Source organism: Pseudomonas sp. MYb118, from assembly GCF_040947875.1.
Taxonomy (GTDB): domain Bacteria; phylum Pseudomonadota; class Gammaproteobacteria; order Pseudomonadales; family Pseudomonadaceae; genus Aquipseudomonas.
The window spans coordinates 1,929,294-1,986,964 of sequence record NZ_JBFRXN010000002.1 but is presented as its reverse complement, the minus strand read 5'-3'; the positions used below and the strand labels follow the sequence as shown (position 1 = coordinate 1,986,964).

49 protein-coding genes (2 of these 49 cut by a window edge) are annotated in these 57,671 nt (G+C 61.2%); 20 read left to right on the top strand and 29 right to left on the bottom strand.

Annotated features, from left to right (window positions below; all coding sequences use genetic code 11):
• Both tauC and tauD read left to right on the top strand, forming a co-directional pair.
• A protein-coding gene (tauC, locus tag ABVN20_RS15035; RefSeq protein ID WP_368556504.1) for a taurine ABC transporter permease TauC crosses the window boundary here: on the top strand, nt 1–563 show its 3' portion. It extends 271 nt beyond the left edge of the window; the window shows 563 of its 834 coding nt (coding positions 272–834); the start codon falls outside the window, past its left edge; it ends in the stop codon at nt 561–563.
• Between the two features lie 142 nt (nt 564–705).
• On the top strand, nt 706–1,548 hold the full coding sequence (gene tauD, locus ABVN20_RS15030; protein ID WP_368556503.1) for a taurine dioxygenase: 843 nt from the start codon (nt 706–708) through the stop codon (nt 1,546–1,548).
• Between the two features lie 121 nt (nt 1,549–1,669).
• Here the strand turns inward: tauD and mgrA are convergent, their stop codons facing one another.
• The 3 genes from mgrA to ABVN20_RS15015 form a co-directional block, all read right to left on the bottom strand.
• Complete coding sequence (gene mgrA / locus ABVN20_RS15025; RefSeq protein WP_368556502.1) at nt 1,670–2,707, bottom strand: L-glyceraldehyde 3-phosphate reductase; 1,038 nt, start codon at nt 2,705–2,707, stop codon at nt 1,670–1,672.
• Nucleotides 2,708–2,840: 133 nt separating this feature from the next.
• A complete protein-coding gene (locus ABVN20_RS15020; RefSeq protein ID WP_368556501.1) occupies nt 2,841–3,242 on the bottom strand; it encodes a type II toxin-antitoxin system HicB family antitoxin in 402 nt (133 codons plus the stop codon).
• Between the two features lie 95 nt (nt 3,243–3,337).
• Entirely contained in the window at nt 3,338–4,228 is an 891-nt protein-coding gene (locus ABVN20_RS15015) for a LysR family transcriptional regulator (RefSeq protein WP_368556500.1), read from the bottom strand.
• A 121-nt stretch (nt 4,229–4,349) separates the two neighbouring features.
• On the opposite strand from ABVN20_RS15015, the gene ABVN20_RS15010 reads away from it, so the two are divergent.
• The gene (locus ABVN20_RS15010) at nt 4,350–5,090 is read left to right on the top strand and encodes an SDR family oxidoreductase (protein WP_368556499.1); all 741 of its coding nucleotides are present in this window, start codon (nt 4,350–4,352) and stop codon (nt 5,088–5,090) included.
• 142 nt (nt 5,091–5,232) lie between these two features.
• Nucleotides 5,233–5,493 (top strand): hypothetical protein, encoded by a 261-nt coding sequence (locus ABVN20_RS15005; protein WP_368556498.1) that lies wholly within the window; start codon nt 5,233–5,235, stop codon nt 5,491–5,493.
• Here ABVN20_RS15005 and betT read toward each other — a convergent pair.
• Nucleotides 5,490–7,484 (bottom strand): choline transporter BetT, encoded by a 1,995-nt coding sequence (gene betT / locus ABVN20_RS15000; RefSeq protein WP_368556497.1) that lies wholly within the window; start codon nt 7,482–7,484, stop codon nt 5,490–5,492. The two genes, ABVN20_RS15005 and betT, sit on opposite strands and share 4 nt — an antisense overlap.
• Before the next feature lie 319 nt (nt 7,485–7,803).
• Entirely contained in the window at nt 7,804–8,730 is a 927-nt protein-coding gene (gene epsC, locus ABVN20_RS14995) for a serine O-acetyltransferase EpsC (RefSeq protein WP_368556496.1), read from the bottom strand.
• A gap of 192 nt (nt 8,731–8,922) precedes the next feature.
• On the opposite strand from epsC, the gene ABVN20_RS14990 reads away from it, so the two are divergent.
• From ABVN20_RS14990 to ABVN20_RS14940, 11 genes are all read left to right on the top strand, one after another.
• On the top strand, nt 8,923–9,915 hold the full coding sequence (locus ABVN20_RS14990; protein ID WP_368556495.1) for a D-cysteine desulfhydrase: 993 nt from the start codon (nt 8,923–8,925) through the stop codon (nt 9,913–9,915).
• A gap of 331 nt (nt 9,916–10,246) precedes the next feature.
• Entirely contained in the window at nt 10,247–11,041 is a 795-nt protein-coding gene (tcyJ, locus tag ABVN20_RS14985) for a cystine ABC transporter substrate-binding protein (protein WP_368556494.1), read from the top strand.
• The gene (gene tcyL, locus ABVN20_RS14980; protein ID WP_192307450.1) at nt 11,041–11,706 is read left to right on the top strand and encodes a cystine ABC transporter permease; all 666 of its coding nucleotides are present in this window, start codon (nt 11,041–11,043) and stop codon (nt 11,704–11,706) included. The genes tcyJ and tcyL overlap by 1 nt, the downstream gene beginning before the upstream one ends.
• A gap of 4 nt (nt 11,707–11,710) precedes the next feature.
• The gene (gene tcyN, locus ABVN20_RS14975) at nt 11,711–12,466 is read left to right on the top strand and encodes an L-cystine ABC transporter ATP-binding protein TcyN (RefSeq protein WP_368556493.1); all 756 of its coding nucleotides are present in this window, start codon (nt 11,711–11,713) and stop codon (nt 12,464–12,466) included.
• A gap of 463 nt (nt 12,467–12,929) precedes the next feature.
• Complete coding sequence (locus ABVN20_RS14970) at nt 12,930–13,670, top strand: hypothetical protein (RefSeq protein WP_368556492.1); 741 nt, start codon at nt 12,930–12,932, stop codon at nt 13,668–13,670.
• A 287-nt stretch (nt 13,671–13,957) separates the two neighbouring features.
• On the top strand, nt 13,958–15,199 hold the full coding sequence (locus ABVN20_RS14965; RefSeq protein WP_368556491.1) for an SfnB family sulfur acquisition oxidoreductase: 1,242 nt from the start codon (nt 13,958–13,960) through the stop codon (nt 15,197–15,199).
• A 38-nt stretch (nt 15,200–15,237) separates the two neighbouring features.
• Nucleotides 15,238–16,431: an SfnB family sulfur acquisition oxidoreductase gene (locus tag ABVN20_RS14960; RefSeq protein ID WP_368556490.1), complete on the top strand. Its 1,194-nt coding sequence runs from the start codon at nt 15,238–15,240 to the stop codon at nt 16,429–16,431.
• Nucleotides 16,431–17,789 (top strand): LLM class flavin-dependent oxidoreductase, encoded by a 1,359-nt coding sequence (locus tag ABVN20_RS14955; RefSeq protein WP_368556489.1) that lies wholly within the window; start codon nt 16,431–16,433, stop codon nt 17,787–17,789. The genes ABVN20_RS14960 and ABVN20_RS14955 overlap by 1 nt, the downstream gene beginning before the upstream one ends.
• An 84-nt stretch (nt 17,790–17,873) precedes the next feature.
• The gene (locus ABVN20_RS14950) at nt 17,874–18,683 is read left to right on the top strand and encodes a MetQ/NlpA family ABC transporter substrate-binding protein (RefSeq protein ID WP_368556488.1); all 810 of its coding nucleotides are present in this window, start codon (nt 17,874–17,876) and stop codon (nt 18,681–18,683) included.
• Between the two features lie 2 nt (nt 18,684–18,685).
• Nucleotides 18,686–19,807 carry a methionine ABC transporter ATP-binding protein gene (locus ABVN20_RS14945; protein WP_368556487.1) on the top strand — a complete coding sequence of 374 codons (1,122 nt, stop codon included), beginning with the start codon at nt 18,686–18,688 and terminating at the stop codon, nt 19,805–19,807.
• Nucleotides 19,797–20,441, top strand: coding sequence for a methionine ABC transporter permease (locus ABVN20_RS14940; protein ID WP_368556486.1), 645 nt, complete (start codon nt 19,797–19,799; stop codon nt 20,439–20,441). Before ABVN20_RS14945 ends, ABVN20_RS14940 begins: the two co-directional genes overlap by 11 nt.
• 26 nt (nt 20,442–20,467) lie before the next feature.
• Here the strand turns inward: ABVN20_RS14940 and ABVN20_RS14935 are convergent, their stop codons facing one another.
• The 3 genes from ABVN20_RS14935 to ABVN20_RS14925 all read right to left on the bottom strand — a co-directional run bounded on the left by ABVN20_RS14935 (nt 20,468) and on the right by ABVN20_RS14925 (nt 29,006).
• On the bottom strand, nt 20,468–23,119 hold the full coding sequence (locus ABVN20_RS14935) for an RHS repeat domain-containing protein (RefSeq protein WP_368556485.1): 2,652 nt from the start codon (nt 23,117–23,119) through the stop codon (nt 20,468–20,470).
• 261 nt (nt 23,120–23,380) lie between these two features.
• Nucleotides 23,381–26,074 (bottom strand): RHS repeat-associated core domain-containing protein, encoded by a 2,694-nt coding sequence (locus ABVN20_RS14930; RefSeq protein ID WP_368556484.1) that lies wholly within the window; start codon nt 26,072–26,074, stop codon nt 23,381–23,383.
• Nucleotides 26,075–26,159: 85 nt separating this feature from the next.
• Nucleotides 26,160–29,006: an RHS repeat domain-containing protein gene (locus tag ABVN20_RS14925; RefSeq protein ID WP_368556483.1), complete on the bottom strand. Its 2,847-nt coding sequence runs from the start codon at nt 29,004–29,006 to the stop codon at nt 26,160–26,162.
• 131 nt (nt 29,007–29,137) lie between these two features.
• Here ABVN20_RS14925 and ABVN20_RS14920 point away from each other — a divergent pair, with 131 nt between their 5' ends.
• Nucleotides 29,138–29,767, top strand: coding sequence for a class I SAM-dependent methyltransferase (locus ABVN20_RS14920; RefSeq protein ID WP_368556482.1), 630 nt, complete (start codon nt 29,138–29,140; stop codon nt 29,765–29,767).
• A 129-nt stretch (nt 29,768–29,896) separates the two neighbouring features.
• On the opposite strand, the gene ABVN20_RS14915 is transcribed toward ABVN20_RS14920, so the two are convergent.
• From ABVN20_RS14915 to ABVN20_RS14865, 11 genes are all read right to left on the bottom strand, one after another.
• Nucleotides 29,897–32,938 (bottom strand): efflux RND transporter permease subunit, encoded by a 3,042-nt coding sequence (locus ABVN20_RS14915; RefSeq protein ID WP_368556481.1) that lies wholly within the window; start codon nt 32,936–32,938, stop codon nt 29,897–29,899.
• Nucleotides 32,935–34,002, bottom strand: coding sequence for an efflux RND transporter periplasmic adaptor subunit (locus ABVN20_RS14910; protein ID WP_368556480.1), 1,068 nt, complete (start codon nt 34,000–34,002; stop codon nt 32,935–32,937). The genes ABVN20_RS14915 and ABVN20_RS14910 overlap by 4 nt, the downstream gene beginning before the upstream one ends.
• Nucleotides 33,999–35,102, bottom strand: coding sequence for an efflux RND transporter periplasmic adaptor subunit (locus ABVN20_RS14905; RefSeq protein ID WP_368556479.1), 1,104 nt, complete (start codon nt 35,100–35,102; stop codon nt 33,999–34,001). Before ABVN20_RS14905 ends, ABVN20_RS14910 begins: the two co-directional genes overlap by 4 nt.
• Before the next feature lie 248 nt (nt 35,103–35,350).
• A complete protein-coding gene (locus tag ABVN20_RS14900) occupies nt 35,351–36,232 on the bottom strand; it encodes a transporter substrate-binding domain-containing protein (RefSeq protein WP_368556478.1) in 882 nt (293 codons plus the stop codon).
• On the bottom strand, nt 36,229–37,011 hold the full coding sequence (locus tag ABVN20_RS14895; RefSeq protein ID WP_368556477.1) for an amino acid ABC transporter ATP-binding protein: 783 nt from the start codon (nt 37,009–37,011) through the stop codon (nt 36,229–36,231). Before ABVN20_RS14895 ends, ABVN20_RS14900 begins: the two co-directional genes overlap by 4 nt.
• On the bottom strand, nt 37,008–37,667 hold the full coding sequence (locus ABVN20_RS14890; RefSeq protein WP_368556476.1) for an amino acid ABC transporter permease: 660 nt from the start codon (nt 37,665–37,667) through the stop codon (nt 37,008–37,010). Before ABVN20_RS14890 ends, ABVN20_RS14895 begins: the two co-directional genes overlap by 4 nt.
• Nucleotides 37,648–38,313, bottom strand: coding sequence for an amino acid ABC transporter permease (locus ABVN20_RS14885; RefSeq protein ID WP_368556475.1), 666 nt, complete (start codon nt 38,311–38,313; stop codon nt 37,648–37,650). Before ABVN20_RS14885 ends, ABVN20_RS14890 begins: the two co-directional genes overlap by 20 nt.
• A gap of 525 nt (nt 38,314–38,838) precedes the next feature.
• Nucleotides 38,839–39,621 carry a MetQ/NlpA family ABC transporter substrate-binding protein gene (locus ABVN20_RS14880; protein ID WP_368556474.1) on the bottom strand — a complete coding sequence of 261 codons (783 nt, stop codon included), beginning with the start codon at nt 39,619–39,621 and terminating at the stop codon, nt 38,839–38,841.
• A gap of 304 nt (nt 39,622–39,925) precedes the next feature.
• Entirely contained in the window at nt 39,926–40,831 is a 906-nt protein-coding gene (locus ABVN20_RS14875; RefSeq protein WP_368556473.1) for a sigma 54-interacting transcriptional regulator, read from the bottom strand.
• Nucleotides 40,832–40,890: 59 nt separating this feature from the next.
• Entirely contained in the window at nt 40,891–41,472 is a 582-nt protein-coding gene (locus tag ABVN20_RS14870) for an alpha/beta hydrolase (protein ID WP_368556472.1), read from the bottom strand.
• Between the two features lie 447 nt (nt 41,473–41,919).
• Nucleotides 41,920–42,993, bottom strand: coding sequence for a fatty acid desaturase (locus ABVN20_RS14865; RefSeq protein WP_368556471.1), 1,074 nt, complete (start codon nt 42,991–42,993; stop codon nt 41,920–41,922).
• 100 nt (nt 42,994–43,093) lie between these two features.
• Between ABVN20_RS14865 and ABVN20_RS14860 the strand changes: the two genes are divergently transcribed.
• Nucleotides 43,094–44,098 carry an AraC family transcriptional regulator gene (locus tag ABVN20_RS14860; protein WP_368556470.1) on the top strand — a complete coding sequence of 335 codons (1,005 nt, stop codon included), beginning with the start codon at nt 43,094–43,096 and terminating at the stop codon, nt 44,096–44,098.
• A gap of 108 nt (nt 44,099–44,206) precedes the next feature.
• Here ABVN20_RS14860 and ABVN20_RS14855 read toward each other — a convergent pair whose 3' ends face one another.
• Nucleotides 44,207–44,893, bottom strand: coding sequence for a Crp/Fnr family transcriptional regulator (locus ABVN20_RS14855; RefSeq protein WP_368556469.1), 687 nt, complete (start codon nt 44,891–44,893; stop codon nt 44,207–44,209).
• Nucleotides 44,894–44,978: 85 nt separating this feature from the next.
• Between ABVN20_RS14855 and ABVN20_RS14850 the strand changes: the two genes are divergently transcribed.
• Nucleotides 44,979–45,500: a DUF962 domain-containing protein gene (locus tag ABVN20_RS14850; RefSeq protein ID WP_368556468.1), complete on the top strand. Its 522-nt coding sequence runs from the start codon at nt 44,979–44,981 to the stop codon at nt 45,498–45,500.
• 108 nt (nt 45,501–45,608) lie between these two features.
• Here ABVN20_RS14850 and ABVN20_RS14845 read toward each other — a convergent pair whose 3' ends face one another.
• The 6 genes from ABVN20_RS14845 to dibA all read right to left on the bottom strand — a co-directional run bounded on the left by ABVN20_RS14845 (nt 45,609) and on the right by dibA (nt 51,855).
• Nucleotides 45,609–46,598 (bottom strand): sulfate/molybdate ABC transporter ATP-binding protein, encoded by a 990-nt coding sequence (locus ABVN20_RS14845; protein WP_368556467.1) that lies wholly within the window; start codon nt 46,596–46,598, stop codon nt 45,609–45,611.
• A gap of 3 nt (nt 46,599–46,601) precedes the next feature.
• Nucleotides 46,602–47,474, bottom strand: coding sequence for a sulfate ABC transporter permease subunit CysW (gene cysW / locus ABVN20_RS14840; protein ID WP_368556466.1), 873 nt, complete (start codon nt 47,472–47,474; stop codon nt 46,602–46,604).
• Nucleotides 47,475–47,487: 13 nt separating this feature from the next.
• Complete coding sequence (cysT, locus tag ABVN20_RS14835) at nt 47,488–48,306, bottom strand: sulfate ABC transporter permease subunit CysT (protein ID WP_368556465.1); 819 nt, start codon at nt 48,304–48,306, stop codon at nt 47,488–47,490.
• 157 nt (nt 48,307–48,463) lie between these two features.
• Nucleotides 48,464–49,477, bottom strand: a complete 1,014-nt coding sequence (locus ABVN20_RS14830) for a sulfate ABC transporter substrate-binding protein (protein WP_368556464.1) — start codon at nt 49,475–49,477, stop codon at nt 48,464–48,466.
• 69 nt (nt 49,478–49,546) lie between these two features.
• The gene (oscA, locus tag ABVN20_RS14825) at nt 49,547–49,729 is read right to left on the bottom strand and encodes a sulfur starvation response protein OscA (protein ID WP_038605423.1); all 183 of its coding nucleotides are present in this window, start codon (nt 49,727–49,729) and stop codon (nt 49,547–49,549) included.
• Nucleotides 49,730–49,932: 203 nt separating this feature from the next.
• Nucleotides 49,933–51,855 carry a phosphodiesterase DibA gene (gene dibA / locus ABVN20_RS14820; protein ID WP_368556463.1) on the bottom strand — a complete coding sequence of 641 codons (1,923 nt, stop codon included), beginning with the start codon at nt 51,853–51,855 and terminating at the stop codon, nt 49,933–49,935.
• A gap of 148 nt (nt 51,856–52,003) precedes the next feature.
• On the opposite strand from dibA, the gene desA reads away from it, so the two are divergent.
• Nucleotides 52,004–53,191, top strand: a complete 1,188-nt coding sequence (desA, locus tag ABVN20_RS14815; RefSeq protein ID WP_368556462.1) for a delta-9 fatty acid desaturase DesA — start codon at nt 52,004–52,006, stop codon at nt 53,189–53,191.
• Nucleotides 53,192–53,335: 144 nt separating this feature from the next.
• Nucleotides 53,336–54,325 carry a GGDEF domain-containing protein gene (locus ABVN20_RS14810; RefSeq protein WP_368556461.1) on the top strand — a complete coding sequence of 330 codons (990 nt, stop codon included), beginning with the start codon at nt 53,336–53,338 and terminating at the stop codon, nt 54,323–54,325.
• 126 nt (nt 54,326–54,451) lie between these two features.
• Here the strand turns inward: ABVN20_RS14810 and ABVN20_RS14805 are convergent, their stop codons facing one another.
• From ABVN20_RS14805 to gabD, 3 genes are all read right to left on the bottom strand, one after another.
• Nucleotides 54,452–55,666 carry an HDOD domain-containing protein gene (locus tag ABVN20_RS14805; protein ID WP_368556460.1) on the bottom strand — a complete coding sequence of 405 codons (1,215 nt, stop codon included), beginning with the start codon at nt 55,664–55,666 and terminating at the stop codon, nt 54,452–54,454.
• Nucleotides 55,667–55,802: 136 nt separating this feature from the next.
• Nucleotides 55,803–57,080 (bottom strand): 4-aminobutyrate--2-oxoglutarate transaminase, encoded by a 1,278-nt coding sequence (gabT, locus tag ABVN20_RS14800; protein ID WP_368556459.1) that lies wholly within the window; start codon nt 57,078–57,080, stop codon nt 55,803–55,805.
• Between the two features lie 186 nt (nt 57,081–57,266).
• Nucleotides 57,267–57,671 carry the end of an NADP-dependent succinate-semialdehyde dehydrogenase gene (gabD, locus tag ABVN20_RS14795; RefSeq protein ID WP_368556458.1) on the bottom strand. The gene runs 1,038 nt beyond the window's last position, so 405 of the gene's 1,443 nt are visible here — the last part of the coding sequence; its start codon lies beyond the right edge, outside the window; the stop codon is at nt 57,267–57,269.

Below are 57,671 nucleotides of genomic sequence, written 5' to 3'. Positions count from 1 at the left end.
TGGGCCTGGGTTTCGCGGTGCTGACCGCCGTACCGGTAGGTGTCGCGATTGGCGCCAACCGCATTGCCCGGGGTGTGCTCGACCCCTTGATCGAGTTCTACCGGCCGATCCCGCCGCTGGCTTATTTGCCGTTGATCGTGATCTGGTGCGGCATTGGCGAGCTGTCGAAAGTCCTGCTGATCTACCTGGCGATTTTCGCGCCGATTGCCATCGCCACCGCCACCGGAGTGCGCACCGTCGACCCGGCGAAACTGCGCGCCGCGCAGTCCCTGGGCGCCACCCGCGTGCAGCTGATTCGCCACGTGATCTTGTCCAGTGCCCTGCCGGACATCCTCACTGGCGTGCGCATCGGCCTGGGTGTCGGCTGGTCGACGCTGGTCGCCGCCGAACTGATCGCCGCCACCAGCGGCCTGGGCTTCATGGTGCAGTCGGCCGCGCAGTTCCTGGTCACCGATGTGGTGGTGCTGGGGATCCTGGTAATCGCGCTGATCGCCTTCGCCATGGAAATGGGATTGCGCGCCCTGCAACGCAAACTGGTGCCGTGGCATGGCCAGGCGCATTGAATTGAATGACGAATCATTGTGGGAGCGAGCCTGCTCGCGATAGCGGTGGATCAGTCATGACGTTGCCGTCTGATACATCAGTCGCGAGCAGGCTCGCTCCCACAGAAAAGCAGTGGCCCCCCCGAATTCGAAGAGAACCACCATGAGCAGCCTGAACATCACCCCTTTAAGCGCCGCCCTCGGCGCACAAATCAGCGGCATCGACATCAGCCAGCCGCTGTCCGTGGCCCAGCGCGATGCCATCGAGCAGGCGCTGTTGAAATACCAGGTCCTGTTCTTCCGCAACCAGCCGATCACCCCGCAACAGCAGGCACGTTTTGCCGCCAACTTCGGCGACCTGCACATTCACCCGATCTACCCTAATGTGCCGGAACAACCGGAGGTGCTGATCCTCGACACCGCCGTCACCGACGTGCGCGACAACGCCATCTGGCACACCGACGTGACCTTCCTGCCGACCCCGGCGATGGGCGCGGTGCTGAGCGCCAAACTGCTTCCCGAATATGGCGGCGATACGTTATGGGCCAGCGGCATTGCCGCCTATGAAGCGCTGTCGGCGCCGATGAAAAGCCTGCTCGAAGGACTGACCGCCACCCACGACTTCACCCGTTCCTTTCCGCTCGAACGCTACGGCAATACCCCAGAGGCACTGGCGCAATGGGAAGAAACCCGGCGCAAGAACCCGCCGCTGTCGCACCCGGTGATTCGCACTCACCCGGTGAGCGGACGGCGCTCGCTGTTCGTCAGCGAAGGCTTCACTTCAAGGATCAATGAGCTCTCGGACACCGAGAGCGAGACCATCCTGAAATTCCTGTTCGCCCACGCCACCCGCCCGGAATTCACCATTCGCTGGCGCTGGCAGCAGGACGACATCGCGTTCTGGGATAACCGCGTGACCCAGCATTACGCGGTGGATGACTACCGCCCGGCACGGCGGGTGATGCAGCGGGCGACGGTGTTGGGGGATGTGCCGTTTTTTCGCTGAATTTTTCGCAACCTCTCCGCCCTATCGCGAGCAGGCTCGCTCCCACATTTGAATTGCGCCAGACACAAAACAGTGTGGGAGCGAGCCTGCTCGCGATGGGGCCAGGAATGGCACCGCAGACTCACTCCGCCATCGAAGGCTTCTCCCAAAGATTGATCCCGCCCTCCTGGGCAAACCGATCAATCTCCGCCAGTTCCTCGGCACTGAAACTCAGGTTCTGCAACGCCCCCACGTTCTCGATAATCTGCTCCGGCCGGCTGGCGCCGATCAGCGCCGAGGTCACCCGTGGATCGCGCAGGGTCCAGGCCAGGGCCAGCTGCGCCAGGCTCTGCCCGCGACGCTGAGCGATCTCGTTCAGCGCCCGAACGTGGGCGATGTTGGCGTCGGACAAATGCGAGGCCTGCAACGAACCACCGCCCGGACGATTGACCCGCGCATCCGCCGGCACGCCGTTGAGGTACTTGTCGGTCAGCAACCCCTGCGCCAGCGGCGTGAAGGCGATTACCCCGGTACCCAGTTCGTCGGTCACGTCCAGCAGGTCCTTTTCCACCCAGCGATTGAGCAGGTTGTACGCCGGCTGGTGAATCAGCAGCGGCACTTTCCACTCTTTCAACAGGCCTGCCATCTCACGGGTTTTCACCCCGGAATAGGAAGAGATGCCGATGTACAACGCCTTGCCCTGCTGCACCGCGGTGGCCAATGCGCTGGCGGTTTCTTCCAGCGGGGTGTCCGGGTCGAAACGGTGTGAATAGAAGATATCCACATAGTCCAGGCCCAGGCGCTGCAAGCTCTGGTCGAGGCTGGCCAGCACGTATTTGCGCGACCCACCGCCCTGGCCGTAAGGCCCTGGCCACATGTCCCAACCGGCCTTGCTGGAGATGATCAGCTCATCGCGATACTGCTTGAAGTCTTCACGCAGCAACCGCCCGAAATTGATCTCGGCACTGCCGTACGGCGGGCCGTAGTTGTTGGCCAGGTCGAAGTGGTTGATGCCAAGGTCGAACGCCGTGCGCAACAACGCACGCTGCGTGTCGATCGGCGTGCTGTCGCCGAAGTTGTGCCACAGGCCCAGGGACAACGCCGGCAGCACCAGGCCGCTGCGACCGACGCGGCGATAAGGGATGGAGTCGTAGCGGTTTTCGGCAGCGGTGTAAGTCATCGAATCCTCTCTTGTCTGTCTTGAAGTTGGTATCGACTGCTTCGCAAGTCGCCCAGCATACGCCCAGACAAACACCAAAAACCTTCCGACTCGAATATTTGCTGAAACGTTTCACAAAACGTTCGTCGAATCCCTATGCCGACAGCTCACGCAGCGCTGCTGCCGCCAGAAAACCGGACCTTGAGCGGTAGCGCTGGTCACGCCTGACCGTCTGGTCGATGCGCTCAAGCAGTTGTTCTGGCAGCGTCGCGTTGAAGCGCACCGCCTTGCCGAAGTAAGGCGTGATATCGAACTCCACCACTGCCCAGACGCCCCCGGCGTAATCGGGGTTGGCGATATGTACGTCGATTTCCTGCACCTGCGGCAACGGATCACCGTCTGCCACCAGCCCTTCGTAGTGCAGGGACAACGCTTCTTGCACGCTTTCAAGGGCCTGCGCCACTGTGCTGCCCGCGGAGAAACAACCCGGCACATCCGGGACGATCACTCCGTAGTCCGAGTCGGCATCCTTATGCAGAACGACTGGAAATTTCATGTCGATGAATCCTTCCTGAGAGTTGTCCATGTCGGAGATATTGATACACACCATACACACCGAAAAAGACAATGGTCTCTCGCTCAGACCAACGGCTACCGCGCCGCCGCAAACACCTCCCCCAACCAATCCACAAACACCCGAACCCGAGGCGACATGTGGCGGTTGTGCGGGTACAGCACCGATACCGGCATCGGTGGTGGCGGGGTGTCAGGCAGGACTTCCTGGATCAGGCCCTGGGCGATCTGGGTGTGCATGCGGTATTGCGGGCACTGGATAAGGCCCAGGCCGGCGATGGCCGAGGCGGCGTAGATTTCGGCGCCGAATACCGAGATCGCGCTGGGAATCGGCACTTCCTGCAGTTGGCCATCGACCAGGAATTCGAACGGGAACAACTTGGCGTTGCTGCGCGAAACGTAGTTCACCGCGCGGTGGTGCTTGAGGTCGTCGAGGGTTTTCGGGACGCCGTATTTGCGCAGGTAGGCCGGGCTGGCGCAGGTGATCTGGCGCAGGTTGGCCACGCGCTTGCCGATCAGGGTCGAGTCGGTCAGCGTGCCGGCGCGCAGCACGCAATCGACGCCTTCGCTGATCAGGTCCACCAAGCGGTCGGCCTCGCTGATCGACAGCTCGATGTCGGGGTAACGCGCCATGAATTGCGGCAGCGCCGGAATGACAAAGCTCCTGGCCAGCGTGCCGTGCAAATCCACCCGCAGCAGGCCCTTGGGTGCCACGCCACGAAACGCCAGTTCGGCATCTTCCAGCTCTGCCAGCAGTTGCACACAACGCTGGTAATACGCCTCGCCATCCAGCGTAGGACGAACCCTGCGGGTGCTGCGCTCCAGCAGACGCGTGCCGAGCCAGGCTTCGAACTGATTGAGCGTGTGGGTCAGCGTGGCGCGGGGCAGGTTCAGGTCCTGGGCGGCCAGGGTGAAGCTGCTGCGCTCGTAGATCCGCACGAAAACCTTCATCGCCCTGACTTGATCCACCTTGAACTCCTGAACGCTGATTGTTGGCGATTATTGAACAGTCAAGGCAACTCTCGTGCATTTATCCACCTGAGTAAACATGTGAAATTGGCTGCACTTTCCATCGACAGGAATTTCCACCATGACTGCTCAACACTCGAAAGTTGCCATCATCACCGGCGCCTCCCGCGGTATCGGCGCCGTGATCGCTCAACAACTGGCCAGCGAAGGTTTCGCCGTGGCCATCAATTACGCCAACAGCGCCAGCGAGGCCTCGAAGTTGGTGGTGGAATTGCGTCAGGCCGGCCATCGAGCCATAGCGATCAAGGCAGACGTAGCCAACGCCGACGACGTGCGGCGCATGTTCGACGAAACCGAGGCGCAACTGGGCAAGGTCGATGTGCTGGTCAACAACGCCGGCATCCTCAAGGTCATGCCGCTGGCACAACACAGCGATGAGCTGTTCGAGCAGACCTTCAGCATTCATGCGCGCGGCACCTTCAATACCCTGCGCGAAGCGGCCACGCGCCTGAACGATGGCGGGCGCATCGTCAATTTCTCCAGCAGCACGGTCGGCATGAACCTGCCGGGTTACGCGGTGTACATCGCCAGTAAGGCGGCGGTGGAATCCCTGACCCAGGTGTTCGCCAAGGAAATGCGCGGGCGCCAGATCACGGTGAACGCGGTGGCGCCCGGCCCGGTCGCCACCGATCTGTTCCTGCATGGCAAGAGCGAGGAGCAGATCCAGAACTTCGCCAAGATGGCGCCACTGGAGCGCCTGGGCCAGCCGGAGGATATCGCGCGGGTGGTGTCGTTTTTGGTGGGGCCGGATTCGGCCTGGGTCAACGGGCAGATTTTGCGCGCCAATGGGGGGTTGGTGTGACTAGGGTGACTATGCTCAATCCATAACCGAGGTGAATTCATCGCGAGCAAGCTCGCTCCTACAGGGGTTGGATGTGCGCTCACACACCCTGTAGGAGCGGGCTTGCCCGCGATGAAGGCCCCCATCCAACAGGCCACCCCCCATGCACACCACGATCATCATCACCTTCGGCCTGATCCTCCTGGCGCTGATGCTGTTCATCGGCGAGAGGATCGGCTTCAGCCGCCAGACGCTGACCTACAGCTTCATCGTCCTGTGGCTGGCCCTGACGATGATCAACGGTGCCATCGGCGTGGTCACCGCCGGCCAGTCCGTGACCACCGAAATGGTGGTCGGCAGTGTGGTGTTCGGCATCCCGGTGGCGGCACTGGTGCTGTTCATGGCCTTGACCGCGGAAAGCTAACGCACCAGGTGCAGGAACTGCATGTGCCGCTCGTACTGGTCGAGGATGTCGTTGATCACCTGCTCCTTGGTGTAGCCCACCAGGTCGTAATCCTGGCTGCCCTCGCTCAGGTGCACCTCGGCCCGGTAGTAACGCCGGTTGTTGAGCTGCTTGGAGCCCATGCCGCCACGGGCGAAGGACGGCGTGAAGTAGCCTCGCATCTGCACCTGGTAGATGAACGGGTGCTGCTCGCCGTGGCCGATTTCCAGGCTGACGCTATCGTGGGCCGGGTCCGGCACGGTGACAACGTGCAAGCCCTTCTCGACGAACACCGCCGTGACTTCCTCGATGGCCGGGCGCACGGTGCTTTCCATGAAGCGGTAGACCTCGTCCCGCGAGGGGAAATGCACCGCCTGGCTCAAGCGCTGGCGCCAACCGCCGCGCCGCGCACCGGACACCGGCGCCAGGGAATGCAACTGCGCGATCTGCTTTTGCGACTCCAGGTAGAACGCCTTGTGCAGCCCCCACATCATCGTCAGCAGAATCAAGGAGAACGGCAGCGAGGTCAGCACCACCGCCGACTTCAGCGCATCAATGCTGCCGGAGAACAGCAGCGCGCTGGTCACCAGCGCCGTCATCGCGCCCCAGAACACCCGCAGCCATTTCGGCCCGTCTTCGTCCGGGTTGCCGCCCTTGGCCGACAGCGTCGACAACACCACGGTACCGGAGTCGGCCGAGGTGACGAAGAACACGAAGCTGATGAACACCGTGACCGCGATCACGGTCTTGCTCCACGGGTAGGTTTCCAGCAGCAGGTAAAGGGTCATCGACGGATTGTCGATCGCCGACATCCCCAGCGCCGACATGCCATGGTTGAGCACCTGGTCGATGGCGCTGTTGCCGAAGATCGACATCCACGCCAGGGTGAAACCCAGCGGAATCAGCAGTACGCCAAAGACGAATTCACGGATGGTCCTGCCGCGGGAAATCCGTGCGATGAACAGGCCCACGAACGGCGACCAGGCAATCCACCAGGCCCAGTAGAACACCGTCCAGCCACCCAGCCAGTCGCTGGGTTCGTCGTAGGCGTACAGGTCGAAGCTCTTCATCGGCAAGGCGCCGAGGTAATCGCCCAGGTTCTGGATCAGCGTGTTAAGCAGGTGCTGCGTGGGCCCGGCGAACAGCACGAACAGCAACAGCGCGCAGGCCAGCAGCATGTTGATGTCGGACATCACCCGCACGCCTTTGTCGACACCGGAGACCGCGACGATGATCGCCGCGCCCATCATCAGGGTGATCAGGCCCACCTGGATCCACTGGGTGTGGGCGATGCCGAACAGGTAGTCCAGCCCCGAATTGAGGTGCAGCACACCAAAGCCCATGTCGGCACCCAGGCCGAACACCGTGGCGATGATGCCGAAGCCGTCCACCGCGTAGCCGATGGGGCCGTTGATGCGCTTGCCAATCAGCGGGTAAAGCGCCGAGCGCAGGGCCAGCGGCAGGTTGTGGCGGTAGGCGCAGTAGGCCAGCGCCATGCCGACGAAGGCGAACACGCCCCAGCCGTGCAGGCCCCAATGCAGGAACAGGATCTGCATCGCCTGGCGCGCCGCCTGCGCCGTGCCGGCCTCGCCTTGGGGCGGCTGGAGCATGTGGGTCAGCGGCTCCGACACGCAGAAGAAGAACAGGGTGATGCTGATCCCGGCGGCGAACAGCATGCCGGCCCAGGACAGGTAACTGAATTCGGGTTCGTCGTGGTCGGCACCGAGCTTGATCTTGCCGTAGCCGGACAAGGCGGTGACCACCACGAAGACCAGATACAGGGTCATCGCGAGCAGGTAATACCAGCCGACCGTGTTGGCCGCCCAGTTCTGGGCTTCAAGCAGCCAGGCGCCGGCTTGTTCCGGCAGGCTGATCACTACGACGCCGAAGAGCAGAATGAAGGTGGCCGCGAAATAGAACACGGGCGGGTTCATGCGCACCTGCTCGGTGGCAGGCAGGGACGGTGCACTCATCAGCGGCGCACCTCGAAGCGGTAAAACGTGGCTGTAGAATTCGGACTCAGCAAAGGCAGGCCTCCTGTTGTGAGCGGGCGGCGAACCACCGGTTTAACTTGAATGAACGTTCAATTTAAACATGGATAGGTTGCTAAGGACTAATTGCGGGGCTGGACGGTCGTGTTGGCAAGGCCCTGAACACGGCACAAAACCCTGTGGGAGCGGGCTTGCTCGCGATGGCGTAGTGTCAGTCACCTGAGCTATCGACCGGAACACCGCCATCGCGAGCAGGCTCGCTCCCACCCATCATTTGCCACAATTGATGGGTGGGTCAGCCCTACTTCTGCGTCCCATCATCCAGCTGCAGGCTGGCCTGGGTCAGGTTAGACCCCGCCGGCACGCTGCGGGTCAGCCAGACGTTGCCGCCGATGGTCGAGCCCTTGCCGATGGTGATCCGCCCCAGGATCGTTGCGCCGGCGTAGATCACCACGTCGTCCTCGACGATCGGGTGCCGGGGGTGGCCCTTCTGCAACTGGCCGTCCTCGTCCGCCGGGAAGCGCTTGGCGCCCAGGGTCACGGCCTGATAAATGCGCACGCGCTCGCCGATGATCGCCGTTTCGCCGATCACCACGCCGGTGCCGTGATCGATGAAGAAACTGCGGCCGATCTGCGCGCCGGGGTGAATGTCGATGCCGGTCGCCGAGTGGGCGATTTCCGCGCTGATACGTGCCAGCAAGGGCAGGCCGGCGCGGTACAGATGGTGAGCGAGGCGGTGGTGAATCACCGCCAGGATCCCCGGGTAGCACAGCAACACCTCATCGACGCTGCGCGCCGCCGGGTCACCGTGATAGGCCGCCAGCACATCGGTATCGAGCAGCGTGCGCAAGCCCGGCAGGGCCAGGGCAAACTCCTGGATGATGGCGATGGTGCGGGCTTCCACTTCGCTGTCGGCCTCGGCGTTGTGCCGGGCCACGTAGCGCAACTCAAGCCGCGCCTGGCCGAGCAGCGCGTTGAGCGCAACGTCCAGGGTGTGGCCGACGTAGAAATCTTCGCTCTCTTCGCGCAGGTCCACCGGCCCCAGGCGCATCGGGAACAGCGCGCCGCACAACGCTTCGAGAATATCCGCCATGGCGGCGCGCGACGGCAGCTCACGGCCGCCCTGCTCGCCACTGGCGCGGCCGTTTTGCGTACGCCACTGATCGCGCGCACTGCGCAGTTGGCTGACAATGGTCTGCAATTGCCAATGGCTGGAACGCTCACTCACGGTAAAAACTCCACACGGGCGGCCGGACGGTCTGGCCACGCTGACGGCGATTACTTTACGGCAAGCGCTACGGGGCAAATTAAGAACCGATTATGCTGTGTTCAGCACTTTTGGCTATAAGCGATTGCCGGTTGCCCGCCCCGGGGCCCGTGCTTATAGTCCGGACATTACCCCCCCCGCCAGTACGGACCCATGATCAAACAACAGCTCGCCCGTTTCGACCGCCTCGACTTGCTCAGCCACCCGACCCCTCTGGAAAAACTCGAACGCCTGTCCACCTGGCTGGGCCGCGATGTCTACATCAAGCGCGACGACCTGACGCCGCTGGCGATGGGTGGCAACAAGCTGCGCAAACTCGAATACCTGGGCGCCGACGCCCTGGCCCAGGGCGCCGATACGCTGATCACCGCAGGCGCCCTGCAATCGAACCACGTGCGCCAGACCGCCGCCCTCGCTGCCCGGCTCGGCCTGGGTTGCGTCGCGCTGCTGGAGAATCCGCTGGGCTCTGACGACGCCAATTTCGTCGGCAACGGCAATCGCCTGCTGCTCGACCTGTTCGATGCCAAGGTCGAATTGGTGGACAACCTCGACAACGCCGACGAGCAACTCGAGGCGCTGGCCGCACGCCTGCGCAGCAGCGGCAGGAAGCCTTACCTGGTGCCGATCGGCGGCTCCAACGCGTTGGGCGCGCTGGGTTATGTGCGCGCTGGCCTGGAGCTGGCCGAGCAAATCAAGGACACCGGTCTCGACTTCGCCGCCGTGGTGCTCGCCTCGGGCAGCGCTGGCACCCACAGCGGCCTGGCCCTGGCCTTGAGCGAAACCCTGCCGGGCCTGCCGGTGATTGGCGTCACGGTTTCGCGCAGTGATGAAGCGCAGCGGCCAAAGGTCCAGGGCCTGGCCGAGCGCACGGCAGCGTTGCTGGAAGTGAACCTGCCGGACACGTTCAAGGTCGAGTTGTGGGACGAATATTTCGCACCGCGCTACGGCGAGCCCAACGCGGGGACGCTGGCAGCGGTCAAGCTGCTGGCCAGCCAGGAAGGCGTGCTGCTGGACCCGGTCTACACTGGCAAGGCCATGGCTGGCTTGCTCGACGGCATCGGACGCCAGCGTTTCGACGAAGGTCCGATCATTTTCCTGCACACCGGCGGCTCGCCGGCGTTGTTTGCCTACAAGGATTTTCTGTAACGGCGGATCGCCCGCACACGGAACCCTGTAGGAGCGAGCTTGCTCGCGATGGAGGTCCAGACACCGCGGGCGTTCAGACAGCCCGCGTCATCGTTGACGACCATCGCGACGGTTCGACGCCTCGACATGCTCGCTCCTACAGAAACAGCATTTATTCCTGATTGGAATATTAAAAATAACATTCATTATTTTCCAATCTAAAAAAGCCATCATATAGTCATACTGCAGGCAAATTGCCGAGAGACGCATAAGCTGCTTTAGGGCAGGATATTGCGGTCGATCACGCCAACATTCCAAGAAGCGTCTTCATAAGAAAACACAGGGGCTTGTCATGAATTTTTCCGCACTACGTCGAAATCTGCTGGTCGGTTCGCTGGGCCTGGCGCTGAGCGCCGGTCTGTTGGGGCAAGCGGTTGCCGGTGAGCAACTGCAAAAAATCAAGGATGCAGGCGTGATCAACGTCGGCCTGGAAGGCACCTACCCACCGTTCAGTTTCGTCGACGCCGACGGCAAACTGGCCGGCTTCGAAGTGGAGTTCTCCGAAGCCCTGGCCAAGGAGCTGGGTGTGAAGGTCAAGCTGCAGCCGACCAAATGGGACGGCATCCTCGCCGCCCTGGAGTCCAAGCGCCTGGACGCGGTGATCAACCAGGTGACCATCTCCGAAGAGCGCAAGAAGAAGTATGACTTCTCCGAGCCGTACACCGTTTCCGGCATCCAGGCACTGGTGCTGACCAAGAACAAGGACACCATCAAGACTGCGCAAGACCTGGCTGGCAAGAAGGTCGGCGTGGGTCTGGGCACCAACTACGAGCAGTGGGTGAAAGAGAACGTGCCGAAGGCTGACGTGCGCACCTACGAAGACGATCCGACCAAGTTCCAGGACCTGCGCGTCGGCCGCATCGACGCTATCCTGATCGACCGTCTGGCCGCGCTGGAATACGCCAAGAAGGCCAAGGACACCACCGCCGCCGGCGAAGCGTTCTCCCGTCAGGAAGCCGGTATCGCCCTGCGCAAAGGCGAGCCAGAGCTGCTGGATGCGGTGAACAAGGCCATCGAAAAACTGCGTGCCGACGGCACCCTGGCCAAGCTCTCCGAGAAATACTTCAACGCTGACGTCACCAAGTAATGGAAGAAGCTTTCCAACTCGCACTGGACTCCGCGCCCTTTCTGCTCAAGGGCGCGTACTACACAGTGATTCTGAGCCTGGGCGGCATGTTCTTCGGCCTGCTGATGGGCTTCGGCCTGGCGCTGATGCGCCTGTCGCGCTTCAAACTGGTGAGCTGGATCGCCCGCATCTACGTGTCGTTCTTTCGCGGCACGCCGTTGCTGGTGCAGCTGTTCGTGATCTATTACGGCTTGCCGCAATTGGGCGTCGAACTCGATCCGCTGCCGGCGGCCCTGATCGGCTTCTCGCTGAACATGGCGGCCTATGCCTGCGAAATCCTGCGTGCCGCGATCAGCTCCATCGAGCGCGGCCAGTGGGAAGCGGCGGCCAGTATCGGCATGACCCGCGCGCAGACCCTGCGCCGGGCCATCCTGCCGCAGGCCATGCGCACGGCGTTGCCGCCGCTGGGCAACAGCTTCATTTCGCTGGTCAAGGACACGGCGCTGGCGGCCACCATCCAGGTGCCGGAACTGTTCCGCCAGGCGCAGCTGATCACCGCCCGGACCTTCGAAATCTTCACCATGTATCTGGCCGCCGCGCTGATCTACTGGGTTCTGGCCACGGTGCTTTCGCACCTGCAGAACCAGTTGGAAGCGCGGGTCAATCGGCACGACCAGGAGTCCTGACCCCATGATTGTCGTGGAAAAACTGACAAAGCAGTTCAAGGGTCACGTTGTGCTCAACGGCATCGACCTTGAGGTCAAGGAAGGCGAGGTCGTGGCGATCATCGGGCCCAGCGGCTCGGGCAAGACCACGTTCCTGCGCTGCCTGAACTTCCTCGAAGAACCCAGCAGCGGCCGGATCAAGGTGGGCGACATCGAGATTGATGGCAGCCGCCCGTTGAACCAGCAGCAGGGCCTGGTGCGGCGCTTGCGCCAGCACGTCGGCTTCGTGTTCCAGAACTTCAACCTGTTCCCCCATCGCACGGCACTGGAAAATGTCGTCGAAGGGCCGATCGTGGTGAAGAAGACGCCGCCTGCCGAGGCGATTGCCCTGGGCAAGAAACTCCTGGCCAGGGTCGGCCTGGCGGGCAAGGAAGACGCTTACCCGCGACGCCTCTCCGGTGGTCAGCAACAGCGTGTGGCGATTGCCCGAGCGCTGGCGATGGAGCCGGAAGTGATCCTGTTCGACGAGCCGACCTCGGCTCTCGACCCGGAACTGGTGGGTGAGGTGCTGTCGACCATCCGCAGCCTGGCCGAAGAAAAACGCACCATGGTGATCGTCACCCACGAGATGGGTTTTGCCCGTGACGTGGCCAACCGCGTGGTGTTTTTCGACAAGGGCGTGATCGTTGAACAGGGCGAAGCCAAGGCGCTGTTTGCCAACCCCAAAGAAGAGCGGACCAAACAGTTTCTCAGCAAGTTCCTCAATAACGCCCACAACTAAGCCACCGCTCCAGAATGTTAACTTCCACGGACGGAAGTAACTTCCCCCGCTATTTACACCTCTGCGACATACTGAACAATTTCGCTCCAGCGACACTGTTGCGTGCGGTACATATTTATGTCCCGCAACAAAGTCCGTTCACTTAAAATTGGCAACTCGATCAAACCGCCGCCACCAAGGGCTGCGCGTACGCGTCGCCAATACGGGCGAATTCCGTGGTCAAATTCGACCAATCACTGTGGCTTGTTAACCCGGCATTGTAGGAGCTTTCTGAATAACAGCAGATTGCTTACTTCACCGGCACACTCTATTGACACTTAATCCCGCGCACTTTTATCTAGTCCCCAGCCAACCCGGCCACCCGCATAAATATAACTTTCAGCAAAAGTAACGAGACCTTCGTTACTCGGCAATTCAATTAACTCAGAAACGGACTTCGCTGTTTGACTTCAAGGAGAATCCCATGAAAAGCCCATCGAACAAATCCGAACTCGCCGCCCCGGCACTGACGAAATCCCACAAGAGCGGCATCAACCTGACGTCGGCAGCGCATCTGTTGGTCGAAGTGGCGCCCTACCCGGGCATGGAGGACGGTGACCTGATCGAGCTGTTCTGGGACGACTGCTACGTCGCCTCAAAGGTGTTGAACACCCGCGACGTTGGCACGACAGTCACCCTGCGAGTGCCGGAAAGCTTCATTGCCAATGGTTGTTCACGCATTCACTACCGCCTCATGCAGGTGGGCCAGGGTCCCGCGCTTTCTGCCGCCACCCGCGTGCAAATCAAGCTCGACTGTCCGGGTGGCCAACCGTCGGCGATGTGTGGGGACGAAAACCAGAGCCTGGCACCCGTGAGCATTCCCGAAACCATCCGCCGCCAGGGAGTCAACCCGAACCAGGTCAGGCGTGGCGTTCCCTTGACCATCGAGCCGTACCTGAACATGGCCGTCGATGACGAAATCACCCTGCGCTGGGGCGATGTGCGCATGGACTTGCCTGCCCTCAAGGCCAGCGAGGTCGGCGAGCCGATCCACGTCTGGGTGCCGCCCGCGATCATTCTCGAAGCCGGCGAAGACCTGCGCCTGGAAGTGACCTACTGCATCCTCGACCGGGTCGGCAACAACTCGCGCTGGGCGCCTGCACGCACCCTGAAGATCGGCTGTGCCAGTCCCTGCCTGACGGTCAGGGGCAAGGAAATACAGTGATCGCCTGGCCTGAGTCCATGCCCTCGTCGGCGGATCAACTGTTGCTGCAACAACAAGTGTTGTGCGGCGAACAGTTGGCGAAGACACACTTCTATTCATATTCCAAAAAGCTAGTTTATTTATTATTTATGCGCATTTAGGGTATATGAACCGGACCACCGGACCTTCTTGTTTTGACTTCGCCGCCCTCTGCGGCGACCCATGAGATGTGAGGTAGGTATGGTCCGGAACACAATCACCCCAGTGCAGATCGCCAGGGCATTGCGTGCAGCCAGGGAGCGGCACTGATGTCCAGTCTTGCAGATGCAGTTGTCCACAGCGATTTGGATGTCGCCCCGTTGTTGTTGCCCGCGCAGGTACTGCGCAATGACGCACAAGCCATCAAGGCCGCCCAAGATCTGGCGCAGGTCGCCCGTTTGCAGGCGGCCAAACGCGACCGTCAGCGCAAGTTGCCGTGGTCAGAAATTGAACAGTTCACCCAGAGCGGCCTGGGCAGCATTGCCATCGCCCGCCAATACGGCGGCCCGCAGGTTTCGTTCGTCACCCTGGCCGAAGTGTTCGCGATCATCAGCGCCGCCGACCCGGCGCTGGGGCAGATCCCGCAGAACCAGTTCGGCATTCTCAATCTGATTCAGGGTTGCGCCAGCGAAGCGCAGAAGCAGCAGCTGTTCACCAGCGTGCTCGAAGGCTGGCGCATCGGCAACGCCGGGCCCGAGCGCGGCACCCAAAACACCCTGGAACTCAAGGCCCGGATCACCGCCGACGGCGACGGGTTTGTCATCAACGGCCAGAAGTTCTATTCCACCGGCGCGCTGTTCGCCCACTGGGTCGCGGTCAAGGCGCTGAACGATGAGGGCCGCCAGGTATTGGCCTTCGTTCGTCGTGGCACACCGGGCCTGCGCATCGTCGATGACTGGTCCGGCTTCGGCCAGCGCACCACCGCCAGCGGCACCATCGTGCTCAACAACGTTCGAGTCGACGCCGAGCTGGTGCTGGACAACTGGAAGATCAATGAACAACCGAACATCCAGGGCGCCGTGTCGCAATTGATCCAGGCGGCCATCGACGCCGGCATCGCGCGCGGCGCCGTCGATGACGCCATCGAATTCGTCCGCACCCGCGCCCGCCCGTGGATCGACGCCAACGTCGAACGCGCCAGCGATGACCTGTATGTGATCGCCGACATCGGCAAACTGAAAATCGAACTGCACGCCGCCGAGGCGCTGCTGCGCAAGGCCGGGCAGGTACTCGACCAGGTCAGCGCTGCACCGATCACCGCCGAATCCGCCGCGCGGGCCTCGATTGCCGTGGCTGAAGCCAAGGTGCTGACTACCGAAATCTCTCTGCTGGCCAGCGAAAAACTGTTCGAACTGGCCGGCAGCCGCGCGACCCTCGCCGAATTCAACCTCGACCGCCACTGGCGCAACGCCCGCGTGCACACCCTGCATGACCCGGTGCGCTGGAAGTACTACGCCGTGGGCGCCTATCGCCTGAACGGTAAGTTGCCCGCCCGGCATTCCTGGATCTAACGACCCGTACACTTTTGACCAGATCCCTGGAGAACAACATGTCTCTTTCTCGCCACGTCGCGGTCATCACCAGCGATGAGCAAGCCCTGATCGTCGCCAGTGACCTGGCCGAAGACTTCAAGCGTGACAGCGCCCAGCGTGACCGCGAGCGTCGCCTGCCACACCCGGAGCTGGAAGTGTTTTCCCGCTCCGGGTTGTGGGGCATCAGCGTGCCCAGGGAATACGGCGGCGCCGGTGTCTCCAACGTCACCCTGGCCAAGGTGATCGCCTTGATTGCCCAGGCCGATGGCTCGCTGGGGCAGATCCCGCAAAACCATTTTTATGCCCTGGAAGTGCTGCGCGTGACCGGCAGCGCCGAGCAGAAACAACGCCTTTACGCCGAAGTTTTGGCCGGCCAGCGCTTCGGCAATGCCCTGGCTGAACTCGGCACCAAGACCGCCCACGACCGCACCACACGACTGACCCGCTTTGGCGACGGCTACCGCATCAACGGGCGCAAGTTCTACGCCACCGGCGCCCTCTACGCACAACGCATCCCGACCTCGGTGGTGGATGAAAACGGCGTGCAGCAACTCGCCTTTGTGCCCCATGACAGCCGGGGCCTGACGGTGATCGACGACTGGAGCGGCTTCGGCCAGCGCACCACCGGCAGCGGTTCGGTGGTGTTCGAAGACGTCTTCGTTGCCGCCGAAGACGTGATCCCCTTTCAAGCCGCGTTCGAAACCCCGACCACGGTCGGCCCGCTGGCGCAGATTCTTCACGCCGCCATCGACACCGGCATCGCCCGCGCGGCCTTTGAAGACGCGCTGCATTTCGTGCGCACCAGGACCCGCCCCTGGATCGACGCCACCCATGACAAAGCCAGCGACGACCCGCTGACCCTCAAGAGTTTCGGCCAACTGAGCATTCGCCTGCACGCCGCCGAAGCGTTACTGGAGCGTGCCGGCGAGGTACTCGACAAAGCCCAGGCCGACACCCGTGCCGAGACGGTCGCAGCCGCGTCCATCGCGGTCGCCGAGGCCCGCGCCATCAGCACCGAAATCTCCCTCGCCGCCGGCAGCACCCTGTTCGAACTGGCCGGCAGCCAGGCCACCCTGATCGAGCATGGCCTGGACCGTCACTGGCGCAACGCGCGGGTCCACACGCTGCACGACCCGGTGCGCTGGAAGTACCACGCCGTGGGCAACTACTACCTCAACGAACAGAACCCGCCATTGCGGGGGACCATCTGATGGCCGAAGCGAAAAAGAAGATTCTGCTCAACGCGTTCAACATGAACTGCGTCGGCCACATCAACCACGGCTTGTGGACACACCCACGGGACACCTCGACCCAATACAAGACCCTCGAGTATTGGACTGAGCTGGCGCAACTGCTCGAACGTGGCCTGTTCGACGGCCTGTTCATCGCCGACATCGTCGGCGTGTACGACGTCTACCAGCAGTCGGTGGACGTGCCGTTGAAAGAGTCGATCCAGTTGCCGGTCAACGACCCTTTGCTGCTGGTGTCGGCCATGGCCGCCGTGACGAAAAACCTGGGCTTTGGCCTGACCGCCAACCTGACCTACGAAGCGCCGTACCTGTTCGCCCGGCGCCTGTCGACACTCGATCACCTGAGCCGCGGCCGGGTCGGCTGGAACATCGTCACCGGTTACCTGGACAGTGCCGCCAAAGCCATGGGCCTCAGCGAGCAGGTGGAACACGACCGTCGTTACGACCAGGCCGACGAATACCTGGAGGTGCTCTACAAACTCTGGGAAGGCAGTTGGGAAAACGATGCGGTGCTCAACGACCCGCAGCAGCGGATCTACGCGCAGCCAGGCAAGGTGCACAAGGTCGAGCACCGTGGCGAGTTCTACCAGGTCGAGGGTTATCACCTCTGCGAGCCCTCGCCGCAGCGCACGCCGGTGCTGTTCCAGGCCGGCAGTTCCGAGCGCGGCCTGCTGTTCGCCGGGCGTCACGCCGAGTGCGTGTTCATCAGCGGGCAGAACAAGCCATCGACCAAGGCCCAGGTGGACAAGGTCCGCGCCAGCGCCATCGAGGCCGGACGCAACCCGCAGGACATCAAGGTGTTCATGGGGCTCAACGTGATCGTCGGCGCCACCGAGGAGCAGGCCTGGGCCAAGCACGCCGAGTACTTGAGCTACGCCAGCGCCGAGGCCGGCGTGGCGCATTTCTCGGCCTCGACCGGGATCGACTTTTCCGAGTACGCCATCGACGAGCCGATCCAGTACGTGAAGAGCAACGCCATCCAGTCCGCCACCAAACACCTGCAAAACAACGACTGGACCCGCCGCCGACTGCTCGAACAACACGCCCTCGGTGGTCGCTACATCACCGTGGTCGGCTCGCCCGAACAAGTGGCGGATGAACTGGAAGCGTGGATCGCCGAAACCGGCCTGGACGGCTTCAACCTGACGCGCATCGTCACGCCGGAAAGCTATGTGGATTTCATCGAACTGGTGATCCCCGAGTTGCAGCGGCGGGGGTCCTACAAGACCGCGTATGAGCAGGGCAGCTTGCGGCAGAAGCTGTTTCGCCAGGGGGACTATTTGCCTGGGCGACATACCGGGTCGGCGTTTCGCCGCTGAAAAGCATCGCTGTAGGAGCGGGCTTGCCCGCGATGAGGCCCGAACAAACACCACAAATCTCATGCACTGACTGGAAAAACCACCATGACCCAACACCCCCTCTCCCGCCCAGTCAAAGCACTGGCCCTGGCCCTCGGCCTCTTCAGCTCCATCACCTTCGCCGCCGACGCGCCGCTCAAGGTCGGCACCACCGCCGCCTTCGCCATCCCACTGGAAGCCGCCGTCGAAGAGGCCAGCAAGCAGGGCCTGAAAGTCGAACTGGTGGAATTCACCGACTGGATCGCCCCCAACGTCAGCCTCGCCGCCGGCGACATCGACGTGAACTACTTCCAGCACATCCCCTTCCTGGAAAACGCCAAGGCCGCTTCCGGTTTTGACCTGGTGCCGTTCGCACCGGGCATCATCAACAACGTCGGCCTGTACTCGAAGAAATACAAGAGCTTCGACGAGCTGCCCGAAGGCGCCAGCGTCGCCATCGCCAACGACCCGATCAACAGCGGCCGTGGTTTGCAGTTGCTGGCCAAGGCCGGGCTGATCACCCTCAAGCCTGGCGTGGGCTACAAGGCCACCGAAGAGGACATCGTCGCCAACCCGAAGAAGATCAAAATCCTGCAGGTGGAAGCCGTGCAACTGGTGCGCGCCTATGACGACGCCGACCTGGTGCAGGGCTACCCGGCCTACATCCGTTTGGCGAAGACCTTCGATGCCGGCTCTGCCCTGCTGTTCGACGGCCTCGACCACAAGGAATACGTGATCCAGTTCGTGATCCAACCCGACAGCAAGACCGACCCGCGGCTGATCAAGTTCGTCGACATCTACCAACACTCGCCTGCCGTGCGCGCCGCCCTGGATAAAGCCCACGGCAAGCTCTACCAGGCCGGTTGGGAAAGCTGAAGATGACGGCCGCGACGCAAAGGCGACCGGAGGTTCCGGAGCCGCAGGCATTCGAACACACCGAGCTGCATCCACAGCTCAACCACGCGCACGTGCGCTTCATCGGCCTGGGCAAGACCTACCACGGCCAGCAGGGCCCGGTGGCCGCCTTGCAGGGCATTGACCTGGCGATCCAGCGCGGCGAAGTGTTCGGCATAATCGGCCGCAGCGGCGCCGGCAAGTCGTCGCTGATCCGCACCATCAATCGCCTCGAACAACCGAGCAGCGGCCGGGTGCTGATCGACCAGGTGGACATCGGCGAGTTCGACGAAGACCGCCTGGTGGCGCTGCGCCGACGCATCGGCATGATCTTCCAGCACTTCAACCTGATGTCGGCCAAGACCGTGTGGCAGAACGTCGAGTTGCCGCTGAAAGTGGCCGGCGTGCCCCGGGAACAGCGCGAGCGCAAGGTTGCCGAACTGCTGGAACTGGTGGGCTTGCAGGCGAAACACAAGGCCTATCCAGCGCAGCTCTCCGGCGGGCAGAAACAGCGCGTCGGTATCGCCCGCGCCCTGGTGCATGACCCCGAGATTCTGTTGTGCGATGAAGCGACCTCGGCACTGGACCCGGAAACCACGCAGTCGATCCTCGGCCTGCTGCGCGAGATCAACCAGCGCCTGGGCCTGACCATCGTGCTAATCACCCACGAGATGGCGGTGATCCGCGACATCTGCGACCGCGTGGTGGTGCTGGAACACGGCCGTATCGTCGAGCAGGGACCGGTGTGGCAAGTGTTCGGCAACCCGCAACACGAGGTCAGCAAGACCCTGCTCGCACCGTTGCAGCACGGCTTGCCGGCCGAGTTGCAAAGCCGCCTGCACGCGCTGCCCAGCGCTTCGCACGCCACCGTGGTGCTGCGCTTGCAGTTCACTGGCAGCGCCAGCGATGAGCCGGACCTCGCGGCGCTGTTCGCCGCCCTCGGCGGCCGGGTGCGCTTACTGCAAGGTGGCGTGGAACGCATTCAGGGGCATGCGCTGGGGCAATTGCTGCTGGCGGTGGCCGGCTCGTCGCTCGGCGCCGATGCCTTGCGCCAACGCGCGGAAAACTGGGCACAACAGGTGGAGGTGCTGGGTTATGTGGCTTGATCGTTTACTGCAAGGTTTCATCGACACCTTCCTGATGGTCGGCGTGTCGTCACTGATCGCGTTGCTGGCGGGCATTCCGCTGGCGGTGATCCTGGTCACCAGTGGCAAGGGCGGCATCTATGAAGCCCCGGCGCTGAACCGCGCGCTGGGCGCATTCGTCAACCTGTTCCGCTCGATTCCGTTCCTGATCCTGATGGTCGCACTGATTCCGTTCACCCGCCTGATCGTCGGCACCACCTACGGCGTATGGGCCGCCGTGGTGCCACTGACCATCGCCGCCACGCCATTCTTTGCGCGGATCGCCGAAGTCAGCCTGCGCGAGGTCGACCACGGCCTGATCGAAGCGGCACAAGCCATGGGCTGCCGACGCTGGCACATCGTCTGGCATGTGCTGCTGCCCGAAGCCCTGCCGGGTATCGTCGGCGGCTTCACCATCACCCTGGTGACCATGATCAACTCCTCGGCCATGGCCGGAGCGATCGGCGCCGGTGGGCTGGGGGACATTGCGTATCGGTATGGGTATCAGCGCTTTGATAGCCAGATCATGTTGACGGTGATTGTGTTGCTGGTGGCGTTGGTGGCGGTGATTCAGTTGGGTGGGGATCGGTTGGCTCGGGGGTTGAACAAGCGGTGAGTTTGATGAGGAAAGGCTTTACGGTCTCAAGAGTGAGGCAGTTGTAACGTAGACCTCAAGAGCTCTTTTTCAAACATCTGCCTAAAGGGCGCCGCTTGCGGCCCTAGCGTGTCGCTGAACTCCGCGAGCATCTGCAGCAAAGTTCGCTGAACTTCGATAGGAAGGTTATTAAACCTAGGCGCCACATTCTTGAATTGCGAATGCTCCTCGCGCAATTTATTAATTTCATTGAAATCATCAACGTTACTACCCACAGAAGGATAACGATCAGGAACTTTAAATGATTTATATTCATTCATACTTGTAGACTTTGCCGTAATAGATGAAATCTCACTTTCATCTGCCTCTGACAGTCCACGTATATCTGTAAAAGTGAACCCTATCGTATTTTTCTTGTCCCTTTCAAAGATCTTAACGGCCTGTTCATGGGAAGTGAAAGAGGCGTCATGTACTATCGGATGTCCTTTATCGTGCAAGACGCCGACGAATTTCGTTCGCCCAGTGCCTTTATACTTGTCCGGCTGAGCCAGATTCAATGGGTAAATATCAACAACACCACTGAGCTCCTCATCATGCTCGGAGACATTTATTATCCCTGTGAAACTATTTCCTGGTTTTGACTGGCGAAGGTAGAAACCAAGCTGCGGTCCCGGTCGCATTTTTGGAATTTCGTAATTCACCACAACCTTATATTTATAAACATTGCCATCCACCACTTCGGTATAATTCAAAACAGTCGTACCCTCAGAGTCAATAAATTTTATCGGGTTATTCTTGAAAGCCAGATAGACGTTAGGCCCATCCACCATCCCCAGTGGATCTGCACTCAACCAACGTAATAACCACGGCGCGTAATAACGATGCCCGTAGTAGTACAACCCCGTCGCATCTCGCTCCTTGCCCGAATAACGATTCGTCTTGTAGTTCGCCGCCAACGCCGACTTGCCAGCCCAGCAGGCCGTACCCCCGAACGCGTAGTAATGTTCTTGCGTTAACACGCCCGCTTTTTCATCCAGTTCCAAGGTGCTGGAGCCCAGATGATCGCTGAGGCTGTAGCGCAGTTGATCGGCCTGCGTACCTTGTGGCCAATGCAGTGCCCGAACGCTGCTGCGCCCTGCTTCGACCGAGATGACGTGGTGTTCTTCACCATCGGCCTGGCGGCGAACTTCCAGGTTGGGCAGGTAGCGGACATCTTCGTGCAACGCGCGGCGGTGGTTGTGGCTGACACACACCTTGCGCACCCGGTGGCCAGGACGGTCGTAGGCGTATCGCTCATCATCGCCGGGGTCATCGTTGCGGTTGACCAAGGTCACCCGGCTCAATTGATTGCGTGTGTCCCAGGTCATGACTTGCCCGCGCTGGAGCGCCAGCTGGTTGCCAGCGGCGTCAAAACCCGCCTCGATGTCAGCTTCTCCGGGCAGCGAGCCATCCTTGTGTTGGGGCAGGCTGCGGTTGCTGTGCGCCGAGGTAAACATCGACAAGCTGGGGGAGTTGCTGTGATGGCGGGTGACCAGGTTTCCAGCCTTGTCGTAGTCGAAACGCTGGGTGTAGTTACGGCGTTGGTTGGGGTCCAGCGGAGTGGGGAGCAAGGTGGGTAATGCGGGGCAGTGGCTCGGAGTAACGACTTCCCAACCTGAAGCTTCGACCAACTGATACAGGCTGTCATAACGGTAACGGTTGATCGCTTCGACGCGCTGGTTGTTGAACCAGGTTACCGATTGGGCCTTGTCTTCCAACTCCGTGATGTTGCCCGCCGGATCGTAGGTGTAGTTCAGGTCCTGCAAAGGATTTTTGCCAGCGACCGATGCAACGGAGCGGAGCAAGCGACCATCATCATCGCCGTAGAAGAACTGCGTACGTACGCCGTTGCCAGCGGTTTCGCTTTCGACCTGACCCAGGGCGTTGTAACGAATATCGCTGATCAGACACTGCGGCTGCGTACCTGCCAGCAACAACCAGCTTTCACACCGGCTGCCCGCCACGTCGTAAACGAAACTTCGGACATTGCCCATGGCATCGGTCTGATGTTCAAGGTCCCCTGTGGGAAGGAAGACGTGGCGTGTCACATAGGACTGCTCTTCCAGCCACTGCTCTCGCTCTTCGATGTCGAGAGGCCAGTCGGGTGTTTCCAGCGCTTTGAGAAAGCGCCGACTTTCAACCAACGTGGTACCCAGCAATCCATATTCGTCAATGACGCCCGAGCCTGCGGGATCATCATGACGAATCAACTGACCGCATTGATTGCGCGAGGCCGCCCCATCACCGTACCTGAACCGATCGACAATCTTCGGTGAAGCGTCGCCCATCTGTTCGATAACCGCCAGCGGACGCTGCTGATCGTCATACTCGAATCGCGTCTGGTTACCTCGGCCATCCCACATCGAGTGCAGCGAACTTGCGTGATTCATAAGCTTCAGTTGCCAACCGGCATCCACACTCTCGGTCAGAACAGGCTGGCCGCTCAGTTCATACACTGTCGTTTGATTGGCTTTCGTTGAAAGGCCGAAAAGCCTCGGATCCCAGGACGCGACTGCCCGCCCCACCCCATCGAAAATCTGTCGAGTAACGCGCGATTCAATATCCGCTTCATCAGGCAGGCGACAATACCCGACGCTGCGGACCGCCAGCGAACGCGGATCCACAATCGCCAATGTCGGTGTGTCGCGGTGAGCATTCACAGCATGACAATCCCTCGGCCCGGTCAGCAAAGACTGATCCATTTTCTGCCGGGCCGATACTGTTAGAAATAACAGGTCGATAAAACCATCCGGGGTGTGGACCCGTTATTCCCATGACTTTGTAGTGAGTGCCCTTTTCTCGAACATAAGTCTTTTGGACCCACGCGCCCTGTTGCCGTCAAACCATACAAATCTGCAGACCTCAAACCGCTCCGATAGCGACGGAGAGTGGGCAGCCGCAACAGGAAGGGGTCTCGAACATCAAAATTGAGAAGTTTTTGCCGCTGCGCCTGTTTTTCCGAGAGGCAATTGTAGTTCGGGCCGAAGCAATTCTGCTTCAAAAAGCTCCACGAGTGATGGAGTTTCCTGCTTTAACTCTTTACTCGCCTCAGCAAACATAGTTAAAAGATACCGTTGAACCTCCAGTGGGATAGACCCAAACTGCGCGACCCCAGAGACGTAAGCGTTTGACATTTTAAATGCCTTATTGAAATCCTCGATATTGCTACCAACAGACTCGAAATTATGCGGGACTTTAAATGTCTTTTCTGCATTGGCAGTCGCAGAGTTTCCGGAGATAGCGGGCATTTTGCGATAACCCTCGGGGGTCAACGGTAGCCCCCTTACATCTCTAAAAGTAAACCCTGCCGTGACCTTTAGATCTCGGTCAAATATTTTCAATGCTTGCGCATGTGAGGTCAAATAATTGGCCGAAGCTCGCGCATGTTCAATAGGGCTGCCGTCATTGTGAGTTTTACCGCTGTATTTTGTGCGCCAATTGCTCAAGAGATCCCTTTCATTTACTCGCCAGTCCGGTTCTAGCGGATAAATATCAACAACCCCACTCAGTTCATCATCGGTTTTGGAAACATTAATCAGTCCGGTAAAACTGTTACCAGGCATGGATTGAGCAAGGTAAAAATTGAACTGCGGGCCAGGCCGCATCTCAGGAATCTCATAATTAACAACAACTTTTGTAGTTTCAATGGCATCCGTCCCAGCCAAAATTTTAGAAAAATTCAGCAAAACTGTGCCTTCAGGATCGACAAACTTTACTGGGTTATTTTTGAAAGCCAGATAGACGTTAGGCCCATCCACCATCCCCAGTGGATCCGCACTCAACCAACGTAATAACCACGGCGCGTAATAGCGATGCCCGTAGTAGTACAACCCCGTCCCATCTCGCTCCTTGCCCGAATAACGATTGATCTTGTACTTCGCCACCAACGCCGACTTGCCAGCCCAGCAGGCCGTACCGCCGAACGCGTAGTAATGTTCTTGCGTTAACACGCCCGCTTTTTCATCCAGTTCCAAGGTGCTGGAGCCCAGATGATCGCTGAGGCTGTAGCGCAGTTGATCCGCCCGTGCGCCTTGTGGCCAATGCAGTGCCCGAACGCTGCTGCGCCCCGCTTCGACCGAGATCACGTGATGTTCTTCACCGTCGGCCTGGCGGCGAATTTCCAGGTTGGGCAGGTAGCGGACTTCTTCGTGCAACGCGCGGCGACTGTTGTGGCTCACGCTTACCTTACGCACCCGGTGGCCAGGACGGTCGTAGGCGTATCGCTCATCATCGCCGGGGTCATCGTTGCGGCTGACCAAGGTCACCCGGCTCAATTGATTGCGTATGTCCCATGTCATGATTTGCCCGCGCTGCAATTCCAAGAGATTGCCAGAGGCGTCAAAACCCGCGTCGATATCGGACTCGCCGGGCAGCGATCCGTCCTCGCATTGGGGTAGGCTGCGGTTGCTGTGAGCCGAGGTGAACATCGACAAGCTGGGGGCGTTGCTGTGATGGCGGGTGATCAGGTTTCCAGCCTTGTCGTAGTCGAAACGCTGGGTGTAGTTGCGCCTTTGGTTAGGGTCCAGCGGGATGGGGAGTAAGGCGGGTAATGCAGGGCCGTGGCTCGGAGTAACGACTTCCCAACCTGAAGCTTCGATCAGTTGGTACAGGCTGTCATAACGGTAACGGTTGATCGGTTCGACGCGCTGGTTGTTGAACCAGGTTACCGATTGAGCCTTGTCTTCCAACTCGGTGATGTTGCCCGCCGGATCGTAGGTGTAGTTCAGATCCTGCAAAGGGTTTTCACCAGCGACCGATGCGATTGAGCGCAGCAAGCGACCATCATCGTCGCCGTAGAAGAACTGCGTACGTACGCCGTTGCCCGCGGTTTCGCTTTCGACCTGACCCAGGGCGTTGTAACGAACATCGCTGATCAGGCACTGCGGCTGCTTCCCTGCCAGCAACAACCAACTTTCACGCCTACTGCCCGCCACGTCAAAAACGAAGCTTTGGACGTTACCCATCGCATCGGTCTGATGCTCAACATCTCCCGTAGGTAGAAAAGCGTGGCGTGTCACATAGGACTGCTCTTCCAGCCATTGCTCTCGCTCTTCGAGATCGACAGGCCAGTCAGGCGTTTCCAGCTCTTTGAGAAAGCGCCGACTTTCAACCAACGCAGTACCCAGCAATCCATATTCATCAATGACGCCCGAGCCCGCGGGATCATCGTGACGAATCAACTGGCCGCATTTGTTACGCGAGGCCGTCCCATCACCGTAACTGAACCGATCCACAACTTGCATCTGCTCGATGACCGCCAGCGGACGCTGCTGATCGTCATACTCGAATCGCGTCTGGTTACCTCGGCCATCCCAAACTGAATGCAGCGAACCTGCGTGATTCATCAGCTTCAGTTGCCAACCGGCATCCACGCTTTCGGTCAGAACAGGCTGGCCGCCCAATCCATACACCGTTGTTTGATTGGCTTTCGTTGAAAGGCCGAAAAGCCTCGGATCCCAAGACGCGACTGCCCGCCCCACCCCATCGAAAATCTGTCGAGTAACGCGCGATTCGATATCAGCCTCATCAGGCAGGCGGCAATACCCGACGCTGCGAACCGCCAGCGAACGCGGATCCACAATCGCCAATGTCGGTGTGTCGCGGTGAGCATTCACAGCATGACAATCCCTCGGCCCGGTCAGCAAAGACTGATCCATTTTCTGCCGGGCCGATACTGTTAGAAGTAACAGGTCGATAACACTATCCGGGATGTGGATCCGTTATTCCCATGACTTTGTAGTGAGAGCCCTTTTTCTGGAACATGAGTCTTTTGGACCCACGCCCCGTGCTGCCGACAAAACCATGCAAATCCGCAGCCCACAGACCGCCCCGATGGCGATGGAGCTTGACCGCGCCAAAACGACGACCGAGCATTTCGTCAAGGGTAGATCTCAATACCGCGCTATTAGGGTCGTTTGCGTTATCTAGAATGTGATCAATCACTGTCGAGTCGATGGTCACTGCTTTTAATTCGGCGCGCACACGGGTTGTATCTGGGGCTTGAGATTGAACCTCGTCCGCAGAAGCCATGTGATGGCTGCCTGATTGGCGGACAATTTCGTCAGTATTGCCTGATCCGAATTGACTCTCGTCTGTCCGCTGCCCAGCAATGGATGAAGAATCCTTCGGAGTATTCCGAATAACCAGTGTGGCGACCTGCAGTCTCTTCAGCTCTCGTGCCGGATTGTTAACGTTGAGGAAAATGTCGTGTGCTCTGAAAATGTTGTCTTGAGGCCCCCCGTACGCGTAGATCCGATCATCTTTCGTCAAGAGTGAAACAGCCACGCGGGTGTCCGGATGAGCCGCACGCAGCCCTGCTTCAAAATTCACGAGACGTCCAGCTTCTTCAGAGGACAGGACAAATAAATCCGCAAGTTTGAGAACACTGGCCTCCCGTCCATCGGCAATTGCCTTCTCCTCGGCAGCGAGTTCCGCAGACACTCTCGCGGCCTCCCGATACTCCAGCCAGCTCCAGGCGGCGTAAGACAACCCCCCTATCAAAGCCCCATAAGACAGACCTAATACAGCGTTTCCAAGTGCCCAGCCGGATGCCATGCCGATCGCACTGGTCATACCCATCTGGGCGAGCCCTACCAATATCTGCTGAAAAGACTCACCTGCAAGGCCGGCCTTATCAACGAAACTCACCGGGTTGTTCCGCACCATTGTGTAACGATTGGGCCCATCCGTCTGGCCTGCCGGATCCGGGCTGATCCAACGCTGTAGCCACGTGGCCAGGTAGCGGAAGCCGTAGTAGTAGAGACCCGTCGCATCGCGCTCCTTGCCTGAATAACGATTGATTTTGTACTTCGCCACCAATTCCGACTTTCCCGCCCAACAGGCCGTACCGCCGAACGCGTAATAATATTCTTGCGTTAACACACCCGCTTTTTCATCCAGTTCCAAGGTGCTGGAACCCAGATGATCGCTGAGGCTGTAGCGCAGTTGATCGGCTTGTGCGCCTTGGGGCCAATGCAGTGCGCGAACGCTGCTGCGCCCCGCTTCGACCGAGATCACGTGGTGTTCTTCACCGTCGGCCTGACGGCGAATTTCCAGGTTGGGCAGGTAGCGGACTTCTTCTTGCAACGCGCGGCGACTGGTGCGGCTGATGTGCAGCTTACGCACCCGGTGACCCGGACGGTCGTAGGCGTAGCTTTCGTCATCACCGGGGTCATCGTTGCGGCTGAGCAAGGTCACCCGGCTCAATTGATTGCGTGTGTCCCAGGTCATGACTTGCCCGCGCTGTAGCGCCAGCTGGTTGCCAGCGGCGTCAAAACCCGCGTCGATATCGGACTCACCGGGCAGCGAGCCATCCTCACGCTGGGACAGGCTGCGGTTGCTGTGCGCCGAGGTAAACATCGACAAGCTGGGGGCGTTGCTGTGATGGCGGGTGATCAGATTTCCAGACTTGTCGTAGTCGAAACGCTGGGTGTAGTTGCGGCGTTGGTTGGGATCCAGCGGAGTGGGGAGCAAGGTGGGTAAGGCGGGACCGTGGCTTGGGGTGCTGACTTCCCAACCTGAAGCTTCGATCAGTTGGTACAGGCTGTCATAACGGTAACGATTGATCGGTTCGACGCGCTGGCTGTTGAACCAAGTTACCGATTGGGCCTTGTCTTCCAACTCGGTGATGTTGCCCACTGGATCGTAGGTGTAGTTCAGATCTTGCAACGGCACCTGTGTGCCCACCGATGCAACAGAGCGCAGCAAGCGACCATCATCGTCGCCGTAGAAGAATTGCGTACGTACGCCGTTGCCCGCGGTCTCGATTTCGACCTGACTCAGCGCGTTGTAGTGAACGTCGTTGATCAGGCACTGCGGCTGCTTCCCTGTCACCACCAACCAGCTTTCACGCCGGCTGCCCGCCACGTCGTAAACGAAGCTTTGGACGTTACCCACAGCATCGGTCTGGTGTTCAACATCTCCCGTGGGTAGAAAAGCGTGGCGTGTCACGTAAGAGTGAGCTTCCAGCCATTGCTCTCGCTCTTCGAGATCCACAGGCCAATCGGGCGTTTCCAGCGCTTTGAGAAAGCGCCGACTTTCAACCAACGCGGTACCGAGCAATCCATAATCGTCAATGACGCCCGAGCCCGCGGGATCATCGTGACGAATCAACTGGCCGCATTTGTTACGCGAGGCCGTCCCATCACCGTAACTGAACCGATCCACAACTTGCATCTGCTCGATGACCGTCAGAGGGCGCTGCTGATCGTCATACTCGAATCGCGTCTGGTTACCTCGGCCATCCCAAACTGAATGCAGCGAACCTGCGTGATTCATCAGATTCAGTTGCCAACCGGCATCCACGCTTTCGGTCAGAACAGGCTGGCCGCTCAGTCCATACACTGTCGTTTGATTGGCTTTCGTTGAAGTGCCGAAAAGCCGCGGATCCCAGGACGCAACCGCCCGCCCCACCCCATCGAAAACCTGCCGAGTAACGCGCGATTCAACATCCACCTCATCGGGCAGGCGGCAATACCCGACGCTGCGAACCGCCAGCGAACGCGGGTCCACAACGGCCAAAGTCGGTGTGTCGCAATGATCATTCACGGCATGACAGTCCCTCGCCCCAGTCGGCACAGACTGAGTCATCGAGCGGCCGGCCGATACTGTTAGAAGTAACAGGTGCGACCAGTGGCATAGCGTATATTGGGTCAACTCCCATTGCCGTGCAGCCGACCATGAAACAGACTCCCGCCGATCTCGACCAGATTACCGCCACCACCCTGGGTCATTACAACTCGGTGGCCGAAGGCTTTCGCGAAGGGACGCGAGATCATGACGTGAGCCAGAACATCGAAGCGCTGTTACGCCACGTTCAGGGCGCGGCGCCCTTCGACATTCTCGATTTCGGCTGCGGCCCTGGGCGTGACCTGCAAGCCTTCACCCGCATGGGCCACCGCGCGGTTGGCCTCGATGGCTCGCAAGAGTTTGCCCGGATGGCGCGCGAAGACAGTGGTTGCGAGGTGTGGCAGCAGGACTTCCTCAAGCTGGACTTGCCTGCCGAACGCTTCGACGGGATTTTTGCCAATGCGGTGCTGTTTCACGTGCCACGCCAGGAACTGCCGCGGGTGCTGCGGCAGTTGCATGGCACATTGAAGCCGGGCGGGGTGTTGTTCAGTTCCAATCCGCGTGGTGAGAATCAGGAGGGCTGGAATGGCTCGCGCTATGGCTCGTACCACGACCTGGCGGCGTGGCAGGGGCTTTTGACCGAGGCGGGGTTTGCGGAGCTGGAGCATTACTACCGGCCGGCGGGATTGCCGCGGGAACAGCAGCCTTGGTTGGCGAGTGTTTGGCGCAAGGTTGTGTGATCCGTGCGGCCGCTATCGCGAGCAGGCTCGCTCCCACAGTGGTTCATTGGTGTTCACATCCGTTGTGCACACAGCAAAAACCTGTGGGAGCGAGCCTGCTCGCGATAGAGCGCAAAGCGCTCTGCTTCTCTATTTCGGCTCCCGAATCTTGTACCAGGCCACATACAGCGCCGGCAAAAACAGCAGCGTCAGCAACGTCGCGATGATGATGCCGCCAATCATCGCGTAGGCCATCGGCCCCCAGAACACTTCCCGGGCAATCGGGATCATCCCCAGGCTCGCGGCTGCGGCGGTCAGCAGGATCGGGCGGCGCCGGTGTTCCGTGGCCTGCACCACTGCGTCCCAAGGCGTGGAGCCGGACTGCTCGTAGGCGTCGATCTGGGTCACCAGGATCACCGAGTTGCGGATGATGATGCCGATCAGCGCCAGGATCCCGAGGATCGCTACGAAGCCCATTGGCGTGCCCGTGGGGATCAGCGCCAGCACCACGCCGATCAGGCCGAGCGGCGCGACGCTGGCCACCAGGAACAGTTTCTGCCCGCTGTGCAACTGGATCATCAGGAACGTCGCCATCAGGAACAGCATCAACGGCACGACCTTGGCGATCGGCCCCTGGGCCTTGCCACTCTCTTCCACGGTACCGCCGGTGGCGACCTTGTAGCCCGGCGGCAACCCGGCCGCGAACTGGTCGATGGTCGGCTTGAGTTGCGTCACCAGGTCGGTTGGCTGGATTTCGTCACGCACAGCGGCCTTGATGGTGATCGTCGGTTTGCGGTCGCGGCGCCACACCAGCGGCTGCTCCAGTTCGTAGCGCAGGGTGGCGAAGGCCAGCAGCGGAATCGAGGTGCCGCTGGGCGTGACGATTTGCAGGTTCTGCAGGGTTTCCGGGGTGCCGCGCTCATCATCGACCGCGCGCCCCACGACATTGATCAGGTAGATGTCGTCATTGACCTGTGTGACCTGCGCCCCGGCAACGATGCTGTTCATCAGGTTGGCCACCTGTTCCGACGACAGCCCCAGTTGCCGCACCTTGTCCTGGGCGATGTCGATGCGCAGGACTTTGCCCGGCTCGTTCCAGTCATAGATGATCTCGCCGATGTGCGAGTTCTTGTCCAGCTCGGTGGCCAGGGCAATCGCGTGCTTGCGCACCTGGTCGATGTCCTTGCCACTGACCCGATACTGGATCGGCCGCCCCACCGGCGGGCCCATTTCCAGCGCCTGCACATAACTGCCGATGCCGACGAACTCCTTGCGCAGTCGCTCGCGCAAGCGCTGGCTCAGGGCCTCGCGCGACTCCAGGCCCTTGCTGACGATGACCATCTGCGCGTAGTACGGGTTCTGCAGTTGCTGGTCCAGCGGCAGGTAGAAACGGATCGCCCCTTCGCCGATGTAGGTGCTCCAGCGGACGATGTCCGGGTCGTCCTTGAGCGTGGCTTCGAGCTTGTCCACCGCCTTGCGCGTCTCGGCAATCGAGGCGTTTTGCGGCAGGTTCAGGTCAACGAGGATTTCCGGGCGGTCCGAGGACGGAAAGAACTGGTTTTGCACGAACTTCATCGCGTACACCGACGCCAGGAACAGGGCGATGGTGATACCGATGGCCCACCAGCGATTGCGCATCGACCAGAGCATGCCGTAGTTGAACGCACGGCCGACGCGCCCGGGCTCGGCGTCATGCGGTTTGACGTTGGCGCTGAGGATGTGCACGCCAATCACCGGGGCGAACAGCACGGCGACGATCCATGACACCAGCATCGCCACGGCGATCACCGCGAACAGGGTGAAGGTGTACTCGCCCGCCGAACTGGCGTTGAGGCCGATGGGCACAAAACCGGCGACCGTCACCAGCGTACCGGTGAGCATCGGGAACGCGGTCGAGGTGTAGGCGAACGTGGCCGCCTGCTCCTTGCTTTCACCCATTTCCAGGCGCGTGACCATCATTTCCACGGTGATCATCGCATCGTCCACCAGCAGGCCCAGTGCAATGATCAACGCGCCGAGGGAAATCCGCTGCATGGTGATGCCGCTGTATTCCATGAATACGAAGACCATGGCCAGCACCAGCGGGATCGAGCAGGCCACCACCAGGCCGGCGCGCACGCCCAGGCTGACGAAGCTGACCAGCATGACGATCACCACCGCTTCGAACAGCGCGCTGGTAAAGCCACCGACGGCCTTCTCCACCACCGCCGCCTGGTCGGAGACGTTGTGCACACCCACGCCCACCGGCAGGTCGGCGGTCAGCTCGGTCATGCGCTGGTGCAGGGCCTTGCCGAACTCCTGGATGTTGCCGCCCTTCTTCATGGCGATGGCGAGACCAATGGCCGGATGGCCGTTGTAGCGAAACTCCGGATTGGCCGGGTCGACATAGCCACGGCTGATGTCGGCAATGTCGGCCAGTCTGTAAAAACGGTCGTTGAGCCGCAGGTTGACGTTGGCCAGGTCCTTTTCCGAGGCGAACTGTCCGGTGGTGCGCACGGAGATGCGCTCCGGCCCGGCCTCGATCACCCCGGCGGGCGTCACCGCGTTCTGCGATTGCAGGCTCGACACCACCTGCCGCTCATCAATACCCAGTGCCGCCAGTTTGCGCGTGGAGAAGTTCAGGTACAGCACTTCGTCCTGTTCGCCGATCATCTCGATCTTGCCGAGCCCCGGCACGTCACGGATTTCGGCGCGCACCTGCTCGACGTAATCGCGCAACTGACGCATCGACAGGCCGTCGGCAGTAAAGGCATACACCGAACCGAACACATCGCCGAATTCGTCGTTGAACGCCGGGCCTTGCAGGCCCTGGGGGAACTGGCCACGGATGTCGTTGATCTTCTTGCGCACCTGGTACCAGATTTCCGGAATGTCCTTGGCACTGGTGGTATCACGCAGGAACACGAACACGGTGGATTCGCCCGGGCGCGTGTAGCTTTTCACGTAGTCGAGGGAGTCGAGCTCTTCGAGTTTTTTCTCGATGCGGTCGGTGACCTGCTTGAGGGTTTCTTCCTGGGTCGCACCGGGCCAGCGGCTCTGGATCACCATGGTCTTGATGGTGAACGAAGGGTCTTCCTCGCGGCCCAGGTTCAGGTAGGAAAATACGCCCATCAGCAGCGCGACCAGCATCAGGTACCAGATGAAGGACTGATGCTTGAGGGCCCATTCGGATAAGTTGAAACTCCCTTTCATCGTGGGCTGTCCTCATCGAGTTTCACTTTCTGCCCAGGTTTCAGGCTGTTCACCCCGGCGCTCACCACTCGCTCACCGGCCTTCACACCGCTGGCCAGGACCATCGTTGAATCGGTACGGCTGACCACGTTGACGTCTCGCGGCGACACCGTCGCATTCTGTTCATCAATGACCCAGATCCGGGTTTTTCCGTCGACGTCCTGCAGGGCGGTCAGCGGCAGCTCGATGCGCGGTTTGATGGCTGAGCTGACGGTGACCGTGATGGCGGTGCCCAGGCGAAACGCCGGCGGCGTCTCGGCCAGCGTCAGGCGCGCGCGACGGGTGCGGGTGGCGCTTTGCGCCTGGGGTTCGATTTCGCGCACGATGGCGGTGGTGCTGATGCTCGGATCCAGTTCCACGGCGACCTTGAACACCACGTCTTCCGGCAATTGATCGACCAGCGTATCCGGCAGGTCGATCACCGCTTCCTTGATATCCGGTTGCGCCAGGGTCACCACTTGCTGGCCGGCGGTGACCACCTGCCCGGCTTCGGCATTCCACGCCGTGACCACCGCTTTGTGATCGGTGCGCAGTTCGACATAACCGAGCGCATCCTTCGCCTGGTCGACAGCCGAGCGGGCCTGGTCGTGGGAAGCCTGAGTGGTTTTCAGATTGGTTTGTGCCGCGTCCAGCTGGGCCTGCGCGCCCACGCCACGATCGAACAACTCCTGCTGACGCCGGGCGTCGGCCTGGGCATTGATCAACTGCGCCTGGACCTGCGCCAGGTCGCCCTGGGCCGCCCGTAGCTGGTTCTGCTGATCGGTGGGGTCGAGCGTGGCGAGCAAGGCGCCCTTCTCCACCTCGGCGCCGACATCGACATTGCGACTGGCGATGCGCCCGCCGATGCGAAAGCCGACATTGGTTTCATAGCGGGCCTGAATGTTGCCGGCAAAACGCCCCAGGGTTTCCTCGCCCTGCGCCTGCACCTGGACCGACAACACCGGGCGCACCGGCTCCGGCGGCGGCTCCTTGTCCGAGCAGGCGACCAGCATCACGGCAGCGAAGGCCAACGACACGCGCTTCATGGCCGGGCTCCTTCAGCCAGATCCTTGTAGGTGTTTTCGGCGACCTCGACCTTGACGCCGGGGTGCAGCAACTGGCCGCCGGCGATGATCACTTTCTCACCCCCATTGAGGCCGTCGCTGATGATGACCTTGCCCGTCAGGTAGCGCCCGACCGTGACCGTGTGCAACTGCGCTGCACCCTGATCATCCACCAGCCACACGGCCGGCTCGCTGAGGTTTTTGGTGAGTGCCGACCACGGCAGCTCGACGGCCGACTTGCCGGGGATTTTCGCCGTGGCACTGACCACCGAACCCAGCTGCATGCCCTCCGGCAGGGCATCGAGGGTCACCTTGACCTGCACCGTGCCGGTCTGTGCAGAAACCGCCGGGGTGATTTCCCGCACCGTGCCGGTGGTCTTGATGGCAGGGTTGTCGAGCAGGCTGACGGTGATGGTCTTGTCGTCCGGCTCCTGCGCCAGCAGCGATTCGTAGATGTTGAACACGGCATCGCGACCACCATCGCGAGCCAGGCTGAAAATCGGCATCGTCGCCTGCACCACCTGCCCGACTTCGGCCTGGCGCGCGGTGATGATCCCCGGCGCGTCGGCGATCAGCGCGGTGTAGCTCAGTTGATCACGGGCATTCGCCAATTGCGCCTGGGCGGCGGTCAGCGCGCTCTGGCTGCTGCGCAGTGCCGCCTGGGCCGAATCGTATTCACTCTGGCTGGTGTAGCCCTTGGGTAACAGTTTTTGCTGGCGCACGAAGGCGGCAGCGCTCTGGGTCACCCGCGCCTGCTCGGCGACCACCTGGGCCTGGGCGGAGTCGACGTTGTTTTGCAGGTCCTTGGGATCGAGCCTGGCCAGCACCTGCTTGGCGGAAATGCGATCACCGACATCGACCGAACGCTCGATGATCTTGCCGCCGACCCGGAACGACAGGTCCGTCTGCACCCGTGCCTGCACGTCGCCTGTGAGGGTCACGGACGCGGCGTATTCCGCCGGCTTGACCACCTGCACGAACACCCGTGGGCGGTCCTTCTCGACCTGAGGTTTTTCCCCGCAGGCGCTCAATAGCAGCAGAAGGCTCAGGCCCACCACTTTTTTCAACCCGGGACCAGCCATGCAGACTCCTTTGCATTGAACGAACGTGCCAATGCGTTACGACTCTGAGCTTAGAACAGGGTTCAAAAGGTGCCTGAGTTGGTTGGAGATATTGCTGCTGGCCCCGGTAAAACCCTGGGGGATAACTGTGGGAGCGAGCCTGCTCGCGATGGGTTTTCAGTGCCATATGTGGCGACTGACACACCATCGCGAGCAGGCTCGCTCCCACAGAAAAACCGCGGCCGCCGAGAGCGTTCAGCGCTGGTTGATCACCCCTGCCACTTACCCCCTTCGACAATCACGCTCTCGGGCTTGGTGTCGTCGCTCAGTTCCTTGCGCACGTACAGGTCGTACAGCTTGAGCAGGTACTTTTCTTCACCCAGCTTGGCCAGCTCGGCATTGACCCAGTCGCGCAGTTCGATGTTGCCCTTCTTCACCGCTGGCGCAATCGGTGCTTCGGCGCCCAGGGTCTGCGGCAGCACGCGGTAGCCGGGGTTCTGTTTGGCCCAGCTGAACAGCACCAGGTTGTCCTGGGCATAGGCGTCGCCACGACCATTGGCCAGGGCTTGCAGGGACTCGGAGTTCTTCTCGAACTTGAGCAGCTTCCAGTCCGGGTGATTCTTGGTCAGCCAGATGTCCGCCGTGGTGCCGGTGGTGACGATGGTGGTGCGGCTCGCCAGGTCATCGAGGGTTTTCACTTCGCTGGCCTGTGGCACCAGCGCCTGCACCGCGACCTTCAGGTTCGGGTTGGTGAATTCCACCGCTTCCTTGCGCTCCGGGGTCACGGTCATGTTGGCCAGGATCAGGTCGACCTTGTCACTTTGCAGGAACGGAATGCGGCTGGCCGGTTCCACCGCGACGAATTCGACCTTGTTTTCATCGCCCAGCAGGTCCTTGGCAAATTGGCGACCGATGTCGGTGTCGAAGCCTACGTAACGCCCGGCTTCGTTGACGAAACCAAACGGCGGCTTGTCGGTGAAGACGCCGACGATCAACTTGTCCCGCGCCTTGATCTTGTCCAGGTAGCCGGCGGGCGCAGCGCTTGCGCTGGCGACCTTGGGTTTGGCAGGTTCTTCGGTTTTGTTGCAGCCGGCCAGCAGTGCAAGGCCCAGCAGTGGCAATAGCAAGAGGGAAGACTTGGCAGTTTTCATGGCAGTTCCAGTTCCTTTGTTTGAGTCGTTTTGGGTAGGGCGGCGACGTAGGAGAATTTCTCCAGGAACTGCTGCGCTCGTGCGGTTTGCGGGTTCGTAAAGAAAGGCTCGGGGGTGTTTTGCTCAAGGATTCGCCCGGCATCCATGAACACGATGCGGTCGGCCACGGCGCGGGCGAAGGCCATTTCGTGGGTGACGATCAACAGTGTCATGCCCTCGCGGGCCAGACCCTGGATGACCTCCAGCACTTCCTTGACCATTTCCGGGTCGAGGGCGGCGGTGACTTCATCGAACAGCATGACCCGCGGGTTCATGCACAACGAGCGGACGATGGCGATCCGTTGCTGCTGACCACCGGACAACTGGCGAGGAAAGGCATCGCGCTTGTCCAAAAGGCCAACGCGGGCCAGCAACGCCTCCGCCTGGGCCTGCGCCTCGCGGCGTTCGCGCTTTTGCACCTTGAGCGGGCCCAGCAGCAGGTTGTCGAGAACGTTCATGTGCGGGAACAGGTGATAGCTCTGGAACACCATGCCGATCTGCTGGCGGATCTCGCGCCAGTCGGTGCCCTTGCCCAGCAGCTCGCGGCCGGCGAAGGTGAGGCTGCCGCCCTGGGCGACTTCCAGCCCGTTGAGGCAGCGCAGCAAGGTGCTCTTGCCGCAACCGCTGGGGCCGAGGATGACGATCACTTCGCCAGGCCGCACCTTCAGGTCGATGCCGTCGAGCACCTGGTGCTGGCCGAAAAACTTGTTGAAACCCTTGAACTCGATCAATGCGCTCATGCTTGCGTCCAGCGCCGCTCCAGCACGCGTGACGCGGCCGACAGCGGGTAGCAGATGAAAAAGAAAAACAGGAACAGGGCGCCGTAGATCAGCACCGATTCGTAGGTGCGCTCGATGATCTGCTGGCCGACCTTGATCACGTCCACCACGCCGATCAGCACCGCCAGCGAACTGGTTTTGATGATCCGCGTGTAGACGTTGATGGTCGGCGGCGTCATGCGTTTGAGCGCCTGGGGCAGCAACACGTAACCATAGAGCTGCGCGCCGCCCAGGCCGATCGACAACCCGGCCTCGCGTTGCCCGCGCGGCAACGACTGCAAGGCACCGCGCACCACCTCGCCGACTTCGCTCGCCCCCCACAACGACAGCACCAGTACCGCGCACCAGAAACTCGGAATACTCAGGCCAAAGAAAATCGGCAGGCCGAAAAACAGCAGGTACAACCAGACCAGCACCGGGATGGCCCGGAACAGTTCCAGGTAGACGCGCAGGATCGCGTTCAGCCATGTCGAGTTGAGCGTGCGCAACACACCGTAAAGCACGCCGCCGGCGGTGCTGAAGGCAATGCTCAACAAGGAAATCGACAGGGTTTGCGCAGCGCCCTTGCCCAGTTGCGGCAACGACACCCACAGCAACTCAAGACCCGAACTGGCCATGCTGGAGCCTCCTTTCCAGACGGCTGAGCAGCAGCGACAGCGGCAAGAACAACAGCACGCAGATCAGCGTCAGCACGGCGAGCATTTCGTAGGTTTTGTAGTAGAGCGCGATGTAGCTTTTGGTGGTGTAGAGAATCTCCGGCACCGCCACCGCCGAGACCACAGTGGTCTCCTTCAGCAGGAAAATGAAATTGGCGAACAGCGAAGGCAGGCTGAGGATGCCGGCTTGCGGCAGGATCACGTAGCGCAGCAATTGCACCTGGGACAAGCCGATGGAACGCCCCGATTCCAGTTGCGCCGCCGGTACGGCCTCGACCCCGGCGCGCAGCACTTCGGTGAGGTAGGCACCGCCCAGGAAGGTCATGGTGATGATCGCCGCGGCAAAACCCGAAACCTTGACGCCCAAAGCCGGCAGCGCGAAGTACACGAAGAACAGCTGGATCAACAGCGGTGTGTTGCGCGCCAGCTCCACGTACAGCCCGACCAGGCGTTGCAGATAAGGCGTGCGAAACACCAGGATCGTCGCGTTGAGCAAGGCCACCAGCAAAGACGTGCCGATGGCGATCAGGCCGACTTGCAAGGTCACGCCCACCGCCTTGAGAAACGCCGGCAGGGTGCTGAGGATAAAAGCGTAATCGAAGTCCATTGAGTGTCCTGGACGCCGCTCGGTAAGCGACGGTGGTGCGGTCCATGGGCAGTGGATAACTGCCCGGCAAGCACCGACTCTAATGGCATAAGAAAAAGAATTTAAATACCGTTAAAGCATATTGATATCACACAAAAACCTATCTGCCGGATTTGCTCGAACCGCGAATCGCGACTACTTTCCTTGGCGCTGTGGCAGGGATCTTTTTGGCGCAATGCCGCTCCAAAAACCCACAGCTTTTGGCCAGGCCGCTGGCCCAAACCTTACAAGGAAGTAGTGATGGCAGACGTGAAAGTACCGCAGAGACTGGACCCGCAAGACATTTTGAAGCTGCTGGTGGCGTTGCGCCGGGCATTGAAGGCCGGGGTGGCCTGAGGCGGGGTGCTCTGAGCGGTGATCGTTCCCACGCTCTGCGTGGGAATGCAGCCCGTGACGCTCCGCGTCACTGAACGCAGAGCGTCCCTGGAGGCGTTCCCACGCAGAGCGTGGGAACGATCATCAGGCAGGGGTCGAGCAGGTTTCGAATCAGAACGCCGGCAGTACCGCGCCGCTGTATTTCTTCTCGATGAACGCTTTCACTTCAGGGCTGGTCAGGGCCTTGGCCAGTTTCTGGATGGCGGCGCTGTCCTTGTTGTCCGGGCGAGCCACCAGGAAGTTCACGTAAGGCGAATCGGCACCTTCGATCACCAGCGCGTCTTTAGCCGGGTTCAGGCCCGCTTCCAGCGCGTAGTTGGTGTTGATCATGTCCAGGTCGACCTGGTCCAGCACACGCGGCAGCATGGCCGATTCCAGTTCCTTGAACTTGAAGTTGTGCGGGTTCTTGGCGATGTCCTTTGGCGTGGCCAGGGCGTTTTTCGGGTCTTTCAACTCGATCAGGCCAGCCTTCTGCAGCAGGATCAGGGCACGGCCGCTGTTGCTACCTTCGTTAGGAATCGCGATGGTTGCGCCGTCTTTCAGCTCAGCCAGGGTTTTGACTTTCTTCGAGTAGCCACCGAACGGTTCGACGTGAACGCCGATCACGGTTTCCAGGTGGGTGCCTTTACCTTCGTTGAAGCTCTTGAGGTAAGGCAGGGTCTGGAAGTAGTTGGCATCCAGGCGCTTCTGGTCAACCTGCACGTTCGGCTGAACGTAATCGGTGAACACTTTGATTTCCAGGTCCACGCCTTCTTTGGCGAGGGTTGGCTTGATCAGCTCGAGAATCTCGGCGTGTGGAATCGGGGTCGCCGCAACCACCAGTTTCTCGCCAGCCTGGGCCAGGCCCGCGGTCAGGGCAGCCGCCAATGCGGTGAACAACAGAACCTTTTTCATGCAGTGTCCTTATCGAAAATCACGGTCGTCATCGACGACGGCTATTAGTACGTGTGCCAGTGAAGTGCTATCGCTGGCGTGGAGCGGACAATACCGGGATTTTTTATTCCTTAACAATATCTTTTATTCACTTTGATATTCCATTTCGCTCATACAGCTCTAAACCAAGGGTTTCTCCACCCCCCTGTAGGAGCGAGCTTGCTCGCGATGGACGTCAACGATGACGCGGGAAGCCTGATACCCCGCGGTGCTCTGGCGTCCATCGCGAGCAAGCTCGCTCCTACAGGTTTGCGGATTCGCGGGATTACGCAATCAGTTTTTGCAGCGCAGCCTGCTCGGCAGGCGTTCCGTGGCGCAGCACGTGCAACAGCTTCTGCTCAAGCGGCGAAAACAGCTCGGGCAGGTTCAGGTGCTCCGGCAGGATCTCGTCGCCGGTGCTCACCAGCAAGGCAAAGTGAATGACGTTTTCCAGCTCGCGGGTGTTGCCTGGCCAGCTGTGGCGTTCCAGCACCCGCTGCGCGGCTTCGCTGATCAGCGGCACCGGCAGATCCAGGCGCTGGCTGTAGATGCCCAGGAAGTACTCGGACAACGACAGGATGTCGCCGACCCGCTCGCGCAGCGCCGGCAGTTCGAGCTGGCCTTCGCTGAGGTAGTGATAGAGCCGTTCGTGGAATTTGCCGGCAGCCACCGCCTGGGCCAGGTCGATGCTGGTGGCGGCCACCAGGCGCACATCCACCGGGCTCGGGTGCGTAGCGCCGACGCGGGTGACTTCGTGGTTCTCCAGGGCCGCGAGCAGCTTGATCTGGATCGGCAGCGGCAAATCGCCGATCTCGTCCAGGTAAAGCGTGCCGCCATTGGCCGAACCAAACCAGCCCGCGCGACTGCTCGCCGAACCGTTGTGGCTGCCGGCCGCATACCCAAACAGTTCCGCATCGGCATACGTGGGGCTGATCGCCCCACAATTGACCGACACGAACAACCCGCCGCGATCACTGGCCCGGTGGATATGCCGGGCCAGCAACTCCTTGCCGCTACCGGTTTCGCCACGGATCAACACCGAGACTTCGCGGGGTGCCAATTGCTCCAGTTCCTCGCGCAACTGGCGCGAGCGCGGATCGACGAACACCAGCGCTTTGGCGCGAATGCTCAGGGGGCTTTTTTCCGCATCGGGAAAGGTCAGCAGTGGCTGGCCGAAGGTTTCAACACTCATGGCAGACTCCCGCCCCAAACCGCCGGGAGACGGGGAGGCGTGCTAAAAAAAAGAAGGACTCAAGCGCGACGCAGCGCGTGATGTTCCATGCGGTTCTGCAGGCGGTAGAGGTAGGCAAACCCCTGCTCCCAACGCTGATGACCGGACTTCACATTGATGTGCCCGGCACCCGACAGGATGCCCGCCTCGGCGCCCCACTGACGGGCCAGTTCCAATGCCCGTGGCGCGCTGACGGCGCTGTCGTTATCGGAGCTGACGACCTGGCTGGGAAACGGCAGGAGGTCGTTCGGGATCGGCGCAAAATTGCGCAAGGCCGGCGCGCAGGCCGGGCGCTCGACGTCCGCCGGGGCGACCAGCAAGGCGCCGCGCACCTGCCGCAGAACATGCAGCGGGGCGGTGGCGGCCCAATGCGCCACCGTGATGCAGCCGAGGCTGTGGGCAATCAGGATCACCGGCGTGCTGTCGGCGGCAATCGCCTCGGCCAGCGCCGCCACCCAGTCTTCGCGACGCGGCGTCAACCAGTCAGCCTGTTCCACCCGCGCACTGTTGGGCAAGCTGTTCTGCCAATGGCTTTGCCAATGATCTTCTGGCGATCCTTGCCAGCCCGGCACAATCAGGTAACGGATGGATTCGTTGCGCATGGGGAACTCTCCTGCGGCGTGTCTGTTGCTGACCGAGTATAGGGAGGAGAGTTATATTCGTTAAGGAATAAGAAGCTATTTATTAAGACTCATCGGACATAAGCAGAGCCCTGTAGGAGCGAGCTTGCTCGCGATAGCGGTGTATCAATCACCGACGATGCCAGCTGACCCAGCGCCATCGCGAGCAAGCTCGCTCCTACAGGGGAAGGGTTTGCAGGTTTATCCAGGGAATAAAAAAGGGACCGCACCCTGCCAAGGAGACGGCCCCAGAAAACTCAAATCTGATGAGGCGATGATTGGCCGAAATGAATATCCGATAAAGGAATATTTAATTACCTGCTTAGGCCAATAACGCATATAGCGTCGAACCACCCGATGACGTTCAAACCTAACGCCCCTTTGGGTCAGATTGATGACGAATGCCTCGTTGAGTTTTCCGGGTTCCGCTCAAGCCTGGGCGGTGCGTGCCTCCTCAGTGGCTGCAGTTTCCTTGCGCACGAAGCGATTGGCTCGGGCGAACGTGCCGAAATCATTGAAGCGTACGCCCATCTCGCGCATGACCTTGTGCGCCACCGGCACGGTCATCTGGCGGATGTAGAACGGCTCCTTCACCACAAAGTGATGAATCCCGTGGCTGCTGCCGAAGTTGAAGCAGAACGCCTGCATCGGCCACAGCCACCAGGGGTTGAGCACCTGGGTTTGCTGGATCACGTTGCCCGGCTCGACGTCACCGTAGTAGTGCATGTTCGAACTGACGAAATGCAGGCAGAAGGTGCGCAACACGTTCGGCCCGATGATCACCACCACCGCGATGTCGATCACCTGCATCACCGCCAGGGTGTCCGCCGACCATTGCACGCTGGTGCCCAGTAAGGTGGCGACGCCATTGGCGGCATGAAAGCCCAGGAACACGTACCACGCGCCCCAGTGCAGCAACGCCAGCGGCGCGTAGACCTTGAACACCCGCTTGAGGATGCTGAGCTTGTGCGCCCAGGTCCTGGCTCGCAGCATGCGGATGAAGGCCGACATCACGTTGTCGCCGACCATCAACAAACGCGCGATGCCCCAGGGCTCGCCATTGGTGATCGCCCGCTCTTCCATGTCGGCTTCGGTGCCGGACATTTTGTGGTGGTTGAGGTGCAGTTGGCGACGGATCCACGGGTTGATCGTGCTCGGGCGCGCCAGCCACACCAGGCCCATCATCAGGTTGTGCGGCACGCGCTGCTTGCGAAAGTACATGCTGTGGATCAGGTCGTGTTCCAGCTCATGGGTCAGCGAAGCGAAAAAAGCATTGAGCAGAAGGCACGCCCACCAGGCCATGTAACCACTGAGATAGAGCGCTGCCGAGCCAATCATGCCTGCCAGCGCAAAGGCCAGGATGCCGGCGCCCAAGGCGTCCTGATGGTTGAGAATCGGGTAGCGCTGGCGCAGTTCCACGCCCTTGGCCAGCACCACTTCACGAATGTGCGCCGAACGCTGGGCTGCATTGTGTCGCTGGGGACTTGCAGAAGTACCTTCCATGCTTCCATCCTCTGGTTATTGATGTCCGCATCCTGCCCTGTGAAGTTTCAACACGTGGTAGCCGTAGACGCCAACCTGTTGACCGGAAGCGCCAATCAGCATGACTGAACCGACCTCCCTCGCCAGCTGGACCCGTGCCCTGCGCAAACAGCTCGATGCGCTGGGCCTGGACAGCACCGACCTGTGCAAGCAGGCGGGGCTCGACCCGCAATGGATGGACGATCCGAACGCCCGTTATCCATTGTCCGGCACCACGCGCCTGTGGGAACTGGCCGTGCAGGTCAGCGGCGACCCGGCGATCGGCCTGCGCGTGTCGCGATTCGTCAGCCCGACCACCTTCCACGCCCTGGGTTATGCCCTGGTGGCCAGCGGCAGCCTGCGTGAGGTGTTCGAGCGCATCGTGCGTTATCACCAGGTGGTCAGCGACGCCCTGGCGCTGGAACTGAGCCGCAGCGAAGATCGCTACCGCTTCCACCTGCGCATTCCGCCCGGCAACCCGGCGCCGGCGTTCGAAGCCATCGACGCCTTCACCGCGATCTACGTGCGCACCTGCCGCAACCGCCTGGGCCGCGACTACGCGCCGCTGGCGGTGTACCTGCGCCGTCCGGAACCGGTCGATGCGCATCAATGGCACAAAGTGTTCCGCGCCCCGGTGCATTTCGGCGCGACCGAGGACTGGCTGGAATTTTCCCTGGTGGATTTCGACAGTCACCTGGACGACGCCAACCCGGAACTGGCCGAGCACAACGAAACCGTGCTCAAGCGCACCCTGGCGCAGCTCAAGCCGCTGACCTGGGAGCGCAAGGTACGCGATGCCATCGAAGAGCAATTGCCCGAAGGCGAGCCCAGCGCCGAACACATCGCCCAGGCCCTGCACCTGAGCCTGCGCAGCCTGCAACGCCACCTGGCGGACGAAGGCTGCCGCTTCGATACGCTGCTCAACGAAAGCCGCGAAAACCTCGCCCTGCTGCACCTGCGCGACCCGCAATGCTCGCTGAGCGAAATCAGCTACCTGCTCGGCTTCGCCGACACCAGCAGCTTCAGCCGCGCGTTCAAGCGGTGGACGGGGATGACGCCGGGGCAGTTTCGGGATGGGTTGCGCTGACTGAAATGGCCCCATCGCGAGCAAGCTCGCTCCTACAGAGGATTTGTGTCGGACACAGAACCCTGTAGGAGCGAGCTTGCTCGCGATAGGGCCAGCCCAGACAACCCTTTAGATCGAAGCCAACCCCCGCAACCGCCCCACATCCAGAATCACGATCTCGCCATACTTGAGGTTGAGGATCCCCTGCCCCTGCAAATCCTTGAGGATCTGGTTGGTGGTCTGGCGCGACAGCGACAGCATCGACGCCAACTGCTCCTGGGGCAGTTGCAGCACCCGGCGCGGCGGGTCGAGCTCGCCGTAGCCTTCGGCGATCAGCAACAGGCGATGGGCCAGGCGTGCCGGGGCCGGCATCAGGCTCAGTTGTTCGAGGTTGATGAAGGTCAGGCGCAGTTTCTGGCTCATCAACAGCGCCAGTTGCCGCCAGTACACCGGGTGCTCGTCGAGCAGGGCCAGCAACGCTGCCTGCGGGATGTGCAACAGCGTGCACGGCCCCATGGCAAAGGCATCGTGGGTGCGTGGCTGGCCGTCGAACAGGCAGATTTCGCCGAACCAGTGCGGCGCCTCCACCAGGCTCAGCAGCGCCTCCTTGCCCTGCTCGCTGACCGTGCCGATGCGGATCGCGCCTTCGAGCACCGCATACAGGCCGCAGGGCGGATCGCCGCGCTGGAACAGGCGCTGCCCCGCCGGCAGGCGCCGCAGCTTGCCGGCGTCCAGCAGACTATTCTGTAAGGGCGCCGGCAGATGACTGAACCATTGACCCGTCATCAGGCGCGCGCGCCAAACCTGCATGTCCATCGAAACTCCTGGAGATTGTCGCCTGGCTGACAGAGCGAACGCCGAACCCGGGGCATGATCGCATCACCCTACAGGAGGAATAACAATGAAAAAAACCCTCGTTGATCAACTCAGCCAATACGCCGCCTATCACCGTGATCCGCGCAACATCGCCAGCCACTTCATCGGCATCCCGCTGATCGTCGTGGCGGTCGCGGTGTTGCTGGCTCGCCCGCAGTGGGCGGGCGGCTGGCTGTCACCGGCGGTGCTGGTGGCCCTGGCCTCGGCCTGGTTCTACCTGCGCCTGGAACTGCGCCTGGGGCTGGTGATGAGTGCGCTGATGGCGCTGGCCGTGTGGGCCGGTCACGTGGTGGCGCAGCAAAGCACCCTGGTCTGGCTGGCCAGCGGCATCGGGCTGTTCGTGGTGGGCTGGGCGATCCAGTTCGTCGGCCATCATTACGAAGGGCGCAAACCGGCGTTCGTCGATGACCTGGTCGGGTTGATCGTCGGGCCGTTGTTCGTGGTGGCGGACCTGGCGTTTTTGCTGGGGATGCGGCAGGCGCTCAAGGAGCAGATCGAGGCGCGGGTGGGTGGGGTGCGGATGAATCCGCATCGCGCGGCGGCATAAGACGCCATCGCGAGCAAGCTCGCTCCTACAGGGTTACCGGTTGATCACAGATTTTGTGTTCACACCGGCCCACTGTGGGAGCGGGCTTGCCCGCGATGCTTTTCGCTTTTACAGATTGGCCACTTTCTGCCAGACCTTCGGCTTGAAGAACAGCGTCTCTCCCTTGGCCAACCCGATCAGGCTGTCGTGGTCCTTGACCACTTCGGCCTCGATCAGATCGCTCTGCCCTTCCACCTTCAGGGTCACCCGGGTGGTGGCGCCCAGTGGGCGGATATCGCGCACTTCGGCGGCGTGGTGGTCGTCCAGTTCATGGCGCGACAGCGACACTTCGTGCGGACGGAACAGCACGTGGTTGTCCTCGCCCAGGTGCAGGCGGTTCGAATCGCCGAGGAAGTGGTAGACGAAATCGCTGGCCGGGTTTTCGTAGACGTCGCCCGGTGAGCCGATCTGCTCGATCACGCCCTTGTTCATCACCACAATGCGGTCGGCGACTTCCATCGCTTCTTCCTGGTCGTGGGTCACGAACACCGAGGTCAGGTTGATGTCTTCGTGCAACCGCGCCAGCCAGCGCCGCAGCTCCTTGCGCACCTTGGCGTCGAGGGCTCCGAACGGTTCGTCGAGCAGTAGCACCTTGGGCTCTACCGCCAGGGCGCGGGCCAGGGCGATACGCTGGCGCTGGCCGCCGGACAGTTGCTCCGGGTAGCGATCCGACAGCCAGTCCAGTTGCACCATGTTCAGCAGCTCATGCACCTTGGTGGCGATCTGGCTTTCGCTCGGGCGCTGGTTTTTCGGCTTCATGCGCAGGCCGAACGCGACGTTGTCGAACACCGTCATGTGGCGGAACAGGGCGTAGTGCTGGAACACGAAACCGACGTTGCGATCACGCACGTCGTGACCGGAAACGTCCTCGCCATGGAACACGATGTTGCCCTGGTCCGGGGTTTCCAGGCCGGCGATGATTCGCAGCAGCGTGGTCTTGCCGCAACCCGACGGGCCGAGCAGCGCCACCAGTTCACCGCTCTGGATGTCCAGGCTGATGTTGTCCAGCGCCTTGAACGCATTGAAGTTCTTGCTGACGTTACGCACTTCGATCGACATGAATTATTCCTCCGCGGCGCTGGCGCGCAGGCGGTTAATACGGTTTTCGCTCCACTGCTTGAGCAGCAAAATGAAGAGCGCCATGATCAGCAACAGGCTCGCGACCGCGAACGCGGCCACGTGGTTGTATTCGTTGTAGAGGATCTCGACGTGCAGGGGCAAGGTGTTGGTCACCCCGCGAATGTGCCCGGAAACCACCGACACCGCACCGAATTCGCCCATGGCCCGAGCGGTACACAGCACCACGCCATAGATCAGGCCCCATTTGATGTTGGGGACGGTAACGTGCCAGAACATCTGCCAGCCATTGGCGCCCAGCAGGCGCGCGGCTTCCTCTTCCTGGGTACCTTGCTCCTGCATCAACGGGATCAACTCGCGCGCCACGAAGGGCACGGTGACGAAGATCGTCGCCAGCACGATGCCCGGCAGGGCGAAGACGATCTGGATGTCATGGTCCTGTAGCCACGGCCCGAACAGGCCCTGTGCGCCGAACATCAGCACATAAACCAGGCCGGCGATCACCGGCGACACCGAGAACGGCAGGTCGATCAGCGTCACCAGGATGCTCTTGCCGCGGAACGAATACTTGCTCACGCACCAGGCGGCGCTGACACCGAACACCACGTTGAGCGGCACGGAAATCAGCACGGCGATCAACGTGAGTTTCAACGCCGACAGCGCATCCGGTTCAAGGATCGCAGTAAAGAACGAACCCAGGCCATTTTTCAGGCCCTGGGACACCACGATCAGTAGCGGCAACAACAGGAACAGGGCAAAGATCAGCCAGCCGAGGCCGATCAGGACGCGCCGCGCCGTGGCACTGCCACGGCGGGCAGCGTTGGCCGAAGAGGCGGCCGCAATAGACGATTGGGACATGGTTCGCGCCTCCTTATGGGGTTTCGATGCGGCGTTGCAGCAGGTTGATCAGCAGCAACAGGACGAAGGAAACCACCAGCATCAGCACGCCGATGGCGGTCGCGCCGGTGTAATCGTACTGGTCGAGTTTGACCATGATCAGCAACGGCAGGATCTCGGTTTTCATCGGCATGTTGCCGGCGATGAAAATCACCGAACCGTACTCGCCGACGCCACGGGCGAAGGCCAGGGCGAAACCGGTCAGCCAGGCGGGCAGCAGCGCGGGCATGAGGACATGGCGGAACACCTGCAGCGGCTTGGCGCCCAGGCAGGCGGCCGCTTCCTCGACCTCACGGGGAATGTCGGCCAGCACCGGTTGCACCGTACGCACGACGAAAGGCAGCGTGACGAAGGTCAGCGCCAGCGTGATGCCCAGCGGGGTGTAGGCGATCTTGAAACCCAGGTCCGTGGCGAACTGCCCGACCAGGCCGGCCGGCGCATACAGCGCGGTCAAGGCGATGCCGGCCACGGCGGTCGGCAGGGCGAACGGCAGGTCGATCATCGCATCGATGACCTTGCGCCCGGGGAAGGTGTAGCGCACCAGCACCCAGGCCAGCAACGTACCGATGATGCCGTTGATGATCGCGGCGTACAGCGCGGTACCGAAGCTCAGCTTCAACGCCGCCAGCACGCGGGGCGCCGAAACGATGGCCCAGAACTGGTCCCAGGTGAGTTGGGCGGCGTGGACGAACATCGCCGCCAGCGGTATGAGCACAATCAGGCTGAGGTACACCAAGGTGTAGCCCAGCGTCAGCCCGAAGCCGGGTATGACGGGGGAGATACGACGCGACATAAAAGTCCTTGGTCAATAAACGCAATCCTGTAGGAGCGAGCTTGCTCGCGATGGGGTCGTGTCAGTCAACCTATGTATAACCTGACCTACCGCTATCGCGAGCAAGCTCGCTCCTACAGGATGTTGTGCCTGAGCATCCAGGCTCGTAATGGGTAGATTACTGCGCCTGATAGATCTGGTCGAACACGCCGCCGTCATTGAAGAACTTCGGCTGTGCGGTTTTCCAGCCGCCGAAATCCTTGTCGATGGTCACCAGTTCCAGTTTCGGGAACTGCTGGATGTATTTGGCGGCCACGTCCTTGTCCCGTGGACGGTAGAAGTTCTTCGCGGCGATTTCCTGGCCGGCCGGGCTGTACAGGTGCTTGAGGTAGGCCTCTGCGATTTGCTCATTGCCTTTTTTCTCGGCGTTCTTGTCGACCACGGCCACTGGTGGCTCGGCGAGGATCGACAGCGAAGGCACGACGATTTCGAACTTGTCGGCGCCGCCATCTTCCTTCAGCGCCAGGAAGGCTTCGTTTTCCCAGGCCAGCAGCACGTCGCCCTGACCGTTGTTGACGAAGGTGATGGTCGAGCCGCGAGCACCGGTGTCCAGCACAGGCACGTGCTTGAACAGGGTCTCGACGTATTGCTTGGCCTTGGCCTCGTCACCGCCGTTGGCTTTCAGACCGTAGGCCCAGGCCGCGAGGAAGTTCCAGCGAGCGCCGCCGGAGGTTTTCGGGTTCGGGGTGATCACCGACACGTCATTCTTGACCAGGTCGCCCCAGTCCTTGATGCCCTTGGGGTTGCCCTTGCGCACCAGGAACACGATGGTCGAAGTGTACGGAGTGCTCGCATCCGGCAGGCGCTTCTGCCAGTCGGCTGGCAGGGTCTTGCCCAGCTTGGCGATTTCGTCGATGTCACCGGCCAGCGCCAGGGTTACCACGTCGGCGCGCAGGCCGTCGATCACCGCACGCCCCTGCTTGCCCGAGCCACCGTGGGACTGCTGGATTTTCACGTTGTCGCCGGGATTGCTTGTCTTCCAGAAATTGACGAATTCGGCGTTGTAGTCCTGGTACAGCTCGCGCGTCGGGTCATACGACACGTTGAGCAGCTCGTAGTCCTTGGCAACCGCGGAACCCGCAAAAAGGGCACTGGCCAGGGCGGCCAAAGCGAAATGACGAATCGACGACATGGTGAAAGCTCCTGGAATTCTAAGTGTGTTGGCTTTTTTTATGTGGGCGGGAATCGGCTTGCCGTTGGCTCAGCTCGGCTTGTGGCTGGGGTTCTGCAAGCGGAATTTTTCCTTGCGCTCGATCTGCACCACCTGGGCGTTGTGCACGGTGATTTCCACGGCGCCGAAGCGCAGGTCGCGCAGGGCGCTCTGGATTTCACGCAGGATGGTGGCTTCGTCTTGACCGTCAACGCTACGCAGGGATGCGCTCATGGTGCTGCTCCTTCGACTGAGGGGGTGCCCTGCAGTCTTCGGGACTGCTTGTGGCTTGGGGCCCATAGTAGTGAGGTGCAGATATTCTTAAAAAGACTATTTAAGAATGTTTATATAACCAAAATTCCAGTACGGGAAATTGGGACGCGGAGCGTCTCGGGAGGCATTCCCACGCGGGAGCGTGGGAACGATCAGTGGTGTGGTTACAGGGCTATGACGGGCGCGCGCGCCCAGTCCAGTTCCTGGGCCGGCATCGGCCGGCCGAACCAGTAGCCCTGGCCGAGATCACCGCCCTGTTCGAGGATGAAAGCCGCCTGCTCGACCTGCTCGATGCCCTCGGCATGCACTTGCATGCCCATGCTCTGCGCCAGGGCGATGATCACCCGCACGATGGCGCCATCGTCTTCGTCCCAGGGCAAGCCGGCGACGAAGCCCTGGTCGATCTTGAGCTTCTGCACCGGCAGGCGCTTGAGGCGCAGCAGCGACGAATAGCCGGTGCCGAAATCATCAATGGCCAGGCGCACACCCAGCTCGCGCAGGCGGTACATCTGCTCCAGCGCCACCTCCGGGTCATCCATGACCGCACTTTCGGTCACTTCCAGCTCCAGCAGCGCCGGGTCCAGGCCGGTGTCGTGCAGTGCCTGCGCCACCTGCTGATACAGCTCATGACGGGCGAACAGCCGCGACGAAACATTCACCGCGACAAACGACAACACCACGCCCGCCTGCTGCCACTGGCACATCTGCTCGCACGCCTGACGCATGACCCAGGCGTCGATCTCGGCGATCAGGCCGGTGCGTTCGGCAATGGGGATGAACTCGGCAGGCGAGACCAGCCCACGTTGCGGATGCTGCCAGCGCACCAGCGCCTCGACGCCGACCAGGCGGCTGGTCTTGAGGTCATGCACGGGTTGGTAATGCACGCGCAGTTCGTTCTGCTCCAGCGCCCGGCGCAACTCGAATGCGGTCTCAACCCGCTGCTGCGCATGGGCGGTCAGCTCTTCGGTGTACAGGGCGTAGCCATCGCGCCCCGCGCTCTTGGTCTTGAACAGCGCGGAGTCGGCGTTACGCAGCAACTGTTCGGCACTCAGCGCATCGCCCGGAAACAGGCTGATACCAATGCTCGCGTTGATGAACAACTGATGGCCGTCGATTGGAAACTGCTCCTTCAAACCATCGAGGATGCGCTGGGCCAGCGCCGCCGCCTGCACCAGCTGCGGGCAGTTCTCTGCGAGTACGGCGAACTCATCGCCGCCCAGTCGGGCCAGGGTGATGCCCGGGCCGAACATCGCCTTCAGGCGCTTGGCCACGGCCTTGAGCAGTTTGTCGCCGACGGTGTGGCCGAGGCTGTCGTTGATCATCTTGAAGTGATCGAGGTCGATCAGCAGCAACGCGCAGCCGCGCTTGTTGATCTGCGCCGAGGCCAGGGCCTGCTGGGCGCGGTCGGTGAACAGCAGGCGATTGGGCAGGTCGGTCAGCGGGTCGTGGTGGGCCAGGTACTTGAGCTCGTGCTCGGAGTCCTTGATCTTGCTGATGTCGGAGAACACCGCGACGTAGTGACTGAGCTGGCCGTGGTCGTCGCGGATCAGGCGGATGGTCTGCCATTGCGGATAGATCTCGCCACTTTTGCGCCGGTTCCAGATCTCGCCGCTCCATTCGCCGCACCGCTGCAGGGTGCTGAACATGGTCTGGTAGAAGGACGCCGGGTGGTGCCCGGATTTGAACATCCGCGGCTCCTGGCCCAGCACTTCCTCACGCTGGTAGCCGGTGATCTGCATGAACGCGCGGTTGACGTGCACGATCACGCCCTCGCGGTTGGTGACCAGTACGCCCTCGCGGGTGCAATCGAACACGGCGGCCGCCTGGCGCAGGCGCTCGCGATCGGCGTGGTGCTCGCGCAGGGTGGCGCCGAATCCCAGGCAACGCAGCAGGCGCGTACGGGCAATGAAGATCAGCCCGGCGCTGAGCAGCACCCAGACATAGCCATTGATCAGTTGCCAACGCAGCTGCTCAGCGGAGCTATCGAAGAAACTGTTCAATAAATAACCACTGAACTGCAGCCAGACGACCGACAGCAGCAGGTAGATCAGTGCCGCACGCAACGCGACGCGATAGGTGGCAGACATTTCGGCTGTCCCTGTCCCTACAAAAGGGTTCGAATTATAAGTGAAGTAACATCCAGAGACTCTTATCTGAAAGGGCGACTGGTTTTATCTGTGTGCTCAGTGATAATGCAACGGCTGTTTTTTTTCTTATTCGAGGGCCCTACAGCCTATGTGGTACCAAGGTTTGCTCGGCTTGTCGCCATGGTCTCTGGTGGCAGTCACCCTTTTGATGACCCATGTCACGATTATCGGCGTTACGGTCTACCTGCATCGTTATTCAGCCCATCGCTCCCTTGAGCTCAATGCCGGCCTGAAACACTTCTTCCGCTTCTGGCTGTGGCTGACCACGGCGCAGAACACCCGCGAGTGGACGGCCATCCACCGCAAGCATCACGCCAAATGCGAAACCGTCGACGACCCGCACAGCCCGGTCATCAAGGGCCTGTCCACGGTGCTGCGCAAAGGCGCCGAGCTGTACCGCGCCGAGGCGGAAAACCCCGAGACCCTGCGCATCTACGGCAAGAACTGCCCCGAGGACTGGATCGAGCGCAACCTCTACAGCCGCTACTCCAAGCTGGGCGTGGCGATCATGGCGGTCATCGACCTGCTGCTGTTCGGCACCATCGGCATCACCATCTGGGCCATCCAGATGATGTGGATTCCGATCTGGGCCGCCGGCGTGGTCAATGGCCTGGGCCATGCCGTCGGTTATCGCAACTTCGAATGCCGCGACGCTGCGACCAACCTGGTGCCGTGGGGCATCCTGATCGGCGGCGAAGAACTGCATAACAACCATCACACCTACCCTAACTCGGCAAAACTGTCGGTGAAGAAGTGGGAGTTCGACCTCGGCTGGGCCTGGATCCAGGTCTTCAGCTTTCTGCGCCTGGCCAAGGTGCAACGGGTCGCGCCGATTGCCCACCGGGTCGAGGGCAAGGGCATCCTGGACATGGACACCGCCATGGCCATCCTCAACAACCGCTTCCAGATCATGGCCCAGTACCGCAAGCTGGTGATCGCGCCGCTGGTCAAGCAGGAGCTGGAAAGGGTCGATCACTCGGTCCGCCACCAGTTCCACCGGGCCAAGCGCCTGTTGTCGCGTGAGACCAGCCTGCTCGATGACAAACACCACGTCCGCATCCAGACCATGCTCGAGCACAGCCAGGCGCTGAAGGTAATTTACGAGAAACGCCTGGCCTTGCAGCAGATCTGGGTCAAGACCAGTGCAAATGGCCACGACATGCTCGCGGCGATCAAGGACTGGGTCCACGAGGCCGAGGCCAGCGGCATCGCGTCCCTGCGCGACTTCGCCGATCAGTTGAAGACCTATTCGCTGCGCCCCGGCGCGACCGCCTGACACCGTTGATCGGGGCGCCTGTTTGCGGGCGCCCCGCTTCGGAACTTCGTTGCAAATCGCCTATCTCAAAGACACTTCGCCACTACGGCGGGTTTAGCTGTGGCCGCTGTCGAATCCGCAGCCTGCCCTTTGAGATTTGTGTCGATGCTCAACAAGAATCTGCAAGACTCATCCCTCCCCGAGTGGCCCGAGGCCGCACAAACCCTGATGGCCTTGATGCATGCCCAGGGCGAAGTCGCCCGCCTGAGCGAACGCGAACAGCTGTTCAGCTCGCTGCTGGTCAGCGTCAACGCGGTGCTGTGGGCCTTCAATTGGGAAACCCGCCAGGTGCTGTACGTCAGCCCGGCCTATGAACGGATTTTCGGCCGCTCCGCCGGCCTGCTGCTGGCCGACTACAACCAGTGGCGCGACAGCATTTACCCGGACGACCTGGAATACGCCGAGCGCAGCCTCGCCGAGGTGTTGGCCAAAGGCGCCGTCGAGGACCGCGAGTACCGCATCATCGCCGCCGATGGCCAGGTGCGCTGGCTCAGTGACAAGTGCTTCATCAACCGCCAGGCCGAACCCGGCCAGCCGGTGATCATCGTCGGCTTTGCGGAAGACATCACCGACAAGAAAAACATGGAAAGCGAGCTGCACCGCCTGGCCACCACTGACGTGCTGACCCAGAGCAGCAATCGCCGGCATTTCTTCGACTGCGCCCACCGCGAGTTCGAGCTGGCTCGCCAACAGGGCGGGCCGTTGGCCTTCCTGTTGCTGGACATCGACGACTTCAAGGTGATCAACGACACCTACGGCCATCCGGAGGGCGACAAGGTGTTGCAACAGATCGCCGAGACCGGGCGCGGGACGCTGCGCCGCGGCGATCTGTTCGGGCGCATTGGCGGTGAGGAGTTTGCCGCGGTGTTCCCCGGCTGCGCCCCGGACATGGCCCTGCAAGTGGCCGAGCGCCTGCAACGGGAGATCCAGCGGCTGAGCTTCAACCATGAGCAGAAGTCGTTCGGCATCACCGTCAGCCAGGGCCTGACCAACCTGACGGCCGAAGACGCCAACATCGAAAGCCTGTTCGCCCGGGCGGATGCGGCAATGTACGAAGCCAAGCGCCAGGGCAAGAACCGGATTATTTCGGGTTAACGGCCTGTACACACCCATCCATGTGGGAGCGAGCCTGCTCGCGATAGCGTCGTGTCAGACGCCACAAGGCAAGCTGACACTCCGTCATCGCGAGCAGGCTCGCTCCCACAGTGGTCAGGGCAGGTCTTATTTCTTGCGCATCCGCACCAACTCCGGCAACCCGATCTTGAGCAACCGCGCCGTCCGGCTCCTGGCCAGCTCCTCAAGCCCCTCGTGCTCGCTCAGGCGTGCCAGTTGCGCCGCCATGTTCATCACCAGCGCCTCGCGCGAGTAAACCCCGCCACCGAGCTGGTACACCGCGGCAATCAGCTCACGTAGCTCCAGGGGCAGGCGCCAGCGGGTGCGCAGGGCCGAACCGTAGGCGGCGCCGAACTCGGCGAGCGCATCGCCGATTTCTTCCCATTCGTCCAGCTCACCGCCGGCCTGCCGCCATTCCTGCAGGCAGCGCAGCAACGCCAGGTCGCCCAGGCGATGCAGCATACCCGCGCAATAGCAGCGCTCCTGATCCAGGTCCAGCAGGCGCGCCAGCGTGCGGGCGTATTCGGCGGTGTGCAGCGACAGGTCCCAATAGCGCTCGGCGTAGTCCGCCAGGATCGGGTCGCTCAGTTGTGCGCTGCGCTTCAAGGCCAGGCCGAGAATCAAATTCATGCTCTGCCCGGTGCCCAGGCGTTGCAACGCCTGGGGCAGCGTCTGCACCGCCGCGCCATGGTGCTGCGCCGCGCTGTTGGCAGCCGCGATCAGCACCGCGGTGATCTGCGGATCGTTGCGGATTTCCTCTTCCAGGCGCTTGAGGTCCAGGCCGCCTGGGTTGAGGCTGCGCTTGACCGCCAGTTGCACGTCGGTCATCAGCGGCGCGCCGTCGGTCAGCTCACGGCGACGCTCGAGAAACACCGCCAGGGTCATGCCTGGTGCCAGCGCCGGAATCTCGCAGAACACTTCTTCGCCGGCATTGAGCAACAAGCCCTGCAAGCGCTGGGTCAGGCTGTCCATGTTCAACGGTTTGGTCAGGTACGCGGTTGGCGCCAGCGGCAAGGCTTCACGCACGCTGGCGCTGTCGTTGCGGTTGCTCATCAGGATGAACGGCAGCGGCGGCTTGCGCTTGCGCTGGCGCACGCCACGCAGCACGTTCAAGCCATCCACGCCCGGCAGTTCCCAATCGGCGATCACCAGGTCGTAGGCATTTTCTGACAGACGCGACAGCGCATCCTTGCCATCGGCGCACAGGTCCAGGCGCGCGTCGCAACGCACTTTCAACAGAACTTCCTTGAGCAGGTCGCGCGACCAGGGGTCCGCCTCGGCAATCAGCACCCGAGGTACGGCAGGTAAATCAACGGCAGTCATGCATAAGCTCCCTCTCGATACATGCACCTTAGACAATGTGCGCGATTCGAAACAGCGCGGGGTGTTGGGCAGGCATGAAAAAACCCGCCGAAGCGGGTTTTTTGTCGATCAGGTCACACAATCATCCAAGCTTGAATCACAGCTCGGCGAAGCACTCTTCGATGATTGCCAGGCCTTTGTCCAGTTGCTCGTCTGGCGAGGTCAGCGGTACCAGCACGCGCAGGACGTTGCCGTAGGTGCCGCAGGACAGCAGGATCAGGCCCTTGTCACGCGCCTTGGCCACTACCGAGGCTACAGCCGCGGCGTTTGGCTTGTGGCTGTCGCCGTTTTCGAACAGCTCGACCGCGATCATCGCGCCCAGGGCACGCACTTCGCCGATCACCGGGTACTTGGCCTGGATGGCTTTCAGGCCGGTGACCAGACGCTCGCCGACGGCCTTGCAGCGGTCCAGCAGGTGCTCTTCCTCGAACACTTCGATCACGGCCAGGGCCGCGGCGCAAGCGATCGGGCTACCGGCGTAGGTGCCGCCCAGGCCGCCTGGAGCGATGGCGTCCATGTATTCGGCCTTGCCGCACACACCGGCCAGCGGGAAGCCGCCAGCGATGGATTTGGCGAAGGTGGTCAGGTCGGCAGCAACGCCCATCTGTTCCATGGCGAAGAAGGTGCCGGTACGGCCAGCGCCGGTCTGCACTTCGTCAGCGATCAGCAGGATGCCGTGCTGGTCGCACAGGGCACGCAGACGCTTCATGAATTCTTTCGGAGCAACGTAGAAACCACCTTCGCCCTGAACCGGCTCGATGATGATCGCAGCGATGTCCTTGGCTTCGGCGTCGTTCTTGAAGATGCGCTCGATGCTGGCGATCGAGTCGTCGATGCTCACACCGTGCAGTTCGTTCGGGTACAGCGCGCGGAAGATGCCGCCTGGCATCAGGCCCATGCCGGCCGAGTAAGGCACGACTTTACCGGTCAGGCCCAGGGTCATCATGGTGCGGCCGTGGTAAGCGCCGGTGAACGCGATCACGCCGGCACGGCCAGTGGCGGCACGGGCGATTTTCACGGCGTTTTCCACAGCTTCCGAACCGGTGGTGACCAGGAGGGTTTTCTTGGCGAAATCACCTGGGACCCGGGCGTTGACTTTTTCGCACAGTTCCACGTACGGCTCGTAGGCCAGCACCTGGAAGCAGGTGTGAGTCAGCTTGTTCAGCTGCTCGGTCACGGCGGCGATGATCTTCGGGTGCACGTGGCCGGTGTTCAGTACAGCGATACCGCCAGCGAAGTCGATGAACTCGCGACCTTCAACGTCGGTCACGGTAGCGTTCTTCGCGGAGTCGGCGAAGATCGGGTGAATCTGGCCAACACCACGTGGTACAGCGGCTACACGGCGGGCCATCAAATCAGCGTTAGTCTTGCTCATTACAGTCCTCATTCGCCGCTCATCGGGCGGCGTGGTTCAAGGATTACGCGGCGGGGATTCAACGGTGGCAGCATGCGATGATCGACTGCCACGGCGTTTCCGGCCGCAAAGAAAATTGCCGGTTGAAGCGGCGCAAAGGGACAGCGCTCTCGTGCCCCTTGCGCTTGAAACAATGCCTTGCCGGGCTTAGATGCCCAGGCAGAGGTATTTGATTTCCAGGTAATCTTCGATGCCGTACTTGGAGCCTTCACGGCCCAGACCCGAGGCCTTGATGCCGCCGAACGGCGCGACTTCGTTGGAGATCAGCCCGGTGTTGACGCCGACCATGCCGTATTCCAGGGCTTCAGCCACACGGAACACACGACCCAGGTCACGCGCATAGAAGTACGAGGCCAGGCCGAACTCGGTGTCGTTGGACATCGCGATCACTTCGGCTTCGTCCTTGAATCGGAACAGCGGCGCCAGCGGGCCGAAGGTTTCTTCCTTGGCCACGGCAGCGTTCTTCGGCACGTTGGTCAGGATGGTCGGCTCGAAGAAGTTGCCTTCGATGGACTTGCCGCCGGACAGCACGGTGGCGCCTTTGGAAACGGC

Coding starts and splice junctions, on each gene's coding strand:
- tauD (WP_368556503.1), top strand. CDS start 706: ATGAGCAGCCTGAACATCACCCCTTTAAGCGCCGCCCTCGGCGCACAA.
- mgrA (WP_368556502.1), bottom strand. CDS start 2,707: ATGACTTACACCGCTGCCGAAAACCGCTACGACTCCATCCCTTATCGC.
- ABVN20_RS15020 (WP_368556501.1), bottom strand. CDS start 3,242: ATGAAATTTCCAGTCGTTCTGCATAAGGATGCCGACTCGGACTACGGA.
- ABVN20_RS15010 (WP_368556499.1), top strand. CDS start 4,350: ATGACTGCTCAACACTCGAAAGTTGCCATCATCACCGGCGCCTCCCGC.
- ABVN20_RS15005 (WP_368556498.1), top strand. CDS start 5,233: ATGCACACCACGATCATCATCACCTTCGGCCTGATCCTCCTGGCGCTG.
- betT (WP_368556497.1), bottom strand. CDS start 7,484: ATGAGTGCACCGTCCCTGCCTGCCACCGAGCAGGTGCGCATGAACCCG.
- ABVN20_RS14990 (WP_368556495.1), top strand. CDS start 8,923: ATGATCAAACAACAGCTCGCCCGTTTCGACCGCCTCGACTTGCTCAGC.
- tcyJ (WP_368556494.1), top strand. CDS start 10,247: ATGAATTTTTCCGCACTACGTCGAAATCTGCTGGTCGGTTCGCTGGGC.
- tcyL (WP_192307450.1), top strand. CDS start 11,041: ATGGAAGAAGCTTTCCAACTCGCACTGGACTCCGCGCCCTTTCTGCTC.
- tcyN (WP_368556493.1), top strand. CDS start 11,711: ATGATTGTCGTGGAAAAACTGACAAAGCAGTTCAAGGGTCACGTTGTG.
- ABVN20_RS14970 (WP_368556492.1), top strand. CDS start 12,930: ATGAAAAGCCCATCGAACAAATCCGAACTCGCCGCCCCGGCACTGACG.
- ABVN20_RS14965 (WP_368556491.1), top strand. CDS start 13,958: ATGTCCAGTCTTGCAGATGCAGTTGTCCACAGCGATTTGGATGTCGCC.
- ABVN20_RS14960 (WP_368556490.1), top strand. CDS start 15,238: ATGTCTCTTTCTCGCCACGTCGCGGTCATCACCAGCGATGAGCAAGCC.
- ABVN20_RS14955 (WP_368556489.1), top strand. CDS start 16,431: ATGGCCGAAGCGAAAAAGAAGATTCTGCTCAACGCGTTCAACATGAAC.
- ABVN20_RS14950 (WP_368556488.1), top strand. CDS start 17,874: ATGACCCAACACCCCCTCTCCCGCCCAGTCAAAGCACTGGCCCTGGCC.
- ABVN20_RS14945 (WP_368556487.1), top strand. CDS start 18,686: ATGACGGCCGCGACGCAAAGGCGACCGGAGGTTCCGGAGCCGCAGGCA.
- ABVN20_RS14940 (WP_368556486.1), top strand. CDS start 19,797: ATGTGGCTTGATCGTTTACTGCAAGGTTTCATCGACACCTTCCTGATG.
- ABVN20_RS14920 (WP_368556482.1), top strand. CDS start 29,138: ATGAAACAGACTCCCGCCGATCTCGACCAGATTACCGCCACCACCCTG.
- ABVN20_RS14915 (WP_368556481.1), bottom strand. CDS start 32,938: ATGAAAGGGAGTTTCAACTTATCCGAATGGGCCCTCAAGCATCAGTCC.
- ABVN20_RS14910 (WP_368556480.1), bottom strand. CDS start 34,002: ATGAAGCGCGTGTCGTTGGCCTTCGCTGCCGTGATGCTGGTCGCCTGC.
- ABVN20_RS14905 (WP_368556479.1), bottom strand. CDS start 35,102: ATGGCTGGTCCCGGGTTGAAAAAAGTGGTGGGCCTGAGCCTTCTGCTG.
- ABVN20_RS14900 (WP_368556478.1), bottom strand. CDS start 36,232: ATGAAAACTGCCAAGTCTTCCCTCTTGCTATTGCCACTGCTGGGCCTT.
- ABVN20_RS14895 (WP_368556477.1), bottom strand. CDS start 37,011: ATGAGCGCATTGATCGAGTTCAAGGGTTTCAACAAGTTTTTCGGCCAG.
- ABVN20_RS14890 (WP_368556476.1), bottom strand. CDS start 37,667: ATGGCCAGTTCGGGTCTTGAGTTGCTGTGGGTGTCGTTGCCGCAACTG.
- ABVN20_RS14885 (WP_368556475.1), bottom strand. CDS start 38,313: ATGGACTTCGATTACGCTTTTATCCTCAGCACCCTGCCGGCGTTTCTC.
- ABVN20_RS14880 (WP_368556474.1), bottom strand. CDS start 39,621: ATGAAAAAGGTTCTGTTGTTCACCGCATTGGCGGCTGCCCTGACCGCG.
- ABVN20_RS14875 (WP_368556473.1), bottom strand. CDS start 40,831: ATGAGTGTTGAAACCTTCGGCCAGCCACTGCTGACCTTTCCCGATGCG.
- ABVN20_RS14870 (WP_368556472.1), bottom strand. CDS start 41,472: ATGCGCAACGAATCCATCCGTTACCTGATTGTGCCGGGCTGGCAAGGA.
- ABVN20_RS14865 (WP_368556471.1), bottom strand. CDS start 42,993: ATGGAAGGTACTTCTGCAAGTCCCCAGCGACACAATGCAGCCCAGCGT.
- ABVN20_RS14860 (WP_368556470.1), top strand. CDS start 43,094: ATGACTGAACCGACCTCCCTCGCCAGCTGGACCCGTGCCCTGCGCAAA.
- ABVN20_RS14855 (WP_368556469.1), bottom strand. CDS start 44,893: ATGGACATGCAGGTTTGGCGCGCGCGCCTGATGACGGGTCAATGGTTC.
- ABVN20_RS14850 (WP_368556468.1), top strand. CDS start 44,979: ATGAAAAAAACCCTCGTTGATCAACTCAGCCAATACGCCGCCTATCAC.
- ABVN20_RS14845 (WP_368556467.1), bottom strand. CDS start 46,598: ATGTCGATCGAAGTGCGTAACGTCAGCAAGAACTTCAATGCGTTCAAG.
- cysW (WP_368556466.1), bottom strand. CDS start 47,474: ATGTCCCAATCGTCTATTGCGGCCGCCTCTTCGGCCAACGCTGCCCGC.
- cysT (WP_368556465.1), bottom strand. CDS start 48,306: ATGTCGCGTCGTATCTCCCCCGTCATACCCGGCTTCGGGCTGACGCTG.
- ABVN20_RS14830 (WP_368556464.1), bottom strand. CDS start 49,477: ATGTCGTCGATTCGTCATTTCGCTTTGGCCGCCCTGGCCAGTGCCCTT.
- oscA (WP_038605423.1), bottom strand. CDS start 49,729: ATGAGCGCATCCCTGCGTAGCGTTGACGGTCAAGACGAAGCCACCATC.
- dibA (WP_368556463.1), bottom strand. CDS start 51,855: ATGTCTGCCACCTATCGCGTCGCGTTGCGTGCGGCACTGATCTACCTG.
- desA (WP_368556462.1), top strand. CDS start 52,004: ATGTGGTACCAAGGTTTGCTCGGCTTGTCGCCATGGTCTCTGGTGGCA.
- ABVN20_RS14810 (WP_368556461.1), top strand. CDS start 53,336: ATGCTCAACAAGAATCTGCAAGACTCATCCCTCCCCGAGTGGCCCGAG.
- ABVN20_RS14805 (WP_368556460.1), bottom strand. CDS start 55,666: ATGACTGCCGTTGATTTACCTGCCGTACCTCGGGTGCTGATTGCCGAG.
- gabT (WP_368556459.1), bottom strand. CDS start 57,080: ATGAGCAAGACTAACGCTGATTTGATGGCCCGCCGTGTAGCCGCTGTA.